Genomic DNA, 45,339 nt, shown 5'->3' on the forward strand with positions numbered 1-45,339 from the left:
CTCATAAAATCCCCACCCACAAAAAACAGCAGCTCATCACTGCCAATATTGCTATGGTAAAAGGGTGCAGGGAGGGCCGGGGGGTGATAATCAAACAAGCGCGGGCAAAAAGAGCATACCACAAAGTTGCTGCCCTCAAAGGTCTGGTGCACCGGCGGCGGGTGGTGCACGCGTCCTGTAATAGGCTCAAAATCATGAATAGAAAAGGCAAAGGGGTATTCGCAGCCATCCCAGCCCACCACATCAAAGGGGTGATGGGCATAGTGGAGGGGATACATCATGCCCTTCTTTTTAATGCGGATCAGGAAATCCCCCGCCTGGTCAATGGTTTGCAGGTGCTGCGGCTGGCGGATGTCCCTTTCGCAGAACGGCGCATGCTCCATCAATTGCCCATATTGGCTTAAATACCGTTTGGGAAAACGGATAGGGCTAAACGATTCTACAATGAACAGGCGGTTATTGGCATCTGAAAAAGCCACCTGGTAAATGGTGCCCCGCGGTATCTCCAGGTAATCGCCATAGCTGAAAGGCAGCTGCCCATATTGGGTATGCAAAATACCGGAGCCTTCATGCACAAAGATCAGCTCATCTGCATCCGCATTTTTATAAAAATAATCCTGCATGCTTTGCTGCGGCGCAGCCAGCACTATATGGCAATCAATGTTCACCAGCACCGCTTTGCGGCTGGCCAGGAAATCAGGGGTAGGCTTAATGTTAAAACCCTGGAAACTGCGGTGTTTCAGCATTTTTTCCTCCGCAATACGCGGCGCTGCGGAATAAGGCTCATCCACCTTTATGATCTCCGTAGGCGGGTGACAATGATACAGCAGCGAGTAATGGGAAGAAAAACCTTCCGTGGAAAAAAGCTGCTCTGAGTATAAAGTACCGTCAGGTTTACGGAACTGGGTATGGCGTTTATGAGGGATCTGTCCCAGCTGATGATATTGAGGCATGGTTCTTTTTTTTGAAAAATGAAGCAGGAAGTTAGAAGAAGGATATAAGGTACAAGATGCACGAAGTCATACATCTTACCGCTGGTTTCATTTCACCGAATCCATGGCCAGGGTGGCCAGCAGGAAATAGTATTTCCACCTGCGCTTATCTATATAATACGTGAAATTCCGGAAGTAAGGCATAATAGCACCTTTATATATTCAAATATAGCCTATTGGTTTAAATCAGCAAAGCTGCTGCTGTATAACAGCACCTGCTGCACATCTGCTCAACAAAGATGTGTGCAAAGCTGTTATATTTAGTATTTATTCGTATTAACCCAATTTTATTTAAATTATTTCAAAAATTTGACAATTGAGTTGTTTTTTAAGCATAAAACCACCACTTTTGTTACCAGAAAGTAAATTTTCTATAATAGTGCTACCAATATCCACATACTTCACTACCGCTGCACGCTCCTTCTCCGGGGCTGGCATCAGCACTATTACAACATCCACCATTACAACCCCTGAGCGGGGTTAATATAAACATATCGTCTCACGACCACTCCGGTGGTAGGTCCCGAAAAAGGGAACCATACTTTTTCTACGCATTCACTAACTTAAGTTTCACATGCAGGTATTAAAATTCGGCGGTACATCCATGGGTAGTACCAGGGCCATAGAACAGGTTTGTAACATTATCCTACACCAAAAACCCCAGGGCCGCTTTGCCATCGTAGCCTCTGCCATGAGCGGCATTACAGATAAGCTGATCCGCTGCGGACAGCTGGCTGCCAAAGGCCAGGAGCAATACAAAACCGTGTTACAGGAAATTGAAACCTTACACCTGGATACCATCCGTACCCTGTTTCCCATTACCGCGCAAAGCAGCCTGATTAGCCAGGTGAAGAAAAAACTGAATGTGCTGGAAACCCTGTGTGACGGTATTTTCCAGGTAGAAGAGCTGAGCAAACGTTCCCTTGATAAAATTATGAGCTTTGGCGAGCTGGTATCTTCGTATATGCTTGCCGAAAAGCTGAAACAGCTGGGCGCCACCGCTGTATGGAAAGACAGCCGGGAGCTGATAGTTACCGACGCTTTCTTTGGCAGCGCCCGGGTAAGTTTCCTGGCCACCAACCACCAGATCGCAGAATACTTCCAGGAAGAAAAGGCTGATTATGTAGTGATACCCGGTTTTGTAGCCGCCAGCGCCGACGGGGAAACCACTACCCTGGGCCGCGGCGGCTCCGACTATACCGCCGCTATTTTAGCGGCAGCAGTGAATGCCAAGGTGCTGGATATATGGACGGATGTTAGCGGCATGATGACCGCCGATCCCCGCCTGGTATCACAGGCCATTCCCATTCCGCATATCAGCTATGAGGAAGCCATGGAGCTGTCGCACTTTGGCGCTAAAGTTATTTACCCGCCCACCATACAGCCGGTAATGACCAAACGCATTCCCATCTGGATCAAAAACACCTTTGCTCCGGAAGATCATGGTACCCTTATTCATGTGCACGACGGCCATAACCGCAGTTATCCCGTAACCGGCATTTCCGGCATCCAGAATATTGCATTACTCACCCTGGAAGGCAGCGGTATGATCGGCATACCCGGTTTCTCCCGCCGCCTGTTTGATTCCCTTTTACAGGAACACATCAACGTGATCCTCATCACCCAAAGCTCGTCGGAACACTCTATAACGGTAGGTATACACGAAGCAGATATGCTGAAGGCCAAAACCACGGTAGACAGTGAGTTTGCACAGGAGATCCAGGAAAAACAGATAGAGCCGCTTATTGTGGAAAGAGACCTTTGCATAGTAGCCGTAGTAGGCGATAAAATGAAGAACCACCACGGCACCAGCGGCAAGCTGTTTGGCGCTTTAGGCCGTAATGGGGTGAATGTGCGGGCCATTGCACAGGGCTCCACGGAAAAAAATATTTCTGCCGTTATAAACCGCCCGGATATTAAAAAAGCGCTGAACGTAATTCACGAAGCCTTTTTTGAAACCCCGCTTAAACAGGTGAATGTGTTCATTGCCGGCGTAGGCAACGTAGGCGGTAAGCTGCTGGAACAGCTGGATCAGCAGCATGCCTACCTGCAAAAGGAGCTGGGCCTGCAAATAAGAGTAGCCGGTATTGCCAACAGTAAAAGAATGCTGTTCGGGCATGAAGCTATAGATATTCAAAAATGGCGCGGGCTGCTGAATGAGCAGGGCGAAGCCACCGATATCTGGACCTTTGTACAAAAAATAAAATCACTGAACCTGCGGAACAGCGTATTTGTTGACAATACCGCCAGCGCCGATGTGGCCGCAGTATATAGCGAGTTCCTGCAGCATGGCATTTCCGTAGTAACCTGTAATAAGATCGCCTGCGCATCAGACTACGCCTATTACAAACAGCTGAAAGAGCTGGCCCGCCAGTACAATGCATCGTTCCTGTTTGAGACCAATGTAGGCGCAGGCCTGCCGGTGATCAATACCCTGAACGACCTGATACGCAGCGGCGATAAGGTGAACAGTATAGAAGCCGTATTATCCGGCAGCCTGAACTTTGTGTTCAACAACTTTGTAAAGGACGCCTCTTTCCGCGAAGTGGTAAAAGCTGCGCAGGATGAGGGTTACACAGAGCCGGACCCGCGTATAGACCTGAGTGGTACCGATGTAATGCGCAAGATCCTGATACTGGCCCGCGAAAGCGGCGCTGTAATGGAGCTGGATGATATTACCAACCATTCCTTTTTACCTGTAGAAGCCCTGGAAGCGCCCTCTGTACCGGACTTTTATGAGCAGCTGGATGTGCATGCCGGCCATTTCCTGGCGCTGCGCCAGCAGGCCGATGCCGAAGGCAAACGCCTGAAGTTTGTGGCCAGCTACAAGAATGGGCAGGCTGCTGTAGGCTTGCAGGCCATAGGCCCTGACCACCCGTTCTACCAGCTGGAAGGCAAGGATAATATTGTACTGTACACCACCAACCGTTACTCCCAGCAGCCGCTCATCGTAAAAGGTGCCGGTGCGGGCGCAGATGTAACGGCGTCGGGGATCTTTGCGGATATAATTCGCACGGCGCGGTAATGCTGAAAGCTTAATGCTTAACGCCGAACGCAAAACGCTAAAAGCTAAAGGCTAAAAGCACTGCATTCAGCATTTAGCATTCAGCTTAATTAAATAATTCGTAATTATAAACCATGGATTCAATAAAAGTATTCGCTCCCGGAACCGTAGCCAACGTGGCCTGTGGCTTTGATGTGGTAGGGTTGGCAATGGATGCGCCAGGTGATGAAATGATCATTCGCAGAAGTGAGCAGCCGGGCGTACAGATCAAAGCGGTGCATGGCGCCAAACTTTCCACCGATGCTGCGCAGAACGTGGCAGGAGTAGCCTTACAGGCCCTGTTGCAGAAATACGATAACCCGGATGTTGGCTTTGAAGTAGAAATATTCAAGAACATACAACCGGGCAGCGGCATAGGTTCCAGCGCCGCCAGCTCTGCCGGCGCAGTAGTAGGCGCTAACCATTTATTAGGTCAGCCCTTTACGCCCAAACAGCTGGTGCGTTTTGCCATGGAAGGTGAGCGCCTGGCCAGCGGCGCAGCGCATGCGGATAACGTAGCACCCGCCATCATGGGCGGTTTTACACTGGTGAGAAGTTATAAACCGTTGGACATTACCAGCCTGCACACACCTGCCGACCTGTGGGTAACAGTGATCCATCCGCAGATAGAAGTAAAAACTTCCGATGCCCGCGAAATACTGAAACAAAAAGTATTGATGACAGACGCCATCCGCCAGTGGGGCAATGTAGGCGCGCTGGTAGCAGGTTTGTACCAGGAGAACTATGGCCTTATCAGCCGCTCACTGGAAGATGTGATCGTAGAACCGGTGCGCGCTATCCTGATCCCCGCTTTTTATGAGCTGAAGCTGAAGTGTAAGGAAACCGGCGCTTTAGGCGGCGGTATCTCCGGCTCCGGCCCTTCTGTGTTTATGCTTAGTAAAGGGGAAGAGATCGCCCGCCAGGTAGCTGCTACAATGGACAGCGTGTATGCCCCGCTGGGCGTGGATTACAAAGTCCACGTATCCCCTATTAATAAAGAAGGTGTAAAAGTGATCGGGTAAAAAATTTTAGGTTTTAGATTTTATGACCACATGTAAAATCATAGATCGCTGTATTAAATCTAAGATCGCAAATCAAAAATCGTAAATCAAAAGAATGCAGTACTATAGTTTACAGAACAACCAGCACCGGGTATCCTTTGAACAGGCCGTTGTACAGGGCCTGGCGCCGGATAAAGGTTTATACTTCCCGGATCATATTCCTTCACTGGAAAAAGACCTGGTAGATTTCCTGGATAACTACGATGATCTTGATATTGCCTACCGGGCCATTCATCCCTTTATAGAAGATGAAATACCTACGGCTAAGCTGCAGCAGATCATTCACGATACGCTCAATTTTCCCTTCCCGCTGCATCCTGTGCAAAAGGATATTTATACGCTGGAGCTTTTTCACGGCCCTACTCTTGCGTTTAAGGATGTAGGCGCCCGTTTTATGGCCGGATGCTTAGGATACTTCCGTCGTAATGACGCCCGCCCGGTAACAGTGCTGGTAGCCACTTCCGGCGATACCGGCGGCGCTGTGGCCTATGGTTTTCATCATGTACCCGGCGTACGCGTGGTGATCTTATACCCCAGCGGCAAAGTAAGCACCCTGCAGGAAAAACAGCTCACCACCCTTAACGGCAACATTACTGCACTGGAAATACAAGGCACGTTTGATGATTGCCAGCGTATGGTAAAAACCGCCTTCCTGGACCAGGAGCTGCAGCAGCATAGCCTGCTCACATCCGCCAACTCTATTAACGTAGCCCGCTGGCTGCCGCAAATGTTCTACTATCTGCTGGCCGCCAAACAGGTGAAGGTGATGGGTGCTGATCCCAACATCGTGTTCTCTGTGCCCAGCGGCAACTTTGGCAATATCTGCGCAGGAGTTATGGCAGCAGCCATGGGCCTTTCTGTAAAACATTTTGTGGCCAGCACCAATGTGAATGATACGGTGCCGCGCTTTATGCTCAATGGCCAGTATGATCCCCGCCCGGCCACACCTACCCTTTCCAATGCGATGGATGTGGCGGATCCCAGCAATTTCGTACGCATCTTACAGTTATTCGCCAACAGTCTGCCTGACTTGCAGCAGAAAATGTCGTCTTACAGTTATACGGATCAGCAAACAGTAGCCGCTATGGAGCAGGTATGGAAAGAGCAGCATTATATGCTGGACCCCCACGGCGCCGTAGGTTACCTGGGCCTGCAGCAATACCTGCAGCACAATCCCGGCAAGGCTACCGGCATTTTCCTGGAAACAGCCCACCCGGTTAAGTTTGCGGATACTGCCCCTAAAGACCTGCAAACGGCCATTACTATTCCGGAGCGCGTACAAAACCTGTACAAGCTGCAAAAACAGGCCGTGCTGCTGCCGGCGGAATATGGCGCGCTGAAAGAGTGGATGATGCAGCACTGATCAACGTTTACACGGTATTTTTCCAATAAAAGGAGCCCCAGTGGCTCCTTATTTTTTGCCCTTTTTACCACATCAACCCTACATTAAGTCCACATCAAGTCCACGTCATATCCACAATGTATTGGTGTACCATGGCGTTATAATTGCACAAAAACCTTACTATGACTGTCCTTCTGCCGTACTCCAACCCGGCTGCTGTCTATGAAACTGGCTGCCACAGGCGCTTTACAAAGATTGTTAGTATTTATGCGCAGCATGCTTATTTTCGTGCCATGAAATATTTGCCGCTCCTGTTATTTGTCCTGTGCCTAGCCTGTAACAATACTGCCACACCAGGTAAACAGTCCGCAAAGGATTCTGTATTATACACGCCGCTTATACTGCCCTTAACAGATTCTATTCTCCAGTTCCCGGATAATGCCGCCCTGTACTTCCGCCGGGCCCTGCTTCTGTTCAATACAGATCCTGCACTGGCCCAGGCCGATTTTGAAAAAGCGGCCACCCTGCAGCCCACGGTGACAGATCATTGGGCCGGCGCCGGCGAAGCCGCCCTCGTAACAGAACATTATAAGGAAGCAGGCGCTTATTTTGAAAAAGCCTTACAAACCGCTCCCGCCAATAGTTACCTGCAATACCGCCTGGCCATGGCCTGGATAGAGATCAAACAATACAAACGTGCCGATAGCCTGGCTGCCCGTATGGAAAAAACTTCAGATGGTTATGCCCAGGCATTTTACCTGAAAGCCCGCATTGCAGAAGATCACCAGGATACCGCGCAGGCCATCACTCACCTGAAAGCGGCAGTAGCTAAAGCCGGCGCCCAAAGCGAGTTTGAAGCTGTAATGGAGCTGGCCGACCTGCTACGTGCCCGCCGGAATGCAGAAGCGGTGAAATATTATGAAATAGCTTTCCGGCAGGACCCTACCAATGCTGATCCGCTGTACGACATGGCACAGTATTACCAGGAACAGGGCAAACAAAAGGAAGCCACGTTCACGTATAAACGCTGTATAGAGGCAGACCCTGGTTATGCGGCTGCTTATATAGCTTTAGGTAAACAGGAGCTGCAGCAACAGCAATGGAAGCCTGCCCTGAATTATTTTACCCTGGCCGCCAAAGCCCAGCCTACAGATGCAGAAGCCTATTACTACCGTGGCATGTGTTATGAGCAGCTGGGCAACAAAACTGCTGCCCGGGATGATTACAGCAAAGCGCTTACTTTCCGCAAAAGCTACCCGGAAGCAAAGACAGCACTGGAGAGAGTGAAGTGATTGTAAGGCTCCGCTGCACGATAATCATTTTATAACTATCATTGCAATAGGTATTAGTTAATTAACAATTCGTAATTCATGGATAAGAACACAATCATCGCTCCTTCCCTGCTGGCTGCTAATTTCCTGGAAATAGGCAAAGAGGTGGAAATGGTGAACCGCAGCGAAGCCGATTGGCTGCACCTGGATGTAATGGACGGGCAGTTTGTGCCTAACATCAGTTATGGCATTCCAGTTATTACAGCAGTAAAAAAGGTGGCTAAAAAGGTGTGTGATGTGCACCTGATGATAGAACATCCCGAACAATATGCCGAAGCCTTTAAAAAGGCCGGCGCAGATATATTAACGGTTCATGCAGAAGCCTGTGTGCATCTGCACCGCAATATCCAGCAAATAAAGTCCCTGGGCATGAAAGCGGGTGTAGCCCTGAATCCGCATACACCGGTACAGATCCTGGAAAACGTGATCGGCGATATTGATGTAGTGCTGGTAATGAGCGTGAACCCCGGTTTTGGCGGCCAGTCCTTTATACCGCAAACCCTGCCTAAGCTGCGTCAGCTAAAGGCTTTAATCCAGCAACATCAGTCCCAGGCGCTTATTGAGGTGGATGGCGGCATTACCGTAGCCAATGCAGCTGAAATAGTGGCTGCCGGCGCCGATGTGCTGGTAGCAGGCAATACCGTCTTCTCTGCCCCTGATCCTGAAGCGGTGATCAGGCAGCTGAAAAATGCAAAATGATGTACAGATTCCCTACAGTCCCAGCTGCAGGATCGTGTCCCTGGACAATGGCTTGGTAAGATAACCTTTCACAAAAGAATAGCTCCCTACCCGCTCGCGGTCATTCTCGTCAATGGAGGAGGTTAGCACATAGATCTGGATCTTCCTGCATAACGTGTTGGATAAGGTGGAATAGGCTTCCAGGAACTCCCAGCCATCCATTACCGGCATGTTAAGGTCTAATAATATCACATCCGGTAATGCGCTGCCATCTCCCTGGTGTCCCGTCAGGTAATCCAGCACCTCCTGGGCATCAGAGAACGCCTGCATGGAGTTACTGATCCCCTGCCTGTCTATCATGATCTGTGTAATTTGCTGATGAATAGGATCGTCATCAACAATAAAAATCAAATTGAGCCGGTTCATAGATGGGGATTATTCAGGTTTATAGCTTTAAATGTAAGAATAATATTCGGTCCTGAACCTTATACGCCGTTTTGCTGCAACAAGTTATGAAAGCTTAGCACCGGAACTGCGTTTATACTTACCATGCAGTAGGCCTATGATCGCTTGCCCCTATAAACAAAACCGCTCAAAAGTGCTATAGCCCCGGCCCCCTTAGCTGCTTATCTCACAGGCACACCGCAGCCTTAACACCTGGCAGTGGCAAGCCCCTCAATACCTCCGATCGATAACTTTTCCACTATTGTGGATTTCCTTTTTCGACAATTCTTAAAGGAGTAATATCTTTGGGCACAAAACGAAGAAAGATGAAAGTAATGATTATCATGGGATCGGAAAGTGACAAGCCCGTTATGCAGGAATCGCTGAACCACCTGGCGTATTTTAATATTGAAGGCGAGATGATAGTAGCCTCCGCGCACCGCAATCCTGACAAAGTACGTGATCTGTGTATCAATGCGCAGAAGAACGGGTTTGGCGTGATCATTGCCGCGGCTGGTATGGCAGCTGCATTACCCGGCGTAGTATCCGCTTACACTTCATTACCCGTACTGGGCGTACCTTTGGAAGGTGGCTTATCCGGCGGCGTAGATGCTTTGTACTCCATTGTACAAATGCCGGCAGGTTTACCGGTAGGTACCCTGGCAGTTGGTAAAGCAGGCGCCCGCAATGCAGCCATCCTGGCCGCCCGCATACTGGCATTAGGCAATCCGGCCATTGCAGAACGCGTAGAAGCATTTAAACAAAATGCCTACCGGATTTAGTAATTGCTTAACAATTCTGCCAGCCGGGTTTGACCGAAAAAAAATTATATTACAGCTTATTAGCTAAAATCAAACTAGATTTTGACAGAATCAATTATCAACTTAGATAGCATTAACCCTATCGAGTTTTTCGGTGTCAATAACGGAAAGCTGGACCTGCTCAAAAAGAAATTCCCGCTGCTAAAAATACTTTCCAGGGGTACGCAGCTTAAATTATCCGGCGCGCCTGAAGAGGTAGCTACTGCCAAGGATAAGATAGGCCAGATCGTAAAGTACCTGGAACGTAACGGTAACCTCTCGGAAGGATATTTTGAACAGATCCTGGGGGAAGAGGAAGCTGGTAAGGTAGACAATTTCACAGACCGCAACCCGAACGATGTGCTGGTATTTGGTCCAAATGGCCGCACCGTAAGGGCTAAAACAGCCAACCAGCAAAAAATGGTAGGCCTGGCAGAAAAGAATGATATTGTATTTGCCATAGGCCCTGCCGGTACAGGTAAAACCTATACTGCCGTAGCCCTGGCTGTACGCGCCTTAAAGAACAAGGCGGTACGCAAGATCATCCTCACCCGCCCTGCGGTGGAAGCCGGCGAAAGCCTGGGCTTTTTACCCGGTGACCTGAAGGAAAAGATAGATCCATACCTGCGCCCGCTGTACGATGCGCTGGACGATATGATCCCCGCCGTCAAGCTAAGCTATTTCATGACCAACCGCGTAATAGAAATAGCGCCGCTGGCGTATATGCGTGGCCGTACGTTGGACAACTCCTTTATAATCCTGGATGAAGCGCAGAACGCAACCGACCTGCAGCTTAAAATGTTCCTGACCCGTATAGGCGCCTCCGCCAAAGCTATTATCACCGGCGATCTTACGCAGATCGACCTTCCCAAGAACCAGAAATCCGGGCTGGAAAAAGCCACCCGTATCCTCCGGCATATTGACGGTATAGGTTATCTGCAGCTGGATGAGGAAGATGTAGTAAGGCACCGCCTGGTAAAAGCCATTATCAGGGCTTATGAAGGCGCCAAGGAAGAAGAGGAGCAACGCAGCGGCGAGCCGCGGCCGATCATAGACCGCCGGCATTAGTTGCGCGCCCGCGCGCAACGTCCATAGTCCATGGCCCACTGCATAGACCGTAATACATAAATACGCAGCAGGCTATGGACTATCGGCTATGCACCATGGGCTGATACCAGTCCCTGGACCCTGCGCCACCCATGCACAATTAACACTTCCTTAACAGCGTTTATAGTAAGTTCAACGCCTGAATAACGGGGACGCTTGCGTATGGTTTGCAGTTGATACGTGTGAACGTATAGCTTTCTTTGTAGATTTAGACTTTCCCCCTATTTTTGCCAATGTTATTTTTAATTTAGCAACTGCATGACCAAATTTTTGCGAATTCTTACCCTGCTGTTAATAACAGGATACTTGCTGAGCGGTTGTAAAAAACGGGCTTCACCACAGGAGGTGGCGCTTGAATTTATGCATGCCATCCAGGAATCCAACTTTGAACAAGCCAGGGACTACGCCACCAAAGAGTCGCAACAGGTAATTCAGCTCTACTCCTTCTTTGACGCCCGCCGCAATGAAACAGAGCGCGAAAAGATCAAGAATGCCCACATAGAGGTGATAGACAGCAAGGAAAACGGCGATAAAGCCACCGTTACCGTGCTTAACTCCTCCTCCAAACAAAAGGAAATGTTACAGCTCATCAAAGAGCATGGCCAATGGAAGATCTCCCTCACCTTTGAGAGCATTATCCCGAACTATATACCGCCTGCCACCTTTGATTCCAGCAACATTATGCAGCCAGATACCCTGATGCCTCCTGTACCGGTAAAGTAATTTCCCCGCCCACAGGCCGCCCTGCTACCTGATCAATGGCCACCAGCCATAGTATAACAATACCTGTTATCAGTCACTTACGCTATTTTAGCCCGGAATTTGGAATATGGGAATTGACGCTTTATTTTTGCGGCGCGTAAACCGTGCGGCCTTAAGGCACTGCCCCATCCATTACAGTTCACCTTTCAGAGCCGGTTAACAGTGAAAATGAGCATATGCCTTGTGCAGGGTGCTATAATGCGGCATTAGCGTTAAGCATTAGCATTCAGCTTTAAGCATTTTATTTTAGAGTAGTAACCATAAAAAGCAAGCAGATTATTATGACAACGAATCCATGGCACAGCGTTAATCCCGGGGCCGAAGCACCGCATATTGTAAATGCGATCATTGAAATACCTAAAGGCTGCCGCGCTAAATACGAGCTGGATAAGGAAAGCGGGCTGCTAAAGCTGGACAGGGTATTGTATTCATCTGTATACTACCCCGCCAATTACGGTTTTATACCCCGCACCTATTGCGATGACCATGATCCGCTGGATATCCTGATCCTTTCCCAGGTTGATGTAGTACCCCTGTGTATTATGGATGCCAGGGTAATAGGCGTAATGCAGATGATTGACAGCGGCGAGGCCGATGACAAGATCATTGCCGTTGCAGCCAACGATATGAGCGTAAACCACATCAACGATATTACAGAACTGCCGCCCCACTTCATTGCTGAAATGCGTCATTTCTTTGAAGAATACAAAAAGCTGGAAAACAAGACTGTAAAGGTGGAAGAGTTCCAGAACAAACAGGTAGCTGAAAAGATCATTAACGAAAGCATTGTTGCTTACGAGAAGATGTTCACGAACAGATAGTATTAGTTTAGTCGATGGTCAATAGTCCATGGACTATTGACCATCGACCCTTTTAATTATCCTCAGCTTATGCGTGCGCAAGCCGCTTTCAGCATGAATAATGCCCTGGTTATCGATCGGATCTATACGTACTTTCCCGGATGAATGAATGATCTCATGATCATTCAGCAGAATGCCCACATGGGTGATACGGCCCTCTGCATTGTCAAAGAAAGCCAGGTCGCCGGTGCGTACCTCCTGCAGAAAATCTACCGTGGCGCCTTGTGTGGCCTGCTGATAGGCATCGCGTTGTAAGGGTATGTTTAACAGCTTGAAAACAGACTGGGTAAAACCGGAACAGTCAATCCCAAATACGGAACGGCCGCCCCATAAATAACCGCTGTTCAGAAAACGGGATGCTATGCGCATAATATTTTCAGGCTGCGGCTGACCTTCCTGCTGAATAGGTTGGATTTCCTCAAACTGTACCTCTGCCTTTCCCCAAACTGTTCGTTTGCTGTTACCGGCAGGCGCTTTCAGCAAACAGCCGTAAGGAATATACATGGGCCAGCCGTTGAGGGTTACCGGCGTTACCCAGTGAGGAGCATAATGAGTATAAGGGGCATCAAACAGTTGCTGATCAATCGTTTCAAAATGAGTGGAAGTGCTCCAGCCTTCGTACCCGTCGTACTGGTTTTTCACTTTTACCCATCCGTCAGCACCGGTTTCTAACAAGGTTACACATTCCCCCCAGAGACCCTGGGATACCATTTCACTTTTATGGGCTGGCTCTGCCCGCAGAGGTGTTACCGGTACTACAATTATGGCGTGTGGCATATTAATTGTATTAATACTATGTTCGTATCTTTAAAGTGTGACGAGAATAGTACAAAAATAAATGAACCATTTTGGCATTCATACGTAAATATATAGAATAACACAATGTACCAGCAATTAAGCAACTTATCTGACAAGGAATTGATTTCCCGGGCCCGCAAATTAAAGGACCGGGAAGCCGAAGGCGTATTGCTGGAAAGATATAGCCATTTAATGGTAGCTGTTTGTTTACCTTACCTGAAGAAAAACCCCGGCACAGGCGCCCAAACTGTTTTTCCCCAGCTGCTGCAGCGCCTCAGCAATGGCCTTAAGATCCAGTCTATTCAAAAGGCCAATGAATGGGTACATCAAACCATTAAAACGTACTTTGCCCAACCTGAAAAGCAAGTCCCCTACTACCCATCCAGGGAATCGAGAGACCGGCTACACACAGAGAACAGAGTGGAAAAAGCCGCTAACAATACAATAGAGAAACAGGCATTGATAGCCCAGGTAAAAACGGCAATAGCTAAACTGGGCAACGATGACCGTTACTTAATGGAACAATTTTACCTGGAAAATAAAACCTTTGCCGACCTGGCTGCTCAAAAAGGAACAACCGTTGATAAGATCCGTAACCAACTGAAGAAAGCCAAGAGCAGACTGGCCACGCAATTGACGAATTAGCCCATGCCAAATAATACGATCCATAACGAAAACGAAAAGTTGTTGAAGATCTTTGCAGGCATCCGTTGCCTGAACAAAGACCAGCTGCCACGCTACCTGGAAGGCCGCCTTACCGATGTGGAAAAACACCTGGTAGAGCAGCACCTCGTAGACTGCGACCTATGCGCAGAGGCCTTGCTGGCCCTGCAGCAGGAAGGTTTGATGGAGCAATACCCCAGCCTTTCCTCCGGCATTCAGCAATACATACGCGACAGTATTAAACCCGTATCACAGGTACATAAAATGGAGCATTACGCCCGTAAGGTAAAACAGCGGGAAAGTATGCTCATTTATTTCTGGCTGGCAGCCTTTATACTAGGTGGCGGTGCACTGCTGTTCGGGCTCAGCCAATATAGCAGCCGTAAACCTGCTGCTGCACGTACAGCCGTTCCCGTAGTAGCGGCAAGTGTAGCCAGCCCGGCCCCACCACCTGCCGTTGTACCGGTGGATAGTACTCAGCTGCTGCAATCATCGCACAAGCCTGCCGCACTGTCCGCAGCCGCTAACCCGGCCACGCCCGCCCCGGTAATACCTGCCGTGAAAAAGGATACGGTAAAAGCAGCCCCCGCGGTTAAAAAACCGGTAGTGGACAGCGCCGCTAAAAAGCCACCTGTTGCAGCACCTAAACCGCCGGATAGTTCAAAGAAGGCGGCAGATAAACCAAAAGATAATACTGCTGTCGCCGCTAAACCCACTGCCAAAGACACTCCGGCAGCACAGATCACAAAGAATAAAGAAAAAGAGAACGATAACGATAACAAACCCAAAACAGGCGCCAACGCCGCACCCGCTGCGGCACCGGCCACTTCCGGTAAAGTGGATACAGATGAGTACCTGTATAAAGCTGCCATGGTATACCAGCAGCATGGCGACCTGGATGAAGCCATCTCCCGCTACAAACATCTTTCCAGTGTAAACAACAGCCGCGTTGGCGAAATGGCCCGTTACCAGATGGCCGTATGTTACCGCAGCAAAGGCCAGATGGGCAAAGCCAAGCGTATGTTCAAAGAAGTAGTACGCATAAACGGCACCATGAAGCAGGCCGCACAGCAGGCATTGGATAATATGTAATTGTGCAGATTATAACTGTGCAGATTATAACTGTGCAGATGTGCAAATGAACCATCGTTTGCGCCAATCCCTGCATTATACCTGCGCATTTACACATTGCATACCTGCACATCTGCTTGTTTTATGGAAACTTTCGTGCTATGCATCATATAGATGAAGCATCTATCTTTACCCTGTGATTAATAACCTGACACCGACGGACGAGGAATTACTACAACGCTACAAAGCGGATAACAACAGCACCCATATAGGTCAGCTGTTTGACCGTTATGCACTGTTGCTGCTGGGTATGTGCATGAAGTACCTGAAGAACGAAGAAGATGCCCGCGACAGCGTGCAGCAGGTGTTCCTGAAAGTGTTATCTGATGTGAACCGCCATGAGATCCAGTACTTCCGCGCCTGGATATACCAGGTAGCCAAAAACCACTGCCTGATGCAGCTGCGTAAAAAACATACCCGCTACCAGGAGGAGATCGCAGAAAAACATATGCCGGACACCGCAGCGCTGGAAGATACCAGCACGTTCAGGGAAAAAGACCAGCTGCTGGAAAATATGGAGCATGCCCTGGAACAGCTGAATACGGAACAACGTACCTGTATACGGCTTTTTTATCTTGACAAACTATCGTACCAGCAGATCACCGGACAAACCGGTTATACCCTGCTGCAGGTAAAAAGTTATATCCAGAACGGGAAACGGAACCTGAAACAATTAATAGAAAAACAACCCAGCCATAAACGTTAATATTGCATACTGTGAAAGAGGATCTAAATGACATATTTGTAGTAACCGGGCAATGTCCTGCACAACAGCAGCTGCTGAACTATGTGCAGGGTAAGCTAAGTGCGGCAGAGCAGCACGAAGTGGAAAAACATGTAGCGGATTGTGAGCTTTGCAGCGATGCGCTGGAAGGGCTGGCTGCCATTCCCCGGAAAGAACGTTTACCCGTAATGGTGAGGCAAATGAAATGGCAGCTGTTGCGCAAGCTGCGTAAGAAAAACCACCGCAGAAGATCAGCGGAGTACCCGGTAGATTATTATATTCAGCTTGTACTGATCGTAATGGCTGTTTTATTCCTGGTACTGGCAGCTTTCTGGATGATGCACTTTATGTTGAAATGATGAAAATGTGCACATGTGCAAATATGCAGATGTGCAGATGATGAAAGTGTTTTGTTGCTTATCCCTATTTGCACATCTGCATATCTGCATATCTGCACATCAATAAAGCGTTTTATCCCCTTTCGCCTTCCAATCCTTAAACACCTGTAAAGCACCGGCATCCGGGAAAGCAATGAACGGTATCTTCTTGCCGCTATGGTGTACTTCTATTTCATGATAAATAAAGGAATCGTCAAAGTCAATGGCAGCGGCATCTTCCTTGGTATTGGCAAAGTATACTCTTTGCGGGCGCGCCCAGTAAATGGCGCCCAGGCACATGGGACAGGGCTCACAGGAGGTATAGATCTCACAGTCGTGCAGCTGGAAAGTGTTCAGCTGCTTACAGGCATCGCGGATGGCCACTACTTCTGCATGCGCGGTAGGGTCATTGGTTAGCAGCACCTGGTTCCAGCCTTTACCTATGATCTCCCCCCCTCTTACCACAATAGCGCCAAAGGGGCCGCCGTCGCCGGTTTCCATTCCCTTGCGTGACAGCTCCACCGCTATTTGCATAAAACTTCGCTCTCTTTCGCCTATCATAAAAATGTGTGTTTATACCAAATGTAAATAAAAAACCCGGGCGAAGAATCGTCCGGGTATTTCCTTGTAACTGTATATCGTTATATTTTGTCAATGCTCGTTTAATGCTGCCCGTTACCGTTGTTCCTGATCACTACTACACCGTCAAACACATCTACCAGTACCGGCTTGCTCTTATCAATCTCACCTGACAGGATCTTCTTGCTTAACAGGTTCACAATCTCTTTCTGGATCAGGCGTTTCAGCGGGCGGGCGCCGAACTGCGGATCATAACCCTGTACAGACAGGTAATCCAAAGCGTAATCAGAGAACTCAAGTATCATGCCGTTTCTGGCCATCAGCTCTTTGAGCTGCTGCAGCTGTATGGTGATGATACCTTTGATCTCTTCCCGCATCAGCGGCTGGAACATGATCACTTCATCCACCCTGTTCAGGAACTCCGGACGAATGGTTTGTTTCAGCAGGGTCATTACTTCCTCACGGGTAGCGTCCACTACTTCTTCACGGTTCTTTTCATTGATCTTCTCAAAATTCTCCTGGATAATGTGGCTACCCATGTTGCTGGTCATAATGATGATGGTGTTCTTAAAGTTCACCACACGGCCCTTGTTGTCTGTTAAACGGCCATCGTCCAGTACCTGTAACAGGATGTTGAAAGTGTCAGGGTGTGCTTTCTCAATTTCGTCCAGCAACACCACGGAGTAAGGTTTACGTCTTACGGCTTCTGTAAGTTGTCCGCCTTCTTCATACCCGACATATCCCGGGGGCGCACCTACTAACCTGCTCACGGCATGTTTCTCCTGGTACTCACTCATATCTATCCGCGTCATCATGCTCTCATCATCAAACAGGTAATCTGCCAGCGCTTTCGCTAACTCCGTTTTACCTACACCGGTAGTTCCCAGGAAAATAAAGGAGCCAATAGGCCTTTTAGGATCCTGTAACCCGGCACGGCTGCGGCGGATGGCGTCTGCCACTGCAATAATGGCTTCTTCCTGTCCTACCACCCGTTTGTGTAATTCATCTTCCAGTCTTAACAACTTATCCCGCTCACTCTGCATCATACGCGTTACCGGTATGCCGGTAGCTTTGGCTACATTTTCGGCTATATCTTCCGCGTCCACTTCCTCTTTCAACAAGCGTTTGTGGTTGTCAGACAATTCATTCAGCTCCGCTGTGTACTTTACAACCAGCTGCTCCTGTTCTTTTACCTTGCCGTAGCGGATCTCTGCTACTTTACCATACTCACCGTTCCTTTCCGCCTGTTCGGCTTCCTGTTTCAGATCTTCAATTGCAGCTTTCGCATTCTGTATCCTGTCCACTACTTCTTTTTCCTCCTGCCACTTAGCTTTGAAGGTGTTCCTTTCTTCGCTCAGGCGGGCTATTTCGGCATTTAACTCCGACAGCTTTTCTTCATCATTTTCACGTTTAATGGCCTCGCGTTCAATTTCCAGCTGCCGGATCCTTCTCTCCAGTTCATCCAGCTCTTCCGGCATGGAGTTCATTTCAAGCCGCAGCTTGGCTGCGCTTTCATCTATGAGGTCAATGGCCTTGTCAGGTAAAAAGCGGTCGGTAATATAACGTTGTGATAATTCTACTGCCGCAATAATGGCTTCATCTTTTATTCTTACATGGTGATGGGTTTCATAGCGTTCTTTTAACCCTCTCAGTATAGAGATGGCGTCTTCTGCGCTGGGCTCATCTACCATTACGCGCTGGAAGCGGCGTTCCAGGGCTTTATCTTTTTCAAAATATTTCTGGTACTCATTCAGCGTGGTGGCGCCAATAGCACGCAGCTCCCCGCGCGCCAGGGCCGGCTTTAAGATGTTGGCTGCATCCATAGCGCCTTCCATTGCCCCTGCACCAATGAGCGTGTGTATCTCATCTATGAACAGGATGATCTGTCCTTCGCTTTCCGTTATTTCCTTTATTACAGCTTTCAGCCTTTCTTCAAACTCACCGCGGTATTTGGCGCCGGCCATCAATGCACCCATATCCAGGGCAAAGATGGTTTTGGAGCGCAGGTTATCCGGCACGTCGCCGTTAATGATGCGGTGCGCCAGCCCTTCTACGATGGCTGTTTTACCAACACCCGGCTCACCTACCAGTATAGGATTGTTCTTGGAACGGCGGGAAAGGATGTGGAGCGTTCTCCGGATCTCTTCATCCCGGCCTATCACAGGATCCAGCTTGCCGGCGCTGGCCAGCTCATTCAGGTTTTTGGCATATTTCTGCAGGGAATTGTACTGCGCATCGGCTGTCTGGGAATTAACCGTATTACCTTTACGCAGATCTTTTACAGCGGCCTTCAGGCCCTTTTCCGTTAAACCGGCATCTTTCAGCAATTTGGCAGTATCATCGTTGCCGCCCAGTAACCCAAGCAGCAGGTGTTCTACACTTACAAATTCGTCTTTAAACTCTTTGATGCTGCTGCCGGCGCGCAGTAAGGCACTGTTAGCGTCGCGGCTCAGGGTTTGTGCCGGTTCTGCACCGGATACCCTGGGATATTTCTTTAATTGCTCATCCAGCTTACCGGAGATAAAACCGGTATTTACATCATTCTTCTTGAGTAAATACGCGATGGAGTTATCTTCATCTTCTACCAGCGCTTTTAACAGGTGGCCTGTTTCAATGGCCTGCTGCTGGCTGTTAAAGGCCAGCTGCTGCGCCTGTTGCAGCGTTTCCTGGGATTTGATGGTAAAATTGTTGAGGTTCATTATCTTAAATTTTCTCCTTTTGTTATTGAATTTAGTCTGTTGACCATGGCTCCTTAACAACAAATCACGCTCCAACCCCATTTACTGGCAATTTTGGCATATTTAACACGCTTTCACTGCACTTTTTTCAGGTTGAGGTAGCTTTAGCTGCTATTATTTCAGAGGGTCCCATGGTCGATGGTCCACGGGCGACTAAACAAATCGCCCAGCCTGCCTGTTTATGTTATACACCCAAAAAATAGCACCCCATGTCTTTTGACTTACTGACCGCTGTTAAAGGTCTTTTCACCAGCGATGTTATTTCCCAGGCCGCAACGCGGCTGGGCGAAAGTGAATCCGGCGTACAGAACGCCGTCAGCGGTATTATTCCCGCCTTACTCACCGGCCTTTTATATAAAGCCGGCCCGCAGGGCGATTCCAATGGCGCCCTTAACCTGGCCAAAGAAGCGGCCGGCGCCAATACCACCGGTACTATTATCAGCAGCCTGCAAAACAATGCAGGTGGCTGGGTAGGTAAGGGTACGGAGCTGTTACAGGGTCTTTTCGGCCATAAAATTGGGGACCTTACCAGCGCTATTGCGGCTTATGCCGGTATCCGGGAATCATCTGCCGGCACCCTGCTGCATGCAGCCACCCCGGCTGCCCTGGGCGCTGCAGGAGAATATGCCGCTGACCAGCACCTGAGCGGCAGCAGCTTCCTGGCCTTTTTGAACAGCCAGAAAGAGCAGATCCTTTCTGCCGTGCCCCCCGGGTTTAACCTGGCCGGTTTATTAGGCTTAGGCAGCCTTACGGAGCTAAGCCGTAAGCTCTCCAACATGGCAGCCGGTTTTGCCAGCACGGCATCCGGCAAAACCTCCGAAACCATGACGCAAACCGCCCAAAAGGCGGCCGGCAGCACCCGCTGGTTATGGTCGCTGTTATTGATATTAATAGCCATTATATTACTCTGGTACCTGGTAAAAGGCTGCGGCGGAGGTAAAACCACAGATACCGTGATCACGGATACCGTAAGCGCCGAAACCATGATGGATACGGCCATGGCGCAGGTAAGCACCCCGGAAGTAGTAACGCGTGAAAGTATTAAGGTAAGCCTGCCGGATGGTACGGTGCTGGATGCATATAAAGGAGGTATTGAAGATCAGCTGGTAGCTTTCCTGAAAGATGACAGCAAACAACCCGGTAAGGAGATATGGTTCGACTTTGATAACCTGAACTTTACTACCGGCAGCGCCAACATTAGCCCGGAAAGCAAACCGCAGCTGCAGAACATTGCGGATATCCTGCGGGCATTTCCCAAAGCAAAGATCAAAATAGGCGGTTATACAGACCGTTCGGGCGATAGCCTGGGTAACATTAAGCTGTCCCAATCCCGGGCAGATGCGGTACGTAATGCACTGTTAAAGCTGCATACAGATGCGGCGCAATTAACAGACGCTGAAGGATACGGCTCACAGTTTGCCAAAGCACCGGCTACCGCTTCTGATGAAGAAAAAAAACACGACCGGCATATTTCTGTGAGTGTGCGGGAAAAGTGAGGCCCATCGCCTACTCTTTTTTCACCAAAACAATCTTACCCCGATCTGCCTTATACATGCCTTCATAAAACTGTTCCAGCTCAGGGAAAGTGCTGGCCGGGAAAGTGCCGGCATTGCGCTGTACGGTACGTATATACGTTATAGTACTATCCTTTACCAATACTACCGATGCATAGGTACCGAACCGGCTTTTTAACAGTGTGGGCTTCGGCAATGTTTCTGTAGTGTAGCCAGCAGGAATGGCAAGCAATACTGTATCCACATCCGTATAGGCAAATACCTGCCGAATATCGGAACGGCGCTGCTCCTCGGTATTAATGCGGATGGAGCTTTTATTCAGGACATTGGGCTCAATGAACATCCGCTTGCCGCTAATAGAAACATAGTTACGGGCTGTTATATCCAACTGCTGCTCAATGGCTGGTATAATGCTGCTTTGTTCATTGCAGTTATAACTGTTCACATCATAGCTAGGCAGGGAAAGTGCCGTACGGATCCATTCCATTAATTTCCCGCGCGATAAAGTATGCAATCTTTCCTTCAGATCGTCCTGCTGCAGGCCGGTGCTGATAGTATGCACCTGTGCCTGTACGTTGCCCTCTGGCGTAATATGTGCTTCCAGCCGCTGTAGCTGCTGATTTTGCTGAGTGCCATAGGCCGGTGTGTGTATCAGCTTTCCCCCGTTCTCTGTAATGATCAGTACCGGGCGGTCAGCTGTAAACCCGCTTAAATAACCGGCAGGTAAATAAGCACTGGTACATTCCAGCCAGGTAGTGTCTTTACCACGCGGTACACAGGCGATCATGTGATTAAACTGATTGCTGGGAAAATCATTTTCAAACTCAATTTCCCCGTCGCCCGCATGCACCAGCGTACAATAGGCTGTAATGCCCGCTTCTTTTAACAGGGCGCACATGTAGTTGGAAAGCGCCTTACAATCGCCATAACCCTTATTAGTTACGTAATCCGCATCAAAGGTTTGCCAGCCGCCTATGCCCAGCTGTATGCTCACATAACGGGTATGCTGCTGTAAATATTGGTACAGCACCCGGATCTTTTCTGAAGGATCGCTAATGCCATCTGTTAGCTGGTGCACCGTTTGTTTGGCTGCTGCGGGCAGCACATCCCGGTCTTTATTCAGCGCATACATAAACTTACCGTATTCCTCCCAGCTGTTCATGTTTCCTTTGTAATCGCCCATTTCAAAATCGCTGGGCGCCAGCAAAATAGCGGTAGTACGGCGGCGCCAGCTTGGGGCCATTATTTCATCTGGCCTTGCTTTGATCTGTTTGGCCTCCCAGGTATAAGTGCGTGTATCCTTCTCCGTAGCTATTTGCGGGGCTCCTTCATATAATACCTGCCGGTACCGTAATTGGTATACCAGCGGCATACTTACCAGCAGACGGCTTTGCTCTACGGCCATATCCCGGGCATCCTGCGGCACCCAGCCGGGAAAAAAAGCAGTACAGTTATAATCCATTGTTATTTCATACTCTATCGTATAGGGATATACGCTGTAGTAAAAAGAATGCTGTTTTACCCGGCTGTCGGAGATCATGGAACCATCATAAGCTGCCCGGTCTGTAATATCGCTTTGCTTCAGCTTTTTAATGGCCTTCCCACTGGCATCATATAACACCCCATGGATGGAGCGGATGGTCCGGAACTTATCATACTGCTCTACCATGTTGGCATACTCCGCCCCGGATTCATCCAGCACGGTGATCACGTAATGGTTAACCAGCCGCGCCTCGCCGGCACCTGTTAACTTAAACTGCACCTCTTCCCAGCGCTTTACTGCATGGGCGCCTGCTTTCAGCTCCGCAGGAATAGCAGCAGCCGGGTATTCCGGGTCGCCTGCTTTGGCCGTGGCAGCGGCTAACAGTAAAAGGCAGCAGCAGGAAAAGGATAACAATAATGTACGCATGATCATTTTTTCTTTTTCAGTACGATCTGTTCACCCTGTTTCTTCACGATCATATCAAAAAAGTCACGCAGGGTTTCGTATTCTTCCGGCATAAAGAGCGCCTTGTCCAGCTTTATACGGGAACGGAACTGTATAAAGTTATCGTTCTTAGCAATCAGGTACTGGAACAGGCCTTCATCATCATTGTACTTTACCATAGCGGGTTTAGGCAGCTCCTCCACTTCATAACCAGCCGGTATTTCCAGATTCATGGTATAGATCTCGTCAAAAGTGGCCGGCATTTCTACCGGGTAAAAACGTGTGGCCGATTTAAAGGGATTGGTTTTGGTAGCTTCGCCAAACATCGGGTTCAGGTACAGCATATCTTCATCACCGGGCTGCCATTCAAACTCATAGGATAAACCTAAAGGCACATCCAGGCTGTCTGTATTTAACAAAGCAGTATTGCTCAGCTTTGAATAGGTTTTGGCAATATCCTTAAAACATTCCTCTTTACCTTTTTCATGTATCAAGCCACGCAGGTTATAGGATTCAAAGTAAGAAGGCCGTTGCTGGAAAGTTCCTTTCAGCGCACCGTTCTCTCCTGCCGCCAGTATTACACTGGTGATCTTTTGTTCCCGCAGGGAATCTGCGCTAAAAAAAGTGGGAGTAGCTTCTTCATCCATAATACGGGCATGGCCGTTATAACAGGAGGCATGCAGCTTACCGAAACCCAGCGGGTAAGATGCATCCAGGTAGGCAACAAGGTTATCACCCAACTGCAATTCCACTACGGTATAATTAAAGCGGCCTAATATAGGATATAAGGGATTCACTATACCATGACTGCGGGTACTTAGCAGCACCGGGTATGCTTTTAGTCCTGCTTTGCGCAGCATGGCCACCAGCAGCAGGTTAATATCTGTTACATTCCCGTTCTTAGTAGTGAACACCGTTTTCATGGATTTATCCATGTACAGCGAGGAGTGATCGTTACAGGTAAAGTTATTTCTCACATAAGAAAAGATCTTACGGGCTTTTTCTTCATCAGATTTAGCGCCTTGCGTAAGGCCATCTACCACATCGCTCATGTAACCATTGTTCTTATCCAATCCGCCGCCATAAGAGCTTTCTTTCATCAGGTCCTCCACCAGCTTGGGCCAGGTGCCCAATACCGGTTTCACAATACCGCCCGGTGGTTTAATGGCAGCCAGCTGAAAATCGATCTTGGTAATGTGGTTGTTAATACTGGTGGTAAAAGCTTCTTCTTTCAGCGCAGGCACCTCTTTAGCTACCCAGTGGTAAATAGTAATATTAGCTTTTACATCCGCCTGCTCTGTTCTTGAAGTGGCAGGTTCACCGTACCCGCTGTTGGCGCTCACCCGGAAAGGAAAGGTATGCTGTGATTCCTCTTTTTTACCTGTTAACGGATGATACCCCTGTGATATAAAAACATATTCATAAAACTCAGGGATGGCGGCCGTGTATTCACTCCAAAGAATAGGATACTCTCCCTGGAAGGCCCAGGGCTGCAGGTTAAAGATAAAAGGAGAAGTCACCGTGTAGGTATATTCAATAATAGATCCTTCCTTTACGGCCGGCAGTGTGAACTTCTTTGCGCGGTGGTTCTTATCCAGCTCCTCGGTGAATACGCTTTTGCTATCCATCCGGGTATCTACTACCTTCCCATCCTCCAGGTTATAGGTAACGGCTTTAAGGTTGCTCACCTTCTCCTCATCATTGCCGCTTACATACAGGTAAATTTCTTCATTGGCGGCTTCATAACCTGTTTTGTCCAGGATCTTAACCCGCCGGTAGCGGGTGTACACTAAGCGCAGATCACTCTGATAAGCTTCAAATTCTGTGGATCCAACATCTGCCAGCACCACGGCATGTGCGCCGGTATCCAGCTCGTAACGGGATTTCTGGAAATCGTCCGGGGAGATCTTTCCATACCGGATCTTGTTCTTCTCTTGTGCTACCGTTGTTAAGGTCAACAAACAACCGGTAAGAACAATTACTGCTCGTTTAAATTGCATATAGGGATAAATAAAACTGTGGCGAAAGTAATTATTTTACTATTCCAGGCCATCACACGAACGGGGCAGTCGCAAAACGCCCGCTTATCCCAATTTTAACCCGCACCGGCTGCCTTATTTTTTCTTTTTCAGCACAATCTGCTCGCCCTGTTTCTTCACGATCATATCATAAAAGCTACGCAGGGATTCATATTCATCCGGCGGAAAATAAGTTTTGTTAAGCCTTATACGGGAACGGAATTGAATAGCAGCATCCGTTTTTTCTATTACATACTGGAACAGTCCTTCGGTATCATTAAACTTTACTACGGTAGATTTAGGCAGCTCCTCTACTTCATAACCAGCCGGTATCTGCATATTCAGCACATAATCATATGCTACTTTAGCAGGCATTTCTACGGGGTATAAACGCTGCTGCGATTTAAAGGGATTACTTTGCAGAGCCTCTCCCAGCATGGGATTAATGTATAACATCTCGTCGTCCCCGGTGTTCAAAGCAAAGTCATATTTTATTGTCACCGGCGCATCCAGGCTATCCAGGTCCGCAATCTCCGCCCCGCTTAGCTTTGGATATGATTTGGCCAGCGAGTTAAAGTAGGCTTCTTTGCCTTTATCATGTATCACCCCGCGCAGGTTATAGGAATTATTATAGCTAAGCCATTGCTGTAAAGAACCTTTCAGACCGTCTTTATCTGCCACCAGGAAAATAGCAGTGGTTCTCTGATCGGGTAAGGAATCTGCATTAAAACTTACGGCCCTGGCGGCGGTATCCAGTATGCGGGCATGGCCGTTATAACAGGAGGCGTGCAGCTTACCAAAACCCAGGGCATAGGCCGCATCCAGGTAATGAGGGCCATCTGCCAGCTCTACATCTGCTATGGTGTAATTAAATTTAGAGATCAAAGGATATTGAGCATTCGTATACCCATGCCTGCGGGTGCTTAATATCACCGGGTAAGCTGTAAGCCCGGCCTTGCGCAGCATAGCCACCAGCAGCAGGTTCACTTCCGCTACATTACCGTTCCTGCTGGTGAAAACACTTTTTAATGATTTATCCATGTACCGGGCATTATAATCGGTACAGGCATAATTGTTCCTTACATAGGCGTAAATGTTACGTGCCTTTTCTTCATCAGATGCAGCGCCTTGCGTAAGCTGTGAAACTATATCGTTCAGGAAATTGTTGTAGTTGTCCAGGGGAGCGCCATAGCTCTCACTTTTCATCATATCCTTAGCAAGCTGTTGCCAGGTACCCATTATCTGTTCCACAGGATTACCCGGGTATTTTCTGGCAGCAAGCTGGAAGCTTATTTTAGTAATGTGGTTAATAAGGCTGGTGGTAAAAGCTTCCTCTTTTAACACCGGCACGTCTTTAGCTACCCAACGGAAGGTGCTCACGTTTGCGTTCATAGTAAAGTGTTCCGTTTGCCCGGAGCTTGTTCCATATACACCTTTCGGATCATAGTGAAAGGAAAAGGTTTTCATCGCATCTTCCCGCGTTTTAGTTTCAAACTTCTGATAACCCTGCGCATTAAAAACATACTCGAGGACCTGGGGAATACCAACGGAATATTCACTCCATAATACGGGGTATTCTCCCTGGAAATACCAGGATGGCAGGATAAATTCAGAAGGGTATGTAACGGTGTAGAAGAACTCAATAATGGAGCCCTCCTTTACGGCCGGCAGCGTAAATTTCTTTACCCGCTGTTCTTTATCTATCTCCTGGGTAAATACATCTTTACTATCCATTTTAGTTTCCACCACCTGCCCGTTCACCAGGTTATAACAGGCTGCTTTAAGGCTGGTCAGCTTTTGTTCATCATCGCCACTCCCGTACAGGTAAATTTCTTCATTGGCAGCTTCGTACCCGGTTTTATCCAGGATCTTCACCCGCCTGAAGTATTTATACAATAAATTAAAATGAGCGTCCTTCGTTATAAACTCAGTGGAGCCTATATCTGCCAGCACTACGGCATGCGCGCCGGTATCCAGCTCATAACGGGTTTTCTGGAAATCATCCGGGGAGATCTTTCCGAACCGGGTTTTGTTTTTCTCTTGTGCGAGTGCTGATAAGGTAAACAAACAACCGGTTAAAGCAATAATTGTCCGCTTAAATTGCATATAGGGATAAATAAAACAGGGCCAAAAATAAACCTTTTCCCATTGCGCCCCTATAACACGAACAGGGCAGCGCCCGGCCTGCCGGGTTATAACAGTATGTTTTGTACCTTGCAGGGGCAATGCTAACGGCTATAGAAAAGAATACGCGCTTTATTAAACAACAGGCAGCAGCACTGGGCTTTGACCATTGCGGTATTGCCCGCGCCGTGCAGCTGGATACGGATGCCCGCCGCCTGGAAGAGTGGCTGCACAAGGGCATGCATGGCTCCATGCATTATATGGAGAACTATTTTGATAAACGTATTGATCCCCGGAAGCTGGTAGATGATGCACAATCTGTAATAACCCTGTTATTAAATTACTACCCTGCGGAACAGCAGCACCCGGAAGCCCCCAAAGTAGCAAAGTATGCATACGGTAAGGATTACCACGAAGTAATTAAAGCAAAGCTGAACACCCTGCTATTGCAAATGCAGGAGCAGATAGGTGAAGTAAGCGGCCGCGGGTTCGTAGATTCCGCACCTGTGCTGGAACGCAGCTGGGCGCAGCGCAGCGGCTTAGGATGGATAGGTAAGAACGGTAACCTGATACATAAGCAGGCCGGCTCTTTCTTTTTTATTGCAACGCTGATCACCAACCTTCCGCTGGAATATGATTCGCCTGTTGGCGACTATTGCGGCAGCTGCACCCGCTGCCTGGATGCCTGCCCCACACAGGCTTTGGTAAAACCGGGCGTAGTAGATGGCAGCCGTTGCATCTCTTATTATACTATTGAGCTAAAGGATATGCTGATCCCCGCTGAAATGCAGGGCCGCTTCCAGGACTGGATGTTCGGTTGTGATATTTGCCAGGATGTTTGCCCCTGGAACCGCTTTTCAAAACCAAATAAAACTGTGGAGTTTGTCCCCATTCCTGAAATACTTAACTTCAGCACGCGCGACTGGGAAGCCTTATCTGAAGAGGCTTTCAGGGAGATATTCCGTTACTCTCCGTTAAAAAGAGCTAAGCATAAAGGCATACAACGTAATTTGAAATTTATAAGTTAAGTACTACATTTGTACAAAGCAGCAGCAATAAAATAGACAATACATTTCTCCAGCGTAATCCGCTGTTCCATTTCCTTCATAAACTATTATGCGCAACATAAATTATTCGTTAAAGATCTTATGGACCTGAGTGCCATAACGTGGAATTTTAGCATTAAAAAAGGCCGAATTCCTTCGGCCTTTCTTTTTTTCTGCATTTAACGTACATTGTATATCCATCTTTCTAAACCGTCTGGTATTTATGGATATAAGCGTTCTGACTGCTCCTGGATTGGGCAGCTCCGGTCCTTTACATTGGCAAACATTATGGGAACAGCAGCCTGGCATTCAACGGATCGAACAAAAGAACTGGGATACGCCGGTATGTGCAGAGTGGGTTGCACAAATAGAGCAGGCAGTGGCGGCCGCAGGCCCGCAGGTGGTTATTGTGGCGCATAGCCTGGCCTGTATAGCGCTGGTACACTGGGCCGCGCAAACAAAGCTACATATCAAGGGCGCCCTGCTGGTAGCGCCGGCTGATGCGGAACGCCCATCTTTCCCAAAGGAAGCCAAAGGCTTCTCTCCCATTCCCTTACAGCCTCTTCCCTTTAAAAGCATTGTAGTGTCCAGCACGAATGATGATTACACCACACCGGAACGTTCGCACCTGTTTGCAGATGCATGGGGCAGCCGTTTTGTGAACGCCGGTCCCAAAGGACATATTAACGCCAGCTCCGGGTTAGGGGAATGGCCGGAGGGACAGAAATTGTTAAAAGAATTGCTCCATGACTGGAATACCCTTTGAATTGCTGGATAACTTCATTTAAAGCTGTAATTTCGCTTTTCAATTGCTATAAGCTAAAAGATTATTGTATGGATACCAAGAAAGTGGAGAAGATTGCCAAAGCGCTAGCAGACCCTAACCGTCTATTGATCTTAAAGGAGTTAAGAAAAAACCAGGACTGTTTGTACTGTTCCGATATGTATGAATTTATAGATCTTACCCAACCCTCTATCTCCCACCACCTGAAACAGCTGTCCGATGCAGAGCTGGTAATTCCTGTAAAAGAAGGCCGCTACGTAAAGTACCATTTGAACGCTGCAATGATAGACCAGTACGTTGAATTTTTACAGACCTTAAAAAGCTGACACTTTTTTTACATTCAATCTATCGAAACATTTCAATACGTCTATATCTTTGTAGCCCGGATGAACTTTTTGGGTTTCCCAGGTTCTAACCAATCGAAACATTTAAATAAGTCTATAACAAAGTACCCTTTTTTATGAAGCATCAGTTATTGTTATTCCGTTCCGGCATCAGCCTGCTCCTGCTCTCTTCCCTGATCTCAGTGTTGCTGCAGGCCTGTGCCACCAGGGCCAGTGAAAAAGAGCCCGCACCCGCCGCCACCGCAGCATCTACAGCCATTCCGGCTGACGGCCATATTGTACGTACCAGCAACTTTAGCGATGAGCTGGAGATCACCGGCTCCCTGGTAGCCAACCAGGAAGTAAGTATTGTAAGCGAGCTGCAACGCAAAGTTGTGCAGGTACATGTAAAAGAAGGTAATGTAGTTTCCGCAGGCACCCTGCTGTTCCAGCTGGATGATGCAGACCTGCAGGCCGACCTGGAAAGGATACACCAGCAGGAGAAGCTGGCTATCCTGAATGAATCGCGCCTGAAAGACCTCATAGAGCATGATGCAGCCGTGCAGCAGGATTATGACCAGGCTATCACTAACCTGAAAGTGCTGCAGGCAGAGATCCGCGCGCTGCAGGTTACCATTGCCAAAACACGCATCCGTGCGCCGTTTAATGGCCGTATAGGTATTATCCGCGCTTACCAGGGCGCTTTGGTATCTGCCAACACCGTGCTTACAAACATTGTGGACGACAGCCGTATTAAAGTTGAGTTCCAGGTACCGGAAAAATATGCAAACCTGATCAGCATTGATGAGCAGCAGACTTTTAGCGTAGCATCTGATACGATGCAGCATCACGCTATCGTGATTGCAAAAGAATCCAGCCTGGATGCGCAAACCCGCACGCTGCTGATAAGAGCTATTACGCCCAATGCGCAGCACACGCTGGTTCCCGGGCAAAGCGCACGTTTAACATTATCCCTGCACACTGCAGACAATGCACTGAAGATCCCCAGCCAGGCGCTGATGCCATCTTCACAGGGATACGCGGTATACGTATCTAAAAATAAAACCGTTCAATTCACAGAAGTACAGATAGGACAACGCGGCGCTTACGATGTACAGATCTTAAAAGGATTAGCCGCCGGTGATACCGTGATCACCAGCAACCTGCTGCGCCTTACACCCGGTGCAGCCGTGGACCTGGTTACGGTTAAATAAAGTGATGTGTTGAAAGGCGGAATAATATTACAGTAGCATCAAACATATTGCGTCTTTCATCCTTCACCCCTCTCTCATTTATTTCTAACAACTTTTTTTTATGAGTGCTATTTCACAAATGAGCATCTCCAGGCCCGTATTGGCCGGGGTGATGTCAGTACTGCTTATACTTTTTGGTATAGTAGGTTATAGTTTCCTGGGCACACGGGAATACCCGGTAACAGATTCTCCCATCGTAACAGTTACCACCGTGTACCCCGGCGCCAGCGCGGATATTATTGCCTCGCAGGTAACCAAACCGCTGGAAGAGGCTATTGCGGAAGCCAACGGTATCCGCGCTATGTCGTCCGTATCACGCGAACAGGTTAGTGTTATTACCGTAGAATTTAACCTGAACGCCGACCTGGAAGCAGCCGCCAATGATGTGCGGGATAAGGTTTCCAAATCAAGGCAGCAGCTGCCTACGGATATAGAGCCCACCATAGTGGAAAAATCCGGACCGCCGGAGTTCCTGGTGTTCCTGACCGTAAAAAGCGCTACCAAAAGCCTGGAGGACATTACAGACTTTGTAAACATTAACATTAAGGAACGTTTACAATCCATTCCCGGGGTACGCCTGGTGGATTCCTATGCAGGCCGCAAACGTTCCATGCGCTTACGTATGGACCCAGTGAAGCTGGCAGCATACGGACTAACGCCTACGGATATACAAACGGCGCTGCAGCGTGAGAACGTGGACCTGCCCAGCGGCCGTATTGAGGGACAAAACACGGAAGTAACGCTACGTACACAGGGAAGATTAGTGACGGAAGCGGATTTCAATAATATGATCATTAGCCAGAAGGATGGCGCCATCGTAAGGTTCCAGGATGTAGGTACAGCAGTAATGTCATCACAGAATGAACGCACGGCGATGATAGAAGTGGAAGGCAAAACAGCGCTGTACGGGGTAGGTACCGGTGTACAGCCGCAGCGTGGCGCCAACTCCCTGGCTATTGTGGATGAGTTTAAAAAACGTTTTGAGGAGATTGTAAAATCAGCGCCCAAAGAATACCAGATCTCTTTAGGTAAAGATTTTACCGTGCCGGTGCGTAACTCCTTATCAGAAGTAGAGGAAACGTTAATGATTGCTTTTGGGCTGGTGACGCTGATCATCTTCATTTTCCTGCGCGATTGGCGCAGCACCATTATTCCCATTGTAGCTATCCCGGTATCCATCATCTCCGCGTTCTTTATTATGTACGTGGGTAACTTCTCCATCAACGTATTAACCCTGTTAGGATTGGTGCTGGCCATTGGCCTGGGGGAGGATGATGCCATTGGGGTGCTGGAGAATATTTACAGTAAGGTAGAACAGGGTATGCACCCCATGGAGGCCGCACGCACGGGTTCCAATGAAATATATTTTGCGGTGATCTCCACTACCATTACGCTGGCAGCCGTGTTCCTTCCCATCTTATTCTTAGGTGGTATCACCGGCCGTTTGTTCAAGGAGTTTGCAATAGTGGTAGCAGGTTCCGTGTTAGTGTCGGCATTTGTGGCGTTAACCTTATCGCCCATGATGAGCGCTTACCTGCTGAAAGCCGGCGCCACGCATGGCTGGTTATACCGCAAAACAGAACCATGGTTCGTTGGTTTGAACAACGGGTACGAACGTTCGCTGCGTTTCTTTTTCCGTTATCGCTGGACTGGTTTTGGATTGCTGCTGCTGTCATTTGCCATTGCATATGTGCTGGCGCCCAAGCTGCCATCTGAACTGGCGCCGCTGGAAGACCGCTCTATGATAGGCCTGGCAGTGATTGCACCGGAAGGTACTTCCTATGAAAGTATGGAAGCAACCATGAAAGAGATCAGCAACTACATAGCGGATTCTATCCCGGACCTGAACAACAGCCGCACCTATGCCGGTATTGCAGCCAGCATAGGTACCCTGGCGCAGCCCGTGAACGGTGGCTTCCAATGGATATTCCTGGAAGATCCGAAAGACCGTAAAAGCGGCCTGTCGCAGGCGCAGGTGTACCAGAAACTGATGGGCGCTGTAGGGCGTTTCCGCAATGTATTATGTATTCCCATACAGATCCCTACTATTGGCGGTTTTGCTACTACACAGCCGGTGCAGTATGTTATTAAAGCGCCGGACCTGCAGCAGCTGGTGAACATTATGCCCAAGCTGATGGGCGAAGTATATCAAAGCAAAAAGCTCAGCTTCCAGGATCCTGACTTTAAAGTGAACCGCCCGGAGATCAGTATTTCCATTGACCGGCAACGGGCCGCCCAGTTAGGCATCTCTACCCAGGAAATTGGCCGTACGCTGCAGCTGGCGCTGAGTGGCCGCCGTTACGGATATTTTATTTATAACGACCGGCAGTATGAGGTGATCGGGCAGCTGGACCGTAAAGAAAGGTCCACACCGGAGAACCTGCGCTCCCTGTTTGTAAAAGCCGCTAACAACGACATGGTATCGCTGGATAACCTGGTGTCTTTGAAAGAAGGCATCAGCCCTCCCGCTATTTACCGTTACAACCAGTCATATGCGGTAACCATTTCCGCTACACCGCCGCCTGGTGTTAGTCTGGGCCAGGCTATCAAGGAGCTGGATGGTATTACCGCAAAGGTATTGCCCAAAGGTTTCTCCACGGACCTGGCGGGCCAAAGCCGCGATTATGCGGAAAGCAGCTCCAGCCTGTTCTTTGCCTTCATCTTTGCCATCATTCTTATTCACCTGGTGGTGGCCGCGCAGTTTGGAAGGTTGATAGCTCCCGTCATCATCCTGTTAACGGTGCCTATGGCTGTAACCGGCGCATTACTGAGCCTGTGGCTCACCGGGCAGTCTATCAACATCTTCAGTGAGATCGGTATCATTATGCTTATAGGTTTGATCACGAAGAACGGGACCCTGATCGTGGAGTTTGCCAACCATAACAAACAGGCCGGGCAAACAGTAAGGGAAGCAGTGCTGAATGCCGCGGTATCCAGGTTCCGCCCCATTTTAATCACCACGCTGGCCATGATCTTTGGCGCATTGCCCATTGCACTGTCGCTGGGTAACTCCTCCGGCAGCCGTACCTCGCTGGGTATTGTGGTAGTGGGTGGATTGATCTTCGCCGGTGTGCTTACCTTGTATGTGATCCCCTCTGTTTATTCATATTTCTCCCGGCCCGCTAAACCAGCGCTACGGGATGTTAACGGGGCTGCCGGGTTAGCGCATGCTGGCGGCCACCCTGTTGCTGTACATACAAACGAAACATTATGACAAGTAGAACATTTTTTCCATATAGTATTTTATTATCGGCCGGGCTATTCCTGTACAGTGCTACCGTTCACGCACAAACGATCTCTTTATCGTTACAGGATGCAGTGTCTATGGCTATTAAGAATAACCGCCAGCTAAAGGCGGCCAACATTGATATCAGCGTGGCGCAGGAACAGCGGAAAGTGGCGCGCAGTCTGTCCCTGCCCTCTGCGGGTATAGGTGCGCAGTACGCACATTATTTTGACCTGCCGGTGTTCTTTGGCTTAGGGGAAACGAATGACAAGGATAAAGTTCCCTACAGCCGTTTTGGCGGGCGCGATCAGTTCTCTGCCGCGCTCTCTGCCTCCTACCCGGTATACAATCCGGCTGCAAGGCCCTCCCGGCGCGAAGCGCAGCTGCAGGAAAAAGCCAGCCGCAGCAGCTATGCCACTAAAGAAATAGATGTAAGCGCTGCTGTAAAACGCACTTACCTGGGCATACTGGTGCTGAACCAACGGTTAAAGCTGCAGTATGAAAGCCTGCAGCGTAATAAAAAAGCCCTGCAGGATGCCAGCTCCTTACTGGCGCAAGGCCGGGCTTTGCGGGTAGACACGCTGCGTGCATACACCACCGTTAAAAACCTGGAGCCCGATATTCTGCGGCTGAACAAAGCCATTGAAGTAGGCAAGCTGCAGCTTACCACGCTCATAGGCATTGACTCCCTGCAGGAAGTGAACCTTACAGACTCCCTGCTGCGGCACCCGGAAGCTATTGTGATACCGCAGGAAACCGCGGTGTATGAGGAGGCAAAAGCCAACCGCCCGGACCTTCAGCAGCTGAACATTAACCGGCAGATCAGTGAGCAGGGCATTGCCCTGGCCAAAGCAAGACGCTTACCCGTAGTGTCTTTGGTAGGCCAGTACCAGCTGCAAACACAGGCGCGTAAGTTTGATTTTACCAATGCCTCCTGGCCCGCAGCCTCTTTTGCAGGTGCACAGGTATCTGTACCCTTATTCAGCGGCAGCAGCAACCTGGCTAAGATCAGGCAGGCCAAGCTGTCCTATGAGCAATCCGGCATTGAGATCACGGATGCTTATGAGCAGCTGAAAACAGAAGTGCGGCAGGTGGTAGCCAACTTACAGGAAACTTCTGAAAGAATGCAAACGCAGCAACAGGTGCAAACCACTGCGGGTGAGAGCTATACAATTGTGCAATACCGCTATCAGAAAGGCGTAACAACAAGACTGGAATTAACGGATGCGGAACTGGCCTTAACCACGGCCCAGCTGAACTACCTGGAGGCGGTATATGATTACCTCTCTGCCAGGATTGAGCTGGACCGCACTACCGGCAAGCAGTAACAGCGGTTCTATTTGTTTAGTGTTTTTTAAATGTACAAAGGCCGGATTCTTCCGGCTTTTGCTACAATTGCCATATCTACCCCCATAAAAAAAAGGCCGGAAGAATCCGGCCTTTTGTTATTCCACGTCATCAATGGCTGATGGTTAATCAGCAACTAATTTTATGTTTATCGTTTATTGATCTGATAAAATACTTCGTTCCAACGCAGCTCATTCCTGAACTGGTACAGTTTTGTTTCTTTGTCGATACGCACATATTCAATACCGGCCATGTCTGCAAAGTCCTGCATATGCGCAGCGGTTAAGTGCTGGCTGTAGCAGGTATGGTGTGCGCCGCCGGCCTGGATCCAGGCTGCGCAGGCGGTGCTCATATCCGGCAGGGGCTTCCACAGCACCCGTGCTACAGGCAGCTTGGGCAGCTCATGCTGCGGTTTTACGGCTTCCACTTCATTTACCAGCAGGCGGAAGCGGTTACCCATATCAATTACGGAGGCATTAATGGCGGGGCCTTCAGCTACATTAAATACAAGTCTCACGGGGTCAGCCTTTCCACCAATACCTAAGGGATGCACTTCACAGGAAGGTTTGCCGTTAGCAATGGAGGCACATATTTCCAGCATGTGCGCGCCTAATACTAAACGGTTATCCGGGTCAAAGTGGTATGTATAGTCCTCCATAAAAGAGGTACCACCCGGCAGGCCGCTGCCCATTACTTTCATGGCGCGCACCAGGGCCGATGTTTCCCAGACGCCTTCACCGCCAAAGCCGTAACCATCTGCCATCAGGCGCTGCACGGCTATACCGGGCAGCTGGTCAAGACCATGCAGGTCCTCAAAGGTATCAGTAAATCCTTTAAAATTACCTTCTTCCAGGAAAGCACGCAAGCCTAATTCTATTCTTGCTGCAGTTTGTAAAGAAGCATGCTGATCGCCGCCTTTACGAAGGGAGGCTGCCAGCTGGTAGCTTTGTTCGTATTCAGCCGTCAAGCGGGCTATTTCCGCATCGCTTACCGCTTTTACTTTAGCTACTACATCCCCTATCCCATAACCGTTTACGGAGTAACCGAACTGCAGCTCAGCTTCTACCTTATCACCTTCAGTAACAGCTACCTGGCGCATATTATCGCCAATACGGGCAAAACGGGCGCCCTGCCAGTCGTACCAGCCGGCAGCGGCGCGCAGCCAGGTACCTATTTCTTCCTGTACAGTGTTTTCCTGCCAGTGGCCTACTACCACCTTGCGGTTCATGCGCATGCGCGACATCATAAAACCAAACTCTCTGTCGCCATGGGCCGACTGGTTCAGGTTCATGAAGTCCATATCTATTTGCGCCCAGGGAATATCGCGGTTAAACTGGGTATGCAGGTGCAGCAAGGGACGTTGTAATACTTTGAGGCCGCCTATCCACATTTTAGCGGGCGAGAAAGTGTGCATCCATGCAATGATGCCTATACAATTAGCCGTGGTATTGGCTTCCTGACATACACGGTATATTTCATCCGGGGTTTTTACCACGGGTTTAAATACAATACGAACAGGAATGCTGGCTGCGCCATCCAGTGACTTGGCAATAGTTTGCGCATGTTCTGCTACCTGTTTTAATGTTTCTTCTCCATACAGGTGCTGGCTGCCGGTAATGAACCAAACCTCGAAATTCTTTAAGTTTATCATGAATGAAGCTTTTTTAATTATGAATTAGGCTTAACGCTGAATGCTTAATGCTGAACGCGAATGCAGCGGAGAATTATTCCTCTTGTCCGTAGTAGGCGTCTGGTCCGTGCTTACGTTCAAAGTGTTTGCGGATCAGCGTATCCTTTAAGCGCGGGGCCTGCGGGTTGGCCTGTTCTGTTAACAGGGCCATGCGGGCCACCTCTTCCAGTACAGCAGCGTTATACACGGCTTTATCTGCATTCTTACCCCAGGTAAAGGGAGCATGATTGCCTACCAGGATCATTTCCACCTCTTCATAGGATAAATTTTTATCCTTAAAGCAGTTCATGATCTGGAAGCCGGTTTCGTATTCATAGTTCCCTTTGATCATGTCATCATCCATGGGCGGTGCGCAGGGAACATCTACAGTCAGGTGATCGGCATGCGTGGTACCAAAGATGGGAATATCACGCTGCGCCTGTGCCCAGGCTGTAGCGTAGGTGGAGTGCGTATGCACAATACCGCCTATTTTTTCCCAGTGTTTGTACAACACGGCATGTGTTTTAGTATCAGATGAGGGACGGTGTTTACCTTCTACTACGTTGGCATCAAAGTCCACTATCACGATCTGTTTTGGCTTTAACAGCTCATAGGGCACACCGCTGGGTTTAATGGCAAACACACCTTTTTCGCGATCCACCACGCTCACATTCCCGAAGGTGAACAGCACAAGCCCTAAACGGGGCAGCGCCATATTGGCTTCATAAGCCTGTTCCTTAATGGATTTATACGGATTGTTGCTCATGCATAAAATTTTTCGGTGAAGGCTCCCAGCTCCATGAACTTCGTATACCGGTTAGCGTAATACTTTACTTTTTCCGGCTGTGGGTGCCAGGTATGTTCAAAACCGGATGACATAGCTTCCTGCGCAGCGGTTACATTTGGGTAAATGCCGGCGCAAACAGCGGCAAACATGGCAGCGCCTAATGCGCAGGCATGCTCACTGCGTACTATTTTAATGGGACGGTCCAGCACATCGGCCAGCACCTGCATGGCATATCCTGACTTTTTGGATACACCGCCCAGGGCAAGCACTTCGTGAATGGGCACGCCTTCCTTTACAAAACGTTCTACAATGCTGCGGGCGCCAAAGGCAGTAGCTTCTACCAGGGCGCGGAACATTTGCACTGCATCTATACCCAGGTGCAGGCCTACTACGGCGCTGGTTACGGTATGGTTGGCATCCGGCGTACGGCGGCCGTTGAACCAATCAAGCGCCAGCGGATCATTTGGCGTTAAGGGCAGCTGCTGCGCCTGTTCTGCCAAATATGCCAGCAGCTTGCTTTCTGCCATGGCCAGCTGTTCTTCCTCGTCCTTCATGATGGCGTATAAGGGCTGCATGATGAAGCGGCGCAGCCAGGCATATACGTCGCCGTAGGCGGATTGGCCGGCTTCCAGCCCTAACATGCCGGGCACCACGGAACCATCTACCTGCCCGCAAATACCTTTTACAAACAGGTGGCCGGCTTCTTCCAGGGGCGCCATTAATATATCGCAGGTGCTGGTGCCAATTACGCGGCATAATGCATAGGGCTGTATGCCAGCTCCCACAGCGCCCATGTGTGCATCAAAGGCGCCGGTACCTATCACCGTATCTGCCGGGATACCCAGGCGTGCGGCCCACTCTGCGCTGATGGCGCCGGCGGGTACCGTAGCCACTACGGTATCTGTAAACATTTTATCGTATTTGCCTAACAGCGGGTCCAGCTTTTGCAGAAAGCTGCCGGGAGGTAAACCTTCCCAGGCTGCATGCCACATGGCTTTGTGGCCGGCGGCGCAGCGTCCGCGTTGTAAGGTAGCTACCTGGTTATTGCCGGTAAGCACCGCGGGGATCCAGTCGCAATGTTCTACCCAGGAAACGGCTTTTTCGCGCACGGCTGCATCTGTTCTTATCACATGCAGGATCTTAGCCCAGAACCATTCGCTGCTGTAAATGCCACCGCAGTATTTCGTATAATCCGTGCCGTTAGCGCGGGCTACTTCGTTTATCAGGGCAGCTTCTTCATTGGCGGTATGATCTTTCCATAATACAAACATGGCATTGGGGTTCTCCTCAAAGCCGGGTAATAATGCCAGGGGGGTACCCTGCGCATCTACGGCTACGGGGGTAGAGCCGGTGGTATCTACAGAAATACCTTTTACCAGCTGAGCGGTACCGGCGGGGCATTGCTGTAAGGCAGCCTTAATGCTCTGCTCCAGGCCTTCCAGGTAATCCAGCGGGTGCTGCCGGTATTGCTGCAGGGCAGCATCGCAGTACAGACCCTGTTTCCAGCGGGGATAATAATGCACTGCGCTGCCGGCCTCCTGCCCCGTCCGGGCATTTACCACCAGTGCGCGTACAGAATCGGTTCCAAAATCCACCCCTATTACAAAAACATCATTTTTCATAACACCAGATTAAACTGTGCTTTTATTGTCGTAGTGACATTTATTAAAAAGAACAAAAAAATTAAGAACGCAAAAAGGCATAAAGGCTTATACCTATCCTACCCTTTTTTAGGGTGGCAATTACGAATGACGTGGCAAATTAGCCATAAATAACTGGTGATACCGTTTTCATAACGCCCGGTTATACGGGTACTCCATCCATTATTTCAAATTGCCCGGATCAGCCACAAAGTTGAGGAACGCGTGGAATTTGGCGCTGTACTTTCTTTTGTCCAGCTTATAATAGAACGCACCTCTTTTGGAACTGGCTCTTTCCTTGTCTTTCTGTTTTACCAGCAAGCCGGTAGACAATACCTTCCTGCTAAAATTACGCTTGTCGAACACGGTATCATATACTGCCTCATACAGGATCTGTAACTGTGGAATCGTAAACTTCTGGGGTAATAGCTCAAACAGGATGGGGTGAATGGCTGCCTTGTACCTTAATCTTGCCTGGGCCTGCGAAACCATTTCTACATGGTCAAAGATCAGCTTCGGCAATTTCTTCAGGGAGATCCATTCTGCGCGGTATTCCTCGCTTAGCTGCTGCTTATAGGTGTTAATGTCTATCAGCGCAAAATAAGCTACAGAAATGGTGCGCTCCATCATGTCGCGGGTGGGGCTGCCAAAGGCCATCAGCTGCTCCATGTACACTCCTTCCAGGCCGGTAAGCACTTTCAGGGTACGTGAGGCGGCTTCCTCAAAGCCTTCATCCGGCTGTACAAAACCTCCCATCAGGCTCCATTTGCCCTTCTCCGGCTCAAACCCACGTTTTATTACCAACAATTTCAGGTCCTGCCCGTCAAATCCAAAAATAATACAGTCTATGGCTACCAGCATTCTAGTTTGCCGGGAATAACGTGTCATACACCCAGGTGTTTAGTTTATGCTAATATATATCACCCGGCTCATATTCTATAAACAACTGCTAAAAAACCATCAGACCGGTAGTTTTTTGCCTCCGGGGGGTTAAACCGGCCTTTTGCCTGTCTATTTCCTTTTGCAAGATATACAATTAAATGTCATCTATACAATTAATTTTAAAGGTAAGCAAAAGGTGGTTAAAATCATATGCGCAACGGTTAAAATGTAAGCGGAACACAACCGTAGCTGCTTATAGCGCATCCACATCCAGCGTGGTATAATCATCTGCAAAGGCAATGATGTTGGAATAACCCTCAAACTCCTCACGGGTGTGCATAGTGGTTAGCACTACACAGCGCATGCCGGCATTGGCGGCGGCTTCTACTCCTTTGGGCGCATCTTCAAACACAATACAATCCGCAGGCTGCACACCTATGAGGCGGGCGGCCAGTAAAAAGGTTTCCGGGTGCGGCTTGCTGATCTGCACACTTTCTGCGCTTACAATTGCCTTAAAGTAGTGGCGCAGGTTCAGGTTATCCAGCACAAAATCCACGTTAAAAGTAATGGCGGCTGAACCAATGGCCATGGGAATACCCTGCTGGTAAGCCTTTTCCAGGAAGGCCGGTAAACCGGCTATAAGCTCCAGGTGCGGCTTATAGGTTTGCTGGTAACGCCTTTCCTTTTCTACGGAAAGCTCCGCCATCTCGTCGGCAGTAAACCGTTCTTTCCCGAATATGCGGATCAGCAGCTCATCGTTCTTACCATACATCTGTTTTTTTACGGCTTCCCGTTCCAGGCTGGCTCCCAGGTCCTCCGTGAGTATCTTATACCAGGCGTCTAAATGATAGCCCATATCGTTGATCATGGTGCCGTTCATGTCGAAAAGAAATGCTTTCATAGCGCAAAAATAAAAAAAACGCTGAACGCTGAATGCTTAATGCTGAACGCTGCCTTTAGCGGATGGGAGGATATTTTGTTACTCCTCTTCTTCACTGATGTTCTTCAGCTGCATTAACAGGGAGTACGCGCCTTTGGTTACAAAGGCCTGCCGGCCTATGTTCTCATCCCCTGAAATGATGGCTACCAGGCCTTCTGCGTGCGCGCCGGTTTTCACGGGCTGCATTTCAAAGATGCGCTGATCCTTTTGTACAAAAACATATTGCTGATTCTGGTAACGTACAATAGCTTCTTCCGGTAGGGCCCAGGCAGTATCTGCGGTGGTTTCTATGGTGGCGTTCATGAAGGTGCCGGGTATCAGGGTGCGGTCATAATCTTCAAAATGGCAGTGCACCTGCACACTCCTGTCCGGCTCTACATCCTGGCCTACCAGGATGATCTTACAGCGGTACTTTTTAGCCGGGTTGCCATTGGTATAGGCCAGCACTTCCTGGCCTATGGCCAGCTTGTTGATGTCTTTTTCAAATACGGTAAGGCCCAGGTGTATATCGTCCGGGTTCACGATCTCGAACAGCACATCCGGCGGGTTCACATATTTGCCTATGTTCACATTCACTTTGGTTACAAAACCATTAATAGGCGCGTAAATATTTACCTGCCGTGAAATAGAACTTTCATTCAGGCGGGCGGCGTTCACCCCTATGAGCTTTAACTTTTCATCCAGCCCCCGTAACAGGATCTGCTGGCTTTTATACTCTGCTTCTGTTTGCTGGAACAGCTTATCGCTGCTGGCTTTACTCTGGTTCAGCGCCTGCTGGCGGGCGTATTCCTTTTCCAGGAAACCCAGGCGGGCTTTGGAGGTCAGGTAATCCTGCTGCAGCTGAATAAACTGCTGATCTTCCAGCACGCCAATAATATCACCTTTGTTCACATGCATACCGGGCAGCAGGTTGGTGGATTTTAAATATCCGCCTAGTGGAAAGCTTACGCTCACTATGTTCTGCGGCGGCACATCAATTTTACCGCTTACCCGCAGCTCTTCGGCCATGTGGTGTTTTTCCGGCCGGGCAGTAACAATGCCTGCGTTCTTAAACTGTGCATCTGTTAACTGTACCAGGTTACCGGCTGTTTCCTGCGGCACTTTATCCTCTGTTGCTTTCTTTTGCCCGCAGGCTGCCAGCAGGAATGTTAAAGCCCATATATACCGTTGTGTATTCTTCATCTTATCTGTTCATTAAAGCATTGATGTTAATAATAGCGCTGTTCAGGTTATTCAACGCATCTATATATTCATTGCGGATACCTGCTGCCTGGTTGGTAAGCAGCACCCATTCCAGGTAGTTGATCTCCCCGTTCAGGAACTGGTCATTGGCGCCCTGTATGATGGTATCTGCACTCTGCAGGCCGGTATCCTCAAAATAAGACACGGCCTGTAAGGCTTTGTGGTACTGCTTCAGCGCCTGGTCGTACTGCGACTGCAGGTTTTGCACCCCGGCCTGGTAATTGTTCTCCGCCAGTGTTTGATTGATCTTTTGTGCACTGATCCTGGCTTTTTGCGCGCCAAAAAAAATGGGGATGCCTATGCCTACCTGTACAGACTGAAAGCGTGTGCCGGCTGAATAATACTTATCATCTGCCCCGGTACCTTTAATGCTGGTATTGTTATAGGCCACTAAAAGATCCGGCAGCAGCCGGGCCTTTTCCACGCCGTATTGCATAGCGCTGATCTGTTGCTGCTGCGCCAGCAGCTGCAGGTAAGGATGCTGTAACAGGCCGGTAGTATCTGTAATAACAGGTAATTCCATTTTTAAGGGGACCCGTTCCGGTTCCACATCTGCAGCGGTGTTCAGCAGCAGCTTTAGCCTGGATTGCAGGATGCTGTAATCCTGCGATACCTGGTTGAGCTGCAGGCCTGCCTGCCCGCGCTGAGCCGTAGCCGTAGCTTTTTCCACTATATTACTTTCTCCCAGCTTCAGGCGCAGAGTGGCCTTGTCCAGGAAGGCTGCATACAGACTGTCTATATACCGCAACAGCTGCTGCTTTTGCCGCAGGTACAACATATTGTAGTATACCGTGGTCACCTGTTGCCGCAGCTCTTTTTCCTTTACAGCGGCGTTCAGCACCCCACCCTTCCATTCTGCATCCAGCAGGGCTTTTTGCCTGGTGTAAATGGCGGGGAACTTCATACTCTGGGAAATAGTGAATTTTGTATCGTTGTAGGCGCTGTTAATTTGTCCATAATCGCCGGTGAGCATGGTTTGCGCCACATCCCAGCCGCTGCCTTTAAGTTTTTGCAGATAGTCTGCCTGCAGCTTATCGGTACGCAGGCTGCGGTTGTTCTTCACAGCGGTATCAATGGCTGCCTGTAAAGAGATGGGGGTTTGCGCCTGTGCAGCCGGTAAACACAACAGTAGTAAGGGCAGTAGTACTGCTGCTACCGCCGCTTTGGGCGGGCGTAGATGCGGGCTTTTTTCAAACAACAGGTACAAAGCCGGCAGCACAAACAGCGTGAGGAAAGTGGCTACCAGCAAGCCGCCTATTACCACGGTGGCCAAAGGCCGCTGCACTTCTGCACCGGCGCCATTGCTTAATGCCATGGGTAAAAAGCCCAGGGAGGCCACAGAGGCCGTCATTAATACCGGCCGCAAACGCATTTTAGTGCCTTGTAAGATCAGCTGTTTTACATCTGTAATACCGGTTGCTTTTAAACGGTTGAACTCTGCTATTAATACAATACCATTTAATACGGCTACGCCAAATAATGCAATAAAACCAACGCCGGCAGAAATGCTGAAAGGCATGCCCCGTATGGCCAGCGCCAGTATACCGCCAATCGCAGATAAGGGGATGGCGGAGTAAATGAGCAGCCCTTGCTTAAACGAGTGAAAGGCCAGGTACAGCATAAATAAAATGAGCAGCAATGCCACTGGAACGGCAACGTATAAACGTTGTTTGGCCGCCTGCAGGTTTTCAAATGCTCCGCCATAGGCAACATGATAACCGGGTGGTAAGGTAATGCGCTGTTGTACTTTTTGCTGTAACTCTTCCACAATGCTCTGCACATCGCGCCCGCGCACGTTAAACCCTACTATAATGCGGCGCTGCGCATCTTCCCGCTGGATCTGGTTAGGGCCTTCCTCTATACTTACCACCGCTACCTGGCTTAAAGGCACCTGGGTGCCGGTGGCTGTTGGTATCAGCAGCTGCTGTACATCCGTTACACCTGTACGTTGGGTACCGCTTACACGCACTACCAGGTCAAAACGTTTTTCCCCTTCATATACTAATCCGCTGCTTTGCCCTGCAAATGCGGCATTCACGGTTTTATTAATGTCGCTGATGTTAAGACCATATTGCGCAATGGCATCCCGGTTATAGCGGATCACGATCTGCTGCATGCCGGTGGCCTGCTCTACGTAAAGCGCCTGCGTACCTTTAATAGTTTGCACAATGCCGCCCAATTTGCCGGCCATGCGGGCCAGCGTATCCAGATCCTCACCATAGATCTTACATACCACATCCTGGCGGGCGCCGGTCATCAGCTCATTAATACGCATCTGTACCGGGTACTGGAAGCCAAAAGTAACGCCGGGCACATCTTGCAGGGCCTTACTCATTTTGTCTGCCAGCTCATTGAATGTTTTGGCAGAGGTCCATTCCTTTTTATCTTTCAGGATCACCATCATATCGCTGGCATCCAGTGGCATGGGATCTACAGGGATCTCACTGCTGCCGGTTTTACTTACCACTTTTTGCACTTCCGGGAATTTTTCCAGTAATATTTTACTGCCCTGGGAAACTGCGTTCACGGAAGTATTAAGGTTACTGCCGGTGAGCACGCGGGTTTCTACTGCAAAATCCCCTTCTTCCAGCTGGGGAATAAACTCGCCCCCCATGCTGCTCAATACTATCAAAGCCAGCACCAGCAAGCCTGCGGCGGCAGCTATCAGCATCTTAGGATATTGTATTGCCCTGCCCAATATACGCTGGTAACGGGTGCTGAGCTTATCCATCATCCTGTCTGACCAGCTTTCCTTAGCAGGTATTTTTTTACTCAGGAACAGGGCGCTCATCATGGGCACATATGTTAATGATAACAGGAAAGCGCCTATTAATGCAAAGGTTACGGTTTGCGCCATGGGTTTAAACATTTTGCCCTCAATGCCGGATAATGCAAATACCGGCAGGTATACAATGAGGATGATCAGCTCCCCGAACACGGCGGCATTCAGCATTCTGCCGGATGTTTCCTGTACCAGGCCGTCCATTTCCCCTTGTGTGAGCCTTACCTTATCAGAGTGATGCAGCCGGTACATACAGCCTTCTACTATGATCAGGGTGCCATCTACAATAAGGCCAAAGTCCAGCGCACCCAGGCTCATAAGGTTGCCGCTTACGTTAAAGATGTTCATGAGTATTACGGCTATGAGCATGGATAAGGGACTCACTGATGCCACCAGTAAACCTGC

35 protein-coding genes are annotated in these 45,339 nt (G+C 49.1%); 20 read left to right on the forward strand and 15 right to left on the reverse strand.

What is annotated here, in order from left to right:
• Positions 1–953 (reverse strand): homogentisate 1,2-dioxygenase (locus tag KVT36_RS28615; RefSeq protein ID WP_217606861.1); only part of this gene is annotated, 953 nt, incomplete at its 3' end.
• Positions 954–1,566: 613 nt separating this feature from the next.
• On the opposite strand from KVT36_RS28615, the gene thrA reads away from it, so the two are divergent.
• From thrA to rpe, 5 genes are all read left to right on the forward strand, one after another.
• A complete protein-coding gene (gene thrA, locus KVT36_RS28620; protein ID WP_217606862.1) occupies positions 1,567–4,017 on the forward strand; it encodes a bifunctional aspartate kinase/homoserine dehydrogenase I in 2,451 nt (816 codons plus the stop codon).
• 113 nt (positions 4,018–4,130) lie between these two features.
• Entirely contained in the window at positions 4,131–5,057 is a 927-nt protein-coding gene (locus tag KVT36_RS28625; RefSeq protein ID WP_217606863.1) for a homoserine kinase, read from the forward strand.
• A 94-nt stretch (positions 5,058–5,151) separates the two neighbouring features.
• Positions 5,152–6,459, forward strand: a complete 1,308-nt coding sequence (thrC, locus tag KVT36_RS28630) for a threonine synthase (protein WP_217606864.1) — start codon at positions 5,152–5,154, stop codon at positions 6,457–6,459.
• 272 nt (positions 6,460–6,731) lie between these two features.
• The gene (locus KVT36_RS28635; protein ID WP_217606865.1) at positions 6,732–7,730 is read left to right on the forward strand and encodes a lipopolysaccharide assembly protein LapB; all 999 of its coding nucleotides are present in this window, start codon (positions 6,732–6,734) and stop codon (positions 7,728–7,730) included.
• Between the two features lie 78 nt (positions 7,731–7,808).
• Positions 7,809–8,468, forward strand: a complete 660-nt coding sequence (gene rpe / locus KVT36_RS28640; RefSeq protein WP_217606866.1) for a ribulose-phosphate 3-epimerase — start codon at positions 7,809–7,811, stop codon at positions 8,466–8,468.
• Positions 8,469–8,480: 12 nt separating this feature from the next.
• On the opposite strand, the gene KVT36_RS28645 is transcribed toward rpe, so the two are convergent.
• Entirely contained in the window at positions 8,481–8,873 is a 393-nt protein-coding gene (locus tag KVT36_RS28645; protein ID WP_217606867.1) for a response regulator, read from the reverse strand.
• 344 nt (positions 8,874–9,217) lie between these two features.
• Between KVT36_RS28645 and purE the strand changes: the two genes are divergently transcribed.
• The 4 genes from purE (at position 9,218) to KVT36_RS28665 (ending at position 12,381) form a co-directional block, all read left to right on the forward strand.
• On the forward strand, positions 9,218–9,673 hold the full coding sequence (gene purE / locus KVT36_RS28650; RefSeq protein WP_217606868.1) for a 5-(carboxyamino)imidazole ribonucleotide mutase: 456 nt from the start codon (positions 9,218–9,220) through the stop codon (positions 9,671–9,673).
• 81 nt (positions 9,674–9,754) lie between these two features.
• Positions 9,755–10,759, forward strand: coding sequence for a PhoH family protein (locus KVT36_RS28655; protein ID WP_217606869.1), 1,005 nt, complete (start codon positions 9,755–9,757; stop codon positions 10,757–10,759).
• A 297-nt stretch (positions 10,760–11,056) separates the two neighbouring features.
• A complete protein-coding gene (locus KVT36_RS28660) occupies positions 11,057–11,521 on the forward strand; it encodes a DUF4878 domain-containing protein (protein WP_217606870.1) in 465 nt (154 codons plus the stop codon).
• 320 nt (positions 11,522–11,841) lie between these two features.
• The gene (locus KVT36_RS28665; RefSeq protein WP_089919349.1) at positions 11,842–12,381 is read left to right on the forward strand and encodes an inorganic diphosphatase; all 540 of its coding nucleotides are present in this window, start codon (positions 11,842–11,844) and stop codon (positions 12,379–12,381) included.
• A gap of 33 nt (positions 12,382–12,414) precedes the next feature.
• Here KVT36_RS28665 and KVT36_RS28670 read toward each other — a convergent pair whose 3' ends face one another.
• Positions 12,415–13,197, reverse strand: coding sequence for a C40 family peptidase (locus tag KVT36_RS28670; protein WP_217606871.1), 783 nt, complete (start codon positions 13,195–13,197; stop codon positions 12,415–12,417).
• A 105-nt stretch (positions 13,198–13,302) separates the two neighbouring features.
• Here KVT36_RS28670 and KVT36_RS28675 point away from each other — a divergent pair, with 105 nt between their 5' ends.
• From KVT36_RS28675 to KVT36_RS28690, 4 genes are all read left to right on the forward strand, one after another.
• Complete coding sequence (locus KVT36_RS28675; protein ID WP_217606872.1) at positions 13,303–13,863, forward strand: hypothetical protein; 561 nt, start codon at positions 13,303–13,305, stop codon at positions 13,861–13,863.
• A gap of 3 nt (positions 13,864–13,866) precedes the next feature.
• Positions 13,867–14,973: a tetratricopeptide repeat protein gene (locus KVT36_RS28680; RefSeq protein WP_217606873.1), complete on the forward strand. Its 1,107-nt coding sequence runs from the start codon at positions 13,867–13,869 to the stop codon at positions 14,971–14,973.
• A gap of 175 nt (positions 14,974–15,148) precedes the next feature.
• Positions 15,149–15,718 (forward strand): sigma-70 family RNA polymerase sigma factor, encoded by a 570-nt coding sequence (locus tag KVT36_RS28685; RefSeq protein ID WP_217606874.1) that lies wholly within the window; start codon positions 15,149–15,151, stop codon positions 15,716–15,718.
• 11 nt (positions 15,719–15,729) lie between these two features.
• Positions 15,730–16,095: a zf-HC2 domain-containing protein gene (locus tag KVT36_RS28690; protein WP_217606875.1), complete on the forward strand. Its 366-nt coding sequence runs from the start codon at positions 15,730–15,732 to the stop codon at positions 16,093–16,095.
• Between the two features lie 99 nt (positions 16,096–16,194).
• Here KVT36_RS28690 and KVT36_RS28695 read toward each other — a convergent pair whose 3' ends face one another.
• Both KVT36_RS28695 and clpB read right to left on the reverse strand, forming a co-directional pair.
• Positions 16,195–16,674 carry a nucleoside deaminase gene (locus tag KVT36_RS28695; RefSeq protein ID WP_217606876.1) on the reverse strand — a complete coding sequence of 160 codons (480 nt, stop codon included), beginning with the start codon at positions 16,672–16,674 and terminating at the stop codon, positions 16,195–16,197.
• A 101-nt stretch (positions 16,675–16,775) separates the two neighbouring features.
• Complete coding sequence (clpB, locus tag KVT36_RS28700; protein WP_217606877.1) at positions 16,776–19,391, reverse strand: ATP-dependent chaperone ClpB; 2,616 nt, start codon at positions 19,389–19,391, stop codon at positions 16,776–16,778.
• Between the two features lie 248 nt (positions 19,392–19,639).
• On the opposite strand from clpB, the gene KVT36_RS28705 reads away from it, so the two are divergent.
• Complete coding sequence (locus KVT36_RS28705; protein WP_217606878.1) at positions 19,640–20,926, forward strand: OmpA family protein; 1,287 nt, start codon at positions 19,640–19,642, stop codon at positions 20,924–20,926.
• A 10-nt stretch (positions 20,927–20,936) separates the two neighbouring features.
• Here KVT36_RS28705 and KVT36_RS28710 read toward each other — a convergent pair whose 3' ends face one another.
• The 3 genes from KVT36_RS28710 to KVT36_RS28720 all read right to left on the reverse strand — a co-directional run bounded on the left by KVT36_RS28710 (position 20,937) and on the right by KVT36_RS28720 (position 26,956).
• A complete protein-coding gene (locus tag KVT36_RS28710) occupies positions 20,937–22,853 on the reverse strand; it encodes a DUF3857 and transglutaminase domain-containing protein (protein WP_217606879.1) in 1,917 nt (638 codons plus the stop codon).
• A 2-nt stretch (positions 22,854–22,855) separates the two neighbouring features.
• Positions 22,856–24,871: a transglutaminase domain-containing protein gene (locus KVT36_RS28715; protein WP_217606880.1), complete on the reverse strand. Its 2,016-nt coding sequence runs from the start codon at positions 24,869–24,871 to the stop codon at positions 22,856–22,858.
• Between the two features lie 114 nt (positions 24,872–24,985).
• A complete protein-coding gene (locus tag KVT36_RS28720) occupies positions 24,986–26,956 on the reverse strand; it encodes a DUF3857 domain-containing protein (RefSeq protein ID WP_217606881.1) in 1,971 nt (656 codons plus the stop codon).
• Between the two features lie 158 nt (positions 26,957–27,114).
• Here KVT36_RS28720 and queG point away from each other — a divergent pair, with 158 nt between their 5' ends.
• The 6 genes from queG to KVT36_RS28750 all read left to right on the forward strand — a co-directional run bounded on the left by queG (position 27,115) and on the right by KVT36_RS28750 (position 34,973).
• A complete protein-coding gene (gene queG / locus KVT36_RS28725) occupies positions 27,115–28,041 on the forward strand; it encodes a tRNA epoxyqueuosine(34) reductase QueG (RefSeq protein WP_217606882.1) in 927 nt (308 codons plus the stop codon).
• A gap of 241 nt (positions 28,042–28,282) precedes the next feature.
• Complete coding sequence (locus KVT36_RS28730; RefSeq protein WP_217606883.1) at positions 28,283–28,825, forward strand: alpha/beta hydrolase; 543 nt, start codon at positions 28,283–28,285, stop codon at positions 28,823–28,825.
• 68 nt (positions 28,826–28,893) lie between these two features.
• Positions 28,894–29,169, forward strand: coding sequence for a helix-turn-helix transcriptional regulator (locus KVT36_RS28735; RefSeq protein WP_089919322.1), 276 nt, complete (start codon positions 28,894–28,896; stop codon positions 29,167–29,169).
• Positions 29,170–29,303: 134 nt separating this feature from the next.
• Positions 29,304–30,380 (forward strand): efflux RND transporter periplasmic adaptor subunit, encoded by a 1,077-nt coding sequence (locus tag KVT36_RS28740; protein WP_217606884.1) that lies wholly within the window; start codon positions 29,304–29,306, stop codon positions 30,378–30,380.
• Between the two features lie 100 nt (positions 30,381–30,480).
• Positions 30,481–33,633: an efflux RND transporter permease subunit gene (locus KVT36_RS28745; protein WP_217606885.1), complete on the forward strand. Its 3,153-nt coding sequence runs from the start codon at positions 30,481–30,483 to the stop codon at positions 33,631–33,633.
• Complete coding sequence (locus tag KVT36_RS28750) at positions 33,630–34,973, forward strand: TolC family protein (RefSeq protein WP_217606886.1); 1,344 nt, start codon at positions 33,630–33,632, stop codon at positions 34,971–34,973. The genes KVT36_RS28745 and KVT36_RS28750 overlap by 4 nt, the downstream gene beginning before the upstream one ends.
• A 167-nt stretch (positions 34,974–35,140) precedes the next feature.
• Here KVT36_RS28750 and araA read toward each other — a convergent pair whose 3' ends face one another.
• The 7 genes from araA to KVT36_RS28785 form a co-directional block, all read right to left on the reverse strand.
• Positions 35,141–36,643, reverse strand: coding sequence for an L-arabinose isomerase (gene araA / locus KVT36_RS28755; RefSeq protein ID WP_217606887.1), 1,503 nt, complete (start codon positions 36,641–36,643; stop codon positions 35,141–35,143).
• A gap of 73 nt (positions 36,644–36,716) precedes the next feature.
• Positions 36,717–37,427: an L-ribulose-5-phosphate 4-epimerase gene (locus KVT36_RS28760; protein WP_217606888.1), complete on the reverse strand. Its 711-nt coding sequence runs from the start codon at positions 37,425–37,427 to the stop codon at positions 36,717–36,719.
• Positions 37,424–39,070, reverse strand: coding sequence for a ribulokinase (locus KVT36_RS28765; protein WP_217606889.1), 1,647 nt, complete (start codon positions 39,068–39,070; stop codon positions 37,424–37,426). Before KVT36_RS28765 ends, KVT36_RS28760 begins: the two co-directional genes overlap by 4 nt.
• A 201-nt stretch (positions 39,071–39,271) precedes the next feature.
• The gene (locus tag KVT36_RS28770) at positions 39,272–39,976 is read right to left on the reverse strand and encodes an NUDIX domain-containing protein (protein ID WP_217606890.1); all 705 of its coding nucleotides are present in this window, start codon (positions 39,974–39,976) and stop codon (positions 39,272–39,274) included.
• Positions 39,977–40,223: 247 nt separating this feature from the next.
• Positions 40,224–40,871 carry an HAD family phosphatase gene (locus KVT36_RS28775; protein ID WP_217606891.1) on the reverse strand — a complete coding sequence of 216 codons (648 nt, stop codon included), beginning with the start codon at positions 40,869–40,871 and terminating at the stop codon, positions 40,224–40,226.
• A gap of 78 nt (positions 40,872–40,949) precedes the next feature.
• Positions 40,950–42,092: an efflux RND transporter periplasmic adaptor subunit gene (locus tag KVT36_RS28780; protein WP_217606892.1), complete on the reverse strand. Its 1,143-nt coding sequence runs from the start codon at positions 42,090–42,092 to the stop codon at positions 40,950–40,952.
• Position 42,093: 1 nt separating this feature from the next.
• The coding region (locus tag KVT36_RS28785) for a CusA/CzcA family heavy metal efflux RND transporter (protein ID WP_217606893.1) at positions 42,094–45,339 on the reverse strand (3,246 nt) is incomplete at its 5' end.

It is taken from the genome of Chitinophaga sp. GbtcB8, from assembly GCF_019091455.1.
Taxonomy (GTDB): Bacteria; Bacteroidota; Bacteroidia; order Chitinophagales; family Chitinophagaceae; genus Chitinophaga.

Excerpts from the sequence above, each read along its gene's own strand:
- KVT36_RS28775 (WP_217606891.1), bottom strand. The coding sequence starts at position 40,871 with ATGAAAGCATTTCTTTTCGACATGAACGGCACCATGATCAACGATATG.
- thrC (WP_217606864.1), top strand. The coding sequence starts at position 5,152 with ATGCAGTACTATAGTTTACAGAACAACCAGCACCGGGTATCCTTTGAA.
- araA (WP_217606887.1), bottom strand. The coding sequence starts at position 36,643 with ATGATAAACTTAAAGAATTTCGAGGTTTGGTTCATTACCGGCAGCCAG.
- queG (WP_217606882.1), top strand. The coding sequence starts at position 27,115 with ATGCTAACGGCTATAGAAAAGAATACGCGCTTTATTAAACAACAGGCA.
- KVT36_RS28705 (WP_217606878.1), top strand. The coding sequence starts at position 19,640 with ATGTCTTTTGACTTACTGACCGCTGTTAAAGGTCTTTTCACCAGCGAT.
- thrA (WP_217606862.1), top strand. The coding sequence starts at position 1,567 with ATGCAGGTATTAAAATTCGGCGGTACATCCATGGGTAGTACCAGGGCC.
- KVT36_RS28765 (WP_217606889.1), bottom strand. The coding sequence starts at position 39,070 with ATGAAAAATGATGTTTTTGTAATAGGGGTGGATTTTGGAACCGATTCT.
- KVT36_RS28745 (WP_217606885.1), top strand. The coding sequence starts at position 30,481 with ATGAGTGCTATTTCACAAATGAGCATCTCCAGGCCCGTATTGGCCGGG.
- KVT36_RS28715 (WP_217606880.1), bottom strand. The coding sequence starts at position 24,871 with ATGCAATTTAAACGAGCAGTAATTGTTCTTACCGGTTGTTTGTTGACC.
- KVT36_RS28750 (WP_217606886.1), top strand. The coding sequence starts at position 33,630 with ATGACAAGTAGAACATTTTTTCCATATAGTATTTTATTATCGGCCGGG.
- KVT36_RS28645 (WP_217606867.1), bottom strand. The coding sequence starts at position 8,873 with ATGAACCGGCTCAATTTGATTTTTATTGTTGATGACGATCCTATTCAT.
- KVT36_RS28680 (WP_217606873.1), top strand. The coding sequence starts at position 13,867 with ATGCCAAATAATACGATCCATAACGAAAACGAAAAGTTGTTGAAGATC.
- KVT36_RS28760 (WP_217606888.1), bottom strand. The coding sequence starts at position 37,427 with ATGAGCAACAATCCGTATAAATCCATTAAGGAACAGGCTTATGAAGCC.
- KVT36_RS28780 (WP_217606892.1), bottom strand. The coding sequence starts at position 42,092 with ATGAAGAATACACAACGGTATATATGGGCTTTAACATTCCTGCTGGCA.
- KVT36_RS28625 (WP_217606863.1), top strand. The coding sequence starts at position 4,131 with ATGGATTCAATAAAAGTATTCGCTCCCGGAACCGTAGCCAACGTGGCC.
- KVT36_RS28675 (WP_217606872.1), top strand. The coding sequence starts at position 13,303 with ATGTACCAGCAATTAAGCAACTTATCTGACAAGGAATTGATTTCCCGG.
- purE (WP_217606868.1), top strand. The coding sequence starts at position 9,218 with ATGAAAGTAATGATTATCATGGGATCGGAAAGTGACAAGCCCGTTATG.
- KVT36_RS28770 (WP_217606890.1), bottom strand. The coding sequence starts at position 39,976 with ATGACACGTTATTCCCGGCAAACTAGAATGCTGGTAGCCATAGACTGT.
- clpB (WP_217606877.1), bottom strand. The coding sequence starts at position 19,391 with ATGAACCTCAACAATTTTACCATCAAATCCCAGGAAACGCTGCAACAG.
- KVT36_RS28695 (WP_217606876.1), bottom strand. The coding sequence starts at position 16,674 with ATGATAGGCGAAAGAGAGCGAAGTTTTATGCAAATAGCGGTGGAGCTG.
- KVT36_RS28735 (WP_089919322.1), top strand. The coding sequence starts at position 28,894 with ATGGATACCAAGAAAGTGGAGAAGATTGCCAAAGCGCTAGCAGACCCT.
- KVT36_RS28670 (WP_217606871.1), bottom strand. The coding sequence starts at position 13,197 with ATGCCACACGCCATAATTGTAGTACCGGTAACACCTCTGCGGGCAGAG.
- KVT36_RS28730 (WP_217606883.1), top strand. The coding sequence starts at position 28,283 with ATGGATATAAGCGTTCTGACTGCTCCTGGATTGGGCAGCTCCGGTCCT.
- KVT36_RS28665 (WP_089919349.1), top strand. The coding sequence starts at position 11,842 with ATGACAACGAATCCATGGCACAGCGTTAATCCCGGGGCCGAAGCACCG.
- rpe (WP_217606866.1), top strand. The coding sequence starts at position 7,809 with ATGGATAAGAACACAATCATCGCTCCTTCCCTGCTGGCTGCTAATTTC.
- KVT36_RS28740 (WP_217606884.1), top strand. The coding sequence starts at position 29,304 with ATGAAGCATCAGTTATTGTTATTCCGTTCCGGCATCAGCCTGCTCCTG.
- KVT36_RS28660 (WP_217606870.1), top strand. The coding sequence starts at position 11,057 with ATGACCAAATTTTTGCGAATTCTTACCCTGCTGTTAATAACAGGATAC.
- KVT36_RS28710 (WP_217606879.1), bottom strand. The coding sequence starts at position 22,853 with ATGCGTACATTATTGTTATCCTTTTCCTGCTGCTGCCTTTTACTGTTA.
- KVT36_RS28635 (WP_217606865.1), top strand. The coding sequence starts at position 6,732 with ATGAAATATTTGCCGCTCCTGTTATTTGTCCTGTGCCTAGCCTGTAAC.